The following is a 57,671-nucleotide window of genomic DNA, read 5'->3' as shown; positions in this document are numbered from 1 at the left end:
CGCGGCGCGCAGCGTGTCCTCGTCGGGCAGGAAGTCCGGTGCGGTGAGCGGCACCGTGACGTGCGTGCCCCCGGCGAGCCGGATGAGCGCACCGTACGCGTCGTAGAAGGGCTCGAAGGTGACGACCTCGTCCCCGGGTTCGACGAAGGCGAGCAGCGTGGCGGCGAGGGCCTCGGTCGCGCCGGCGGTGACGAGGACCTCGCGCTCGGGGTCGACGTCGATCCCGTACCAGTGCGCCTGGTGCTCGGCGACGGCGGCGCGGAGCCCCGGGGTGCCCCGGCCGGGTGGGTACTGGTTGACGCCCTGCCGGATGGCCTCGACGGCCGCGTCGAGCACGACGGCGGGGCCGTCCTCGTCGGGGAAGCCCTGTCCGAGGTTCACGGCGCCGGTGGCAGCGGCCAGGGCGCTCATCTCGGCGAACACGGTCGGGGCGGGGACGCCGTCCGGGCCGAGCAGCATGGCCCCCTCGGCGGCTCGCAGCCACGGTCCGGTGCGGTGCATGGGTCCTCCGTGCGCTCGACGTCGCGGTCCTTCCCAACCTAGCGCTCGGGCGGCACCGAGCCCGGGAGCCTCCCACAGCCGACGCATAAGATCGCCATAGGTCGCTTGCAGCCCCAGCAGGAGCACCGCACAGGTGGGTCCGGAAGACTGCACGAGCTTGAAAGGAGCACGTCCAGCATGACCGACACCACGCCTCACGGCCAGGGCGACGAGAACCGCCCCCAGGACACCGACCACCGGGCCGCAGCCGAGGACGCCGCGCGCGACACCTCCGGCGACGGCACGTCGGCGCCGGACTTCTCCCAGGAGCCGAACTCGCGCCCCACGGACCACGACCACACCGACGTCATCGGCCACGGTCGCGCCGACGAGACCGACGTCATCTCGACGCCGGGGGACCACCCGACCGACCGGTACACGGCGCCCTACCCGACGATCGGCGGCCGGTCGGACACCGACTCGCAGCAGACGAGCCCGTACGGGTCGGACAACGGCCACCACGGCCAGCAGCAGTACGGGCAGAGCCAGTACGGCCAGGACCAGGGTCAGTACGGCCAGGGCCAGTACGGCCAGGACCAGGGTCAGTACGGCCAGGGCCAGTACGGCCAGGACCAGGGCCAGTACGGCCAGAGCCGGTACGGCCAGGACCAGGGCCAGTACGGCCAGAGCCAGGGTCAGTACGGGCAGAGCCAGTACGGCCAGAGCCAGGGTCAGTACGGCCAGGACCAGTACGGCCAGCCGCGCTACGGCGAGTACGCACAGGGCGACTCCCGGTACGGCACGACCCACGACGCCCAGTACCCGGGCAGCGCCCAGTACCCGAGCAGCGCCCAGTACCCCGGCTCCGCCCAGGCCCCGGCCTCCGCCAGCGCCTTCGGCGACGTCGACGGCTCGAACCAGCGCAACGGCCACTACTTCGGCGGTGCCGCCACGGGCGCCGCGGCGGGAGCAGCCGCCGGTTCGACGACGAAGCAGCGTGAGGGCCGCAACAAGCTCGTCCTGCCGATCGTCGCCGGCCTCGTCCTCGCCGGCCTCGTCGGCGGTGGCGCCGGCTGGGCTGCGGGTGCGTCGCACGGCGGCAGCGGCACCGTCGTCGGTTCCGGCTCGTCGCAGAGCGGTGGCAACCTCACGGTCAACGACTACAACAACGCCACCGTGGTCACCGCGGTCGCCGCACAGGCCACCCCGTCCGTCGTCACGATCAACGTGTCGTCGGGCTCTGCGGGCGGCACCGGCTCCGGCGTCGTGTTCAGCAAGGACGGCTACATCGTCACGAACACCCACGTGGTGACGCTCGACGGCGACAGCGCGAACGGCACCATCACCGTGACGACGTCCGACGGCAAGATCTACCCGGCGAAGCTCGTCGGCACGGACCCGACCGTCGACCTCGCCGTCATCAAGATCGACGCGACCGACATGAAGCCGATCTCGTTCGCCGACTCGTCCGACCTCAACGTCGGCGACACCGCGGTCGCGATCGGTGCACCGCTCGGCCTGTCCAACACCGTCACCGACGGCATCGTGTCGACCCTCGACCGCAGCATCCAGGTCGCGTCGAGCGCCCCCAGCCAGGGCGGCGACTCGAACGAGGGCGGCAACGGCAACGGCAGCCCGTTCGAGTTCCCGGGCAACGGTGGCGGCTCCGGCACCAAGACCACGGTCTCGCTCCCGGTCATCCAGACCGACGCGCCGATCAACCCGGGCAACTCGGGTGGTGCGCTGCTCGACTCCAAGGGCAAGCTCATCGGCATCAACGTGGCGATCGCGAGCGCCGGCAGCTCCCAGTCGTCCGACTCGCAGTCGGGCAGCATCGGCGTCGGCTTCTCGATCCCGTCGAACCTGGTGGAGCGGGTCGCGAACGAGATCCGCGAGAACGGGTCCGCCACGCACGGCCTCCTCGGCGCGACGGTGGGCGACGCCTCCGAGGACGCCAACGCCACCCAGATGGGCGCGCTCATCAAGTCGGTGTCGTCCGGCGGCGCGGCGGCCGACGCCGGCCTCCAGAAGGGCGACGTCGTCACGAAGATCGGGTCCGCGACCGTCTCCGACGCGACCGACCTCACCGCGCAGGTCCGTTACTTCGCGGGTGGCGCGAAGACGACGATCACCTACGTGCGCGGCGGGGAGACCCGCGAGACGAACGTGACGCTCGGCACCTACAAGGGCTGACGCGGGACACGACGGACGGGAGGCGCGGTGCCGGCTGGCACCGCGCCTCCCGTCCGTCGTTCCCGTCGTCCGGTGCTGTGCACGGGTGCCAGGAGCGGCGCAGGTGGGCGCTCCGGCCGCTTGATAGGCTCAGGGCTGCTCTCCGGGGCGGTGCCCCGTCGTGGTGCGCCCCGCGCACCAGCCCCGATCCCGAGGACCGCATGCAGACAGACGGACAGCCCCTGCCCGGGGTCTCGTACGTGATGCCGGTGCTCAACGAGGTCACCGAGGTCCGCGCAGCGGTCGCGAGCCTGCTCGAGCAGGACTACGCCGGCCCGTTCGAGGTCATCCTCGCCCTCGGCCCGTCGATCGACGGCACGAACGAGCTGGTCGCGGAGATGAGCGCCGCCGATCCCCGCGTCCGCGCGGTCGAGAACGTCGTCGGCTCGACGCCAGCCGGCCTGAACGTCGCCATCCGGGCGTCGGTGCACCCCGTCGTGATCCGCGTCGACGCGCACTCGGTGCTGCCGGCCGACTACACGCGCACCGCGGTCCGCGTGCTGCTCGAGTCCGGTGCCGACAACGTCGGCGGCATCATGCACGCCGAGGGGCGGACGCCGTTCGAGCGCGCAGTGGCCCTGGCCTACGGCAGCCGCGTCGGACTGGGTGGCACGCCCCACCACGTCGGTGGGAAGGCCGGTCCGGCCGAGACCGCGTACCTGGGCGTCTTCCGGCGCGAGCGCCTGTTCGAGGTCGGCCTGTTCGACGAGGGCATCAAGCGCGGGCAGGACTGGGAGCTGAACCGGCGTCTCCGCCAGACCGGTGGCACGGTGTGGTTCACCCCCGAGCTCGTCGTGACCTACCGTCCGCGGCCGAGTCTGCGACGGCTCGGTCGGCAGTTCGTGGCCACCGGCCTGTGGCGCGGGGAGCTCGCCCGCCGGTTCCCCGCGAACAACGGGCTGCGGTACTTCGTGCCCCCGGCGATGGTCGCCGCGATGGGCCTCGGTGTCCTCGCCGGCATCGTCGGGATCGTGGGTACCGTGCTCGGGTCCCCGGTCGCCTGGGCGATGCTCGGGTTCGTCGTCCCGGCGGTCTACCTCGTCTTCGTCGTGCTCGGTGCCGTCCTCGTGGCGCGGCGCTCGGGCCCGTCGACCATGCTCTGGCTGATCGTCGTGCTCCCGTGCATCCACGTCGGCTGGGGGATCGGCTTCATCATCGGGTTCCTCACCCGGACCTCCGAGCTGACCACGCACACGGGACGGTGACCTGACCTTGACCGACGACACCACCGGCCGCGGCAGCGCCCGGCCCTCCTCGATCGCGGAGCTCCGCGCGGTCGCCCAGCCGGACGAGGTCCGCTCGCGCGCGAACGCGGAGCACTGGACGGCGTCGCTGTACCTGCGCGACGTCTCCCCGTACCTGACCTGGCTGCTGCTGAGGACGCGGGTCTCGGCGAACCAGGTGACCGGCCTCATGATCCTGGTCGGCTGGAGCGTCGCCGCCGCACTGCTGATCCCGGGGATCTGGGGGGCGCTGCTCGCCCTCGTGCTCGGACAGCTGCAGATGCTCGTCGACTGCTGCGACGGCGAGGTCGCGCGGTGGCGGGGCACCCGGTCGCCGGCCGGCGTGTTCCTCGACAAGGTCGGGCACTACACGACCGAGGGGCTCATCCCGATCGCGCTCGGCGTCCGGGCGGCTACGTGGCCGATCCACGGTGCGGACTGGATGTGGACGACCATCGGCTGCGCCCTCGGACTCGTGATCGTGCTCAACAAGGCGCTCAACGACATGGTGCACGTCGCCCGTGCGAACGCCGGGCTCGAGAAGCTCGTCGACCGCCGTGACGCCGGCACCGTGCCCTCCGGTCGGCGGCTCGCGTCGCTCCGCAAGGCCGCGCGCTTCCTGCCGTTCCACCGGCTGTACCACTCGGTCGAGCTGTCGATCCTGGCGTTCGTCTTCGCCCTGCTCGGACTGGTGATCGGCCATCCGCTCGCCGACCGGATCCTCGTCGGCGCGCTGCTGCCGCTCGCGGTCCTGGCGACCGCCGGACACTTCCTTGCGATCATCTCGTCGAAGCGGGTCCGGGCGTGACGCCCGGCACGACCCGGCGCCACGCGGTCCCGCACCGCGAGCGGCCCCGCATCGCCGTCGTCAGCCTGTCGCAGGGTACCCGGCCGGACGACCTCCGCCGGGGCCTGGAGAGCGTCCTCGCACAGCAGGACGTCGAGCTCGACTTCGTCTGCGTCGGCAACGGCTGGGCGCCCACCGGTCTGCCGGAGGGCGTGCGTGCGCTCGCACTGCCGGAGAACGTCGGGATCCCGGCCGGTCGCAACGCCGGCGCCGAGGTCGTGGACGGCGACCACGTGTTCTTCCTCGACGACGACGCCTCGATCCCGTCGCCGACCTTCCTGCGCGACGCCGTCGCGCTGTTCGAACGGGACCCGTCGCTCGGACTCGTGCAGCCCCGGGTGGTCGACCCGACCGGTGTCGCCAACCCCCGCCGCTGGGTGCCGCGCATCCGGAAGGGCGCACCGACGGACTCGTCGCCGGTGTTCTCCGTCTGGGAGGGCGCCGTGGTCCTGCCGATGGACGTCTACCGCGCGGTCGGCGGCTGGGGTGCGCCGTACTTCTACGCGCACGAGGGCATCGAGCTCGCGTGGCGCGTCTGGGACGCCGGTCGACGCGCCTGGTACGCCGGGGACCTCGTCGCCCACCACCCCGCGATCGACCCCGCTCGGCACACCGAGTACATCCGGCTGAACGCCCGGAACCGAGTGTTCCTCGCCCGTCGCAACCTGCCCGCGGTGCTCCGTCCGCTGTACGTCGGCTCGTGGGCCGCGATCCAGGTCGCGCGCTGGTGGCGACACCCCGGACGACTGCGCACCTGGTTCGCCGGCGTGCGCGAGGGCTGGACCGCCGACTGCGGTGCGGCGCACACGATGGGGTGGTTGACCATCGGCCGGATGACGCTGGCGGGTCGCCCGCCGGTCGTCTGACCGCGGCCACTCCGGAGCCCGACAGCACCACCGACGTACCCTGAGGACCACCATGCCCGTCATGAAGGACATCCGGACCGCCATCCGCCTCGCCCAGCGCCTGGTGGCTTCGCGACGCAGTCGTCGCGAACTCGCCCGACGGCTGCCGTCCGTGCCCGCCCTCGCACCGGGATCGATCGAGATCGCGGTGTACTTCGCCGACGGCCCGGTGAACATGTACCAGGTGCGGCAGTGGTACGCCCCGCTGGCCGAGCTCGCCGCCGAGCACCCGGTGGCCATCGTCTCCCGCAGTCCCGGCACCATGACCACGCTGCTCGACGAGTCGCCCGTCCCCGTGGTGTACGCCCGTCAGGTCGTCGACCTCGAACGGTTCGTCGACGAGCAGGCTCCGAAGATCGTCCTGTACGTCAACCAGAACGCCCGCAACTTCCAGATGATGCGGTACGGCCGCATGTGGCACGTCTTCGTCAACCACGGCGAGAGCGACAAGATGTACATGACGACGAACCAGTTCAAGGCGTACGACCACGCCCTGATCGCGGGTGACGCGGCACGCGAGCGGCTGGCCGCGGCGCTCTGGGGCTACGACGTCGACGCGCGGACGACCGCCATCGGCCGCCCGCAGGCGGACCACTTCGCCGGTGCCGTGCCCTACCCCGCGGACGACCGCACGGTCGTGCTCTACGCCCCGACGTGGGAGGGCGACCGGGCGGCAGCGGCCTACGGGTCGATCGCGACGCACGGCGTGACGCTCGCGGAGCGGCTGCTGGCGTCCCCGCGACACCGGCTCGTCTACCGGCCGCACCCGCGCAGCGGCGTGCTCGACCCGGTCTACCGCGCCGCGCACGAGCGCATCGTCGCCGCGATCACGACGGCGAACGCGGCCGATCCGGCGGCCCACCACGTGTACGACGACGGGCCCGAGCTCGGGTGGCAGCTCGCCGACGCCGACGTCGCCGTGACGGACATCAGCGCGATGATCTACGACCGGCTGGCCGTCGGGAAGCCGCTCATCGTGACACGGCCGGCCGCCCCGGGCGCCGACGTCGACGAGCGTGGGTACCTCGGCGACGCGGACTGGTTGCACGCCGCCGACGCGGGGGACGTCGTCGCCCGGGTGGACGCTGCCGCGACCGACGCGGAGGAGCTCGCGAAGCTCCGGCGCTGGGTGCAGCACTACTTCGGCGACACCACGCCGGGCGTGGCGACCGCCCGCCTGCACGCCGCGGTGGACCAGCTGGTGGCTCGCTGGCACGACGAGGCGGCGGCGCGCGGCGTGTCCTGACGGCACGGCGTCGGCCGTGCCGGCCGTCAGGAGGCGAGTCCGACCAGACGGTCACCGACGAGCGACATCCGCCAGAGGTACTCGGAGCGGTCGGGACGTCGCCACCGGACGACGACGATGCCGGTCTGCTCGGGGTCGGCACCGAAGACCGCGATGGACAGCGAGCGCCCGGGGTCGAGCTGGTTCACGGCGAGCGGCGGGCAGTACCCGTTGCCGAGGTGGGTGAGCGAGATCGCGTGGAGCGGTTCGGAGCCGGTGTTCACCAGGTCGTAGCGACGTGGTGCCCGGGATCGGTCGACGGTGAACGGGACTGCGTATGCCGTTGGTGGGTGGTGCATGGGCGACACGCTAGGGGGAGGGGCCGACGTCGGGGGCCTCGGGAGACCGGTGCGCCGGTCGGCCTGTGGAGGAGCGTCGGACGGCTCCCGGTGTGGAGGAGTGGTGGGTCAGGCGCCGTGGTCCGCGGCGTACCGGGCGAGCGCCGCCTCGATGGTGTCGTCGAGCTGCAGCCGGCCCTTGTCGAGGTACAGGCCGCGGTCGCAGAACCGGCGGAGGTCCTTGTCGCTGTGCGAGACGAAGAAGAGCGTCCGGCCCGCGGCGAGCAGCTCCTCGATGCGCTTGTAGCACTTCTCGCGGAAGCCCTTGTCGCCCACCGCGAGGACCTCGTCGACCAGGATGACGGGTTCGTCGAGCCGCGAGATGACCGCGAACGCGATGCGCACCTTCATGCCGCTGGACAGGTGCTTGTACGGGGTGTCGACGAAGTCGCCGATCTCCGCGAAGGCGATGATCTCGTCGAACGCCGCGCGGATCTCGGCCCGGGACATGCCGTGCAGACCGGCCGTGAGCCAGACGTTGTCGCGCACCGACAGGTCGCCGACGAAGCCGCCCGTGATCTCGATGAGCGGGGCGACGCCCGCGTTCACCTGCACCCGGCCCTCGTCCGGGAGCATGACCTGCGCGACGAGCTTGAGCAGGGTCGACTTGCCCTGGCCGTTCCGACCGACCACGCCGATGGCCTCGCCCGGACGGACGTCGAACGAGACGTCCCGGAGCGCCCAGAACTCGTCCGCGCGCTTCCGACGGTCGCTGCCGGCGAAGAGGTCCTTGAAGCTCCGGCTCGCGCGCCGGTTCCGCTTGAACCGGATGCCCGCGTCGCGCACCGAGATGACGGGAGCGACCGTGATCGAGGGCGCGGTCCGGTCGGTGGTGGTCATCACAGCTCCTTCAGCACGCGGTGCTCGCTCCGCCGGAACACGACCAGCCCGACGACCAGCACGACGACGGTGACGACGACCGACACCCCGACCTCGAACCAGTTGAGCTGGTTCGGGAAGAAGGCCGATCGGTAGATCCCGAAGATGCCGCTCAGCGGGTTGAGCGCCGCGATGTCGCGCAGACGGTCGGGGAGCGCGTGCGTGCCGTAGATGATCGGCGACGCGTAGAAGAGGAAGCGCAGCACGAGCTTGACGGCCCGCTCGAGGTCGCGGAAGAACACGACGAGCGGCGCGACGATCAGGCCGAGGCCGTAGACCAGCGCGCACTGCAGGACGATGGCGAGGGGGTACAGCGCGAGCTCCCAGTGCACGGTCGCCCCGGTCGCGATCGCGAACACCGCGAGCACCGGCAGGCTGAGGAGGAACTCGATCCCCTTCGACGCGTCGACGCGTGCCACCCAGATGCTCCGGGGGATGGTCGTCGACCGGATGAGCTTGCTCTCCTTGATGAAGGCACGCGTCGAGTCGGACACCGCCCCCGTGAACCACATCCACGGCAGCAGGGCCGACAGGAGGAAGACGATGTACGGTTCCTCGCCGACCGACCCGCGGTGGAAGACCTGGGTGAAGACGAACCAGTAGATCGCCGACATCACCAGCGGATCGAGGATCGACCAGAAGTACCCGAGTGCCGACGTGGAGTACCGGACCCGCAGGTCACGGACCGTCAGCAGCCAGAGCGCCTGACGGTAGCGCCGACCGGCGCTCCGGGACGACGGCGGAGCGGTCGTCGCGGGCACGGTCGGCGCACTCGCTGTGGTCACGGCTTCCCTCCGGGCGGTACCGCCGAGGGACCCTGACGGTGGCTCAGGCGAACAGCTCGTTCGCGCGCTCGAGGTCCTCGGCGAAGTCGATCTCGACCGCGTACAGGTCGGAGATGTCGATCGGCGACCAGCGTAGCCCGTCCTCGGCGATGGCTGCCTCGATGCCGCCCTCGAAGTACTCCTGGTCGTCCACGCGGCCGAGCTGGCGGATCAGTGCCTGCTTGTCCTGCGAGGAGACGTAGTTGATGCCGACGGCCTCGCCGAGACCGCCCACGACCTGCTTCGACAGCTTGTGGATGCACCCGTCCGCGTCGACGGTGTACTTGACCTCCTCGTCGGAGACCTTGTCGGTGTTGACGCTGACGAAGGAGCGGTCCTGGTCCATCATGTCGGCGGCACGCACGAGGGCGCGCGGGTCGAACACGACGTCGCCGTTCATCCAGAGGACACCGCTCTTGCCGGTCGCCTTGAGGGCGCGCAGCAGGCTCTTCGAGGTGTTCGTGGAGTCGTAGGACTCGTTGTAGACGAAGTTCGCCTCGGGGAAGGCCTCGACGATGTACTCGGACTTGTACCCGACGACGATCGTGACCCGGGCGCTCGACCCGAAGGCGGCGCGGATGTTGTCGAACTGCTGCTGCATGATGGTGCGGCCGTCGCTGAGTTCGGTCAGCGGCTTCGGCAGGCTGCGGCCGAGGCGGCTGCCCATCCCCGCGGCGAGGATGACGATCTGCGTGGTCATGCTGGTCCCTTCCGGTGTCCGCCCGCACGCCCCGGAGGGCGCGGGCGGGCCTCGTCAGTGTGCTCGCGCAACGTCCGAGTTCTCCGAGAACGTCCGGGAACCGCGCCTTCCGGCGGGCGACGAATCGATCGGGGAACCCCGCGCGAGCAGGTTTCCAAGTGGTGAACACTCCGTCGTGCCCTGGTGAATGATACGGAACGAGCGGCCGTCGGGGTACGTCCCGACGCGATTCGTGCCCGTTTCGTGACTCGGGTGTCCGGCGTCCGCGGTGTCCGGAACGCGTTGGTACGGTTGGGCCGTGGCTGCAGCTGATGACGACGACGTGTACGCGACGTCCGACGCCGCCTGGACGACCGAGGCGGACGACCAGGCCGGGGACGCCGCCGACGACGTGGGGGACGGGGATGCGCGCGACGCCTCCGATGGTGACGAGATGACCGACGAGCAGACGGCCGCACCCGCGCCGGCTCGCACACCGCGGAAGGGCAAGGGGAAGGGGAAGGGCCGTGCGTCCCGACCCGCCGGACCGGGCGCCGCCGCCACGACGGGACGCGGTGACGGCTCCGTCGTCCCGGCCGACGCGACCACCGGGGCGGAGGACGACGGAGCCGCCGCTGGCGCAGCGGGCCGGAAGCGCACGCCGAAGCGCCAGCCGACCGCGACCGCGACGGCAGCGCAGGCGGCGCAGCCGCAGCAGCCCGTCGTGCTGCGCGCGAGCGGCCTCGTGAAGCGCTACGGGCAGACCCTCGCCGCGGACGAGGTGGACCTGGAGATCCGCCAGGGCTCGATCTTCGGCGTCGTCGGACCGAACGGCGCGGGCAAGACCACGACGCTCTCCATGGTCACCGGACTGCTGCGTCCGGACGCCGGGACGGTGACCGTGCTCGACCACGACGTCTGGTCCGACCCGACCGCGGCGAAGCGCGCCCTCGGTGTCCTGCCCGACCGGCTGCGCCTGTTCGACCGGCTGACCGGCGGACAGCTGCTGCAGTACTCGGCGACCCTCCGCGGCCTGGACGGTGCGACCGCTCGGGAGCGCAGCGCCGACCTCGCCGAGGCGTTCGGCCTGGGGGAGGCACTCGGTCGCCAGGTCGCCGACTACTCGGTGGGCATGGCGAAGAAGATCGCCCTCGCCGCGACGCTCATCCACTCGCCCCGCGTGCTCGTGCTCGACGAACCGTTCGAGTCCGTCGACCCGGTGAGCGCGGCGACGATCACGGACATCCTGCGCCGCTACACGCGCGGCGGCGGGACCGTGGTGCTCTCGAGCCACTCCATGGAGCTCGTCCAGCGCACGTGCGACTCGGTCGCGATCATCGTCGGCGGCCGCGTCCTGGCCTCCGGCACGATGGCGCAGGTCCGCGGTCGTCGGAGCCTCGAGGACAAGTTCGTCGAACTCGCGGGCGGCCGCGTCGTGGCAGAGAGCATGGAATGGTTGCACAGCTTCTCCGACTGAGGGTCGACCTGCTCGCGGGCGAGGTCCGCGGCGGTGCCCGTCGGTCCGTGCTCGTCGTGCTCGGCAGCCTCCTCGGCCTGCTCGCCGCGGTGTTCGTCGCCGGCGAGCTGCTCGCCCTGCGCGCCGCCCCCGTCGAGGTGGCGCGCTCGATCGCGGTGCCCGTCGGCACCTTCGTCTCCGTCGCGTTCACGCTCGTGCCGCTCGTCGTCGGACGCAGCGACCAGTTCGACCCGCGGCGCTTCGCGGTCTTCGGCATCGACCGGCGTCGCCTCGTCGTCGGTCTCGCCGTCGCCGGACTCGTCGGGGTCCCGGTGCTCGCGGTCGCGATCGTCGCCGTCGGCCAGGTCGGTGCGTGGTCGCGCAGCGGCGGGACCGCCGTCCTCGCGACCCTCGCCGCCCTGCTCGCCGTCGCGACGTGCGCACTGCTCGTGCGGGTCGGCTGCGCGGTCGGTGCCGTGTTCGTCGGCCCGCAGCGCTCCCGCGACGCCGGCTGGCTCGCCGCGCTCGTGATCGTGGTGCTCGGGCTCCCCGTCGTCTCGCTCCTGCTCCGCTCCGACTGGCTCGACCCCGCGAGCAGCGAGCTGCGCCGGGTCGCCGACGTGGCCGGGTGGACCCCGTGGGGTGCGGCCTGGGCGGTGCCCGCGGACGTCGCGAGCGGCCGGGTGGGCGAGGGCGTGCTCAAGCTGCTCGTCGCACTCGTCGTCGTCGCCCTGCTCGCGTGGGCGTGGTGGGCACTCGTCGGGCGTGCGCTCGAGGCCGTCGACGGTCGTGCGTCCACCCGCCGCTACCGCGGCCTCGGCTGGTTCGACGCGCTCGGGTCGAGTCCGCTCGGTGCCGTGGCCGCCCGCGCCCTGACCTACTGGGCCCGCGATCCGCGGTACCGGATGTCGTACCTGGTCATCCTGTTCGTGCCGATCGTCGTGCTGCCCCTCGGCGTCGCCGGCGTCCCGTGGCACTGGACGGCGCTCGTCCCGCTGCCGATCATGGCCCTCATCGCGGGCTTCCTGCCGCACAACGACGTCTCCTACGACAACACCGCGGTCTGGCTGCACGTCGCGTCCGGCGCCCCCGGGTGGAGCGACCGACTCGGTCGACTCGTGCCGGTGCTCGTCGTCGGGTTGCCCCTGGTCGTCGCCGGCGCGGCCGTCTCGGCGCGGCTCTTCGGTGACCAGACCGCCTTCCCGGTGCTGACCGGCATCGCCGTCTGCGCACTGCTCGCCGGGCTCGGCCTGTCCAGCATCGTCTCCGTGGCCCTGCCCTACCCGACGGTCCGACCCGGCGACCACCCGTTCCAGCAGCCGCAGGCGGCCGGGACGACCGCGATGGTGGCGCAGACCACGATGGTCGTCGGGATCCTGCTGTCGCTGGTGCCCGCGGTCTGGCTGGCCGTGCTCACCGCGGTCGAGGGGCCGGAACCCTGGGCGCTCGCCACCCTCGTGGTCGGCTGCGCCGTGGGCCTGCTCGTCCTCGCGGTGGGCGTCGCCGTCGGCGGCCGCCTCTTCGACCGGCACGGTCCGGACCTGCTCGCGGCGGCCCAGCGGAACTGAGCGGTACGCGTGGGAGGGGACGCGTCGCCGTCCCGTGACCACCCACCGGACGGGAGGCGCGTGGCGGGCCCGCCACGCGCCTCCCGTCCGTCGCGGCCGCAGCCGCACCGTCGTACCCTGGTGACATGAGCATGACCGAACCCGGCGGCGGCCTCGACGTGATGGACCGCGAACTCGAGAAGCTCCTCGAGGAAGAGGCGATCGAGCCCGGTGACCACGAGCGCTTCTCGCACTACGTCAAGAAGGACAAGATCCTGCAGTCGGCCCTCACCGGCAAGCCCGTCAAGGCGCTCTGCGGCAAGAAGTGGATCCCGGGCCGTGACCCCGAGAAGTTCCCGGTGTGCCCGGACTGCAAGGCGATCTACGAGAAGATGAAGGCCGAGTAACCGGGCCCGCTGCCCCGCTCAGATCACCAGGGTCGGGATCGCCGGGTCGCCGCGTCCGATGCGTGATGCGTCCGCCGGCAGCTCCGCCTTCGCGCGCTCGTGGTGCGCCCGTGCGGCCTCGACGCCGGCGACCCCGAGGAACGCCGGGTCGACCTCGCCGTGCTCGACCACCGGGACGAGCAGCGAGCGCTCGTCCGGGCCGACGCGGCCGGAGGTCAGCACGACCTCGGCCGTGGCGATGCCGTTGCGGAGTCGACGGCCGGCCTCCTTGCGTCCGCCGGTCGAGGCCTTGTCCGCCGACTTCTTCGCGACCGGGACCCACTCGTCGCAGGACGGCGTCTGGTGGGCGACCAGCTTGAACACCATGCCCGCCGCCGGGTGGCCCGAGCCGGACACCACGCTCGTGCCGACGCCGTAGGAGTCGACCGGGGCGGCCCGCAGCGCGGCGATCGTGTACTCGTCGAGGTCGTTCGTGACCGTGATCTTCGTGGCGGTGGCACCGAGGCGGTCGAGCTGTGCCCGCACCGACGCGACCACGCTCGGCAGGTCCCCGCTGTCGATGCGCACCGCGCCGAGCCGGCCGTCCGTCAGCCGGACCGCGGTCTCGACGGCCGCCTCGATGTCGTACGTGTCGACGAGCAGGGTGGTCCCGTCGCCGAGGGCGTCGAGCTGGGAGCGGAACGCGGCCTCCTCGGAATCGTGCAGGAGCGTGAAGGCGTGCGCCGCGGTGCCCATGGTCGGGATGCCCCAGGTGCGGCCGGCCTCGAGGTTGCTCGTCGCGCCGAACCCGGCGATGTACGCGGCTCGGGCGGCGGCGACGGCGTTCCACTCGCCCGTGCGGCGCGAGCCCATCTCGGCGAGCGGACGGCCGTCGGCGGCGGAGACCATGCGGGCCGCGGCGCCGGCGATGGCGGAGTCGGCGTTGAAGACGCTCAGCGCGAGGGTCTCGAGGACGACGGCCTCGGCGAAGGTGCCCTCGACCTGCAGGACGGGGGAGTTCGGGAAGAACACCTCGCCCTCGCGGTAGGCGCGGACGTCGCCGGTGAAGCGGTAGTCGGCGAGCCAGCGAGCGGTGCCCTCGTCGATCACGTTGCGGTCCCGGAGGAAGCCGATCTCGTCGTCGCCGAACCGGAACTCGGTGAGGGCGGTGAGGAAGCGGCCGAGACCCGCGGCGACCCCGTACCGGCGGCCGTCGGGGAGGCGGCGGGAGAACACCTCGAAGACGCAGCGTCGATCGGCGGTGCCGTCCTTGAGGGCCGCGTCGACCATCGTGAGCTCGTACTGGTCGGTGAGGAGTGCGGTGGTCACGCTCCCGACACTAGTGACGCGGAGGTGGGTGCGGCTGCGGCGCGCGGTCGGGACCGGTGGGGGTGCCCCGGCGCGGCTCGGTACGCTGGTGCGGTGACGGATGCACCGATCGGAGTCTTCGACAGCGGCGTCGGTGGGCTCACGGTGGCGCGGGCGATCATCGACCAGTTGCCCCGCGAGAGCATCCGGTACGTGGGGGACACCGCTCACTCGCCCTACGGCCCGAAGCCCATCGCCGACGTGCGGCGCTACGCGCTCGAGGTGATGGACGACCTCGTCGACCAGGGCGTCAAGGCGCTCGTGATCGCGTGCAACACCGCGTCGTCGGCCGTGCTGCGGGACGCGCGGGAACGGTACGAGCAGGCCTACGGCATCCCCGTCGTCGAGGTCATCCAGCCCGCGGCCCGGGCAGCGGTGAAGCAGACCCGCACCGGTCGCGTCGGCGTGATCGGCACGGTGGGGACGATCGCCTCGCGGGCGTACGAGGACGCCTTCGCGGTGGCCGCCGACGTCGACCTGACCGTGGCCGCCTGCCCGCGGTTCGTCGAGTTCGTCGAGGCGGGCGACACGTCGTCGCCGGCGCTCCGCGAGGTCGCGGCGCAGTACCTCGCGCCGATCCGTGCCGCCGACGTCGACACGCTCGTGCTCGGCTGCACGCACTACCCGCTCATGTCCGCGGCGATCCAGTACGTGATGGGCCCGGACGTGACGCTCGTCTCGAGTGCCGAGGAGACGGCGAACGACGTCTACCGCCGGCTCGTGGAACACGGACTCGAACGCACCAGCCCCGAACCGCCGACCTACGCGTTCGAGGCGACGGGCGACGACGGCAACGGCTTCATCCGGCTCGCCCGGCGCTTCCTCGGACCCGAGGTCTCGAGCGTCGGACACCTCCAGACAGGGGCGATCACGCTGCCCCGCACCGAAAGGACCCCATGAGCACCCGCATCGACGGCCGCAGCGCCACCGACCACCGTCCGGTCAGCATCGAGCGGGGGTGGAGCACGCAGGCCGAGGGCAGCGCGCTCATCTCGTTCGGCAACACGAAGGTGCTCTGCACGGCGTCCTTCACGAACGGGGTGCCGCGCTGGATGGCGGGCAAGGGCTCGGGCTGGGTGACGGCGGAGTACTCGATGCTGCCCCGCTCGACGAACGAGCGCATGCAGCGTGAGTCGATCAAGGGCAAGGTCGGCGGCCGGACGCACGAGATCTCGCGCCTGATCGGCCGGTCGCTGCGTGCCGTGGTCGACATGAAGGGCCTCGGCGAGAACACCCTCGTGCTCGACTGCGACGTGCTGCAGGCCGACGGGGGCACCCGCACGGCGTCGATCACGGGCGCGTACGTCGCCATGGTCGACGCGATCGAGTGGGGTCGCGACAAGGGCTTCATCGCGAAGAAGGCCACGCCGCTGACCGACAGCGTGCAGGCGATCTCGGTCGGCATCGTCAAGGGGGAGCCGATGCTCGACCTGGCGTACACCGAGGACTCGGCGGCCGACACCGACATGAACATCGTCACGACCGGCTCCGGGAAGTTCATCGAGGTGCAGGGCACCGCCGAGCACGCGCCGTTCGACCGCGCGGAGCTCGACACGCTGCTCGACCTCGGGCTCGCGGGCAACCGGTCGCTCGCCGCCGTCCAGCGGGATGCGCTGGGGCTGGCGTGACCGGGCGCACCGTCGTCCTGGCGACGCACAACCAGGGCAAGGTCGTCGAGCTCCGCGGGATCCTCGGCGAGGCGCTCGGCGAGGGGGTCGAGCTCGTCGGCTACGACGGCCCGGAGCCGGTCGAGGACGGCGACACCTACGCGGCGAACGCGCTGATCAAGGCGCGCGCGGCCGTCGCGCACACCGGGCTGCCGGCGCTCGCCGACGACTCGGGCATCGCGGTCGACGCCCTCGAGGGCGCGCCCGGCATCCACTCCGCCCGCTACGCGGGGACCCGGGTGGACGCCGACAACATCGCGCTCCTGCTCCGGAACCTGGAGGGTGTCGTCGAGCGCACCGCGGCCTTCGTCTGCGCGGCGGCCTTCGTCACCCCCGACGGCACCGAGCACCTGTTCGAGGCGGTGTGGAACGGGGAGGTCCTGACGGAGCCGGTCGGCGACGGCGGGCACGGGTACGACCCGGTCTTCCACCCGGACGACGCGGAGGGTTCGGCGGCGCAGCTGACCCGCGAGGAGAAGAACGCGCTGTCGCACCGCTCGAAGGCGTTCCGGGGGATCGCGCCGATCGTGCGGGAGTACTTCGGGGTCTGACCGGCCGGGCCCGCACACGCGAGACGCCCCCGGACGTACGAGACGCCCCCGGTTCCGGGGGCGTCTCGGTCTGCGTGTGGCGTCTCGGCGGTCGTGGGGCGTCTCGCCACTCGGCGTCCGTCCGCGGGGGCTCCGTCAGCGGATCAGGGGCGAGCCGTGCCGTCGGTCGGGGTCTGCGCCGCCTGCTCGGCCTCGGCGGCGTGCTTCGCCTTCCGCGCCGTCCGCCAGTAGTGCAGCCCCGCGGGGACGACCGTGACGACCACCGCGAGGATGAGGATCACGTCGATGTAGTTGCGCACGACGTACGCGATCGGCGGGATGTACCCGAGGAAGTACCCCAGGAAGGTCACCCCGACGCCCCAGATCACTGCACCGATCGCGTTGTAGAGCGAGTACTTCTTGTAGTTCATCCGCCCGACGCCGGCCGCGATCGGCGCGAAGGTGCGCACGACGGGGACGAAGCGGGCGAGGATCACCGCGAGGGGCCCGAACCGGTGGAAGAACGCGTTCGTCCGGTCGACGTTCTCCTTGGAGAACAGGCCGCTCTCCTTGCGCTCGAAGATCGGCGGCCCCGCCTTCTTGCCGATGTAGTAGCCGAGCTCGCCGCCGAGGAAGGCCGCGGCACCGATCATGAGCGCCGCGACCCAGATCGGGATGCCGCCGATGGAGCCGCCCCGGTCGAAGGCGAACAGGCCGGTGATGACGAGGAGGCTGTCACCGGGGAAGACGAAGCCGATCAGCAGACCGGTCTCGGCGAAGACGATGGCGCAGACCACGAGCACGGCGATGGCCCCGAAGTGGTCGAGGATGTACTGCGGGTCCAGCCAGGGGATGAGTGCGAGAGCGACGGAGTGCATGGTTCTTCCGGTCGTGGAGACGGCGGGCACGGGGAGACTCCCGCGGAACGAGGGTACCGCCCGGGACCGTGGCGGCCATCCGTCGGAAGTGTGACTCCACCGATGATGCGGAAGGCCGAGGGTGCGGAACGGCCGAGGGTGCGGAAGGAGGGACTCGAACCCTCACGCCTGGGGCACAGGAACCTAAATCCTGCGTGTCTACCGATTCCACCACTCCCGCGAGCAGCGGCAGTCTACCGAGCGCGACGGACGGGGCGGGGTCGGGCCGCGCCTCCAGGCCGACCGACCGGACCGCGCACGCTCAACGCAGCCGACGCGGCAGGTACCGCGGCACGTACCGGAGCAGCACGCCCGCGCCGACCAGGCCGAGCACGCCCATCACGCCGCTCGCGAGCGCCAGCGACGCGACGGCGGTGACGCCGGAGATGACGAGCGGCGCCGCCGCCGACCCGAAGTCGCCGGTGAAGCGCCAGGCCCCGAGGAACGGAGCGGGGTTGCCCCGTGGCGCGAGGTCGGCACCGAGCGTCATGAGGATCCCGCTGCCGACGCCGTTCGCCAGCGACATGCCGATCGCGATGCCGACGAACCACCCGACCCTCGCGTCCAGGTGGCCGCTCCACGCGAGCAGGAAGTAGCTGACCGCCAGTCCGAGCATGCACGGCAACGCGCTCGCGAGACGGCCCCAGCGGTCCATGATCTGCCCGCTCGTGTAGAAGAGCGCGAAGTCGACCGCGCCGGCGATGCCGATGACCAGCGCTGCCGACGCGTCGTCGAGACCGACGCTCACCGCCCAGAGGGGCAGGATGACCTGCCGCCCGGCGCGGAGCGCGCCGATGAGCGCCGCGCCGCTGCCGAGCCGCGCGAGGACGGCGCGGTTCTCGCGGATGGTGCGGAAGAGGCCGTGGGCCTCGCGTTCGACGAACTGCGCGCCGGTGTCGGTGGGCGGTTCGTCGGGGTGCGGCTCGGGTGCGCCGGTCCGGCCCGTCCCGTCGGGGGCGTGCTCCGGACGGGAGGCGCGGCTCGGCAACCGCAGACCGCGCACGCCGGTCGCGGGGTCGCGCAGGACGAGGAGCACCACCGCCGCCGCGAGGCAGCAGACGACGTGGATCCAGAACGCGCTCTGCGTGGTGCCGGTGAGGTGCACGACGCCGGCCGAGACGAACGGGCCGACGAAGTAGCCGAAGCGGAAGACGCCGCCGAGGCTGGAGAGGGCGCGCGCGCGGATCCGCAGCGGGATGGCGGTCGTCATGTAGGCGTGCCGGGCGAGCGCGAACACCGCGGTGGAAACACCGACGAGGAACACCCCGAGCGCGAGCACCCACGCGTTCGGCGCGACCACGCAGACGAGCAGACCGACGACGGACACCACGGCAGCGCCCATCATCGCGTTCCGCTCGCCGATCCGTCCGACGACGACCCCCGACGGCACGTCCCCGATGAGCTCGCCGACCAGGATGAGCGCGGCGACGAAGCCCGCGAACGCCAGGCTCGCGCCGAGCGAGTCCGCCGCGATCGGGATGATCGGGATGATCGCGCCCTCGCCGATCGCGAAGAGCGCCGCGGGCAGGAACCCGGACAGCAGGACACCGCGGCGGTCGAAGGGGGCGTTCGCGGTGCTCGTCATCGAGCACCACGGTACGCCCGTCGTCGGCGTCGGCTTACCCTGGATGCATGCGCGTACTTGCAGCGATGAGCGGCGGGGTCGACTCGGCGGTGGCCGCGGCCCGTGCCGTCGACGCCGGACACGACGTCGTCGGCGTGCACCTGGCCCTCAGCCGGATGCCCGGCACCCTGCGCACGGGCAGCCGCGGGTGCTGCACGATCGAGGACTCGATGGACGCGCAGCGCGCGGCGTCGGCGCTCGGGATCCCGTACTACGTCTGGGACTTCTCGGCGCGCTTCAAGGAGGACGTCGTCGACGACTTCGTCGCCGAGTACCAGGCCGGCCGGACCCCGAACCCGTGCATGCGCTGCAACGAGCGCATCAAGTTCGCGGCCCTGCTCGAGAAGGCGCTCGCCCTCGGGTTCGACGCCGTCTGCACGGGGCACTACGCCTCGATCGTCACCGGGGCCGACGGTGCGCGCGAGCTGCACCGCTCGGCCGCCTGGGCGAAGGACCAGTCGTACGTGCTCGGCGTGCTGACGGCCGAGCAGCTCGAGCACACGATGTTCCCGCTCGGAGCGACCCCGTCGAAGGACGAGGTCCGGGCCGAGGCCGCGGCGCGCGGGCTGACCGTCGCGCAGAAGCCGGACTCCTACGACATCTGCTTCATCCCGGACGGTGACACCCGCGGGTGGCTCGCCGACCGCGTCGGGACCGCCGCGGGTGACGTCGTCGAGCGGGACGGCACGGTGGTCGGGTCGCACGACGGGGCGACGGGCTACACGGTCGGGCAGCGCCGCGGCCTGCACCTCGGTCGCCCCGCACCGGACGGCAAGCCGCGGTTCGTCCTCGAGATCCGTCCGAAGGACAACACCGTCGTCGTCGGCCCGAAGGAGGCCCTCGACGTGCGGTCGATGGCCGGCTCCCGGTTCACGTGGGCGGGCACCGCCCCGGCCGACCCGTCGGTGCCGTTCGCGTGCGACGTGCAGATCCGGGCGCACGCCGACCCGGTGCCCGCGGTCGCGCGGGTGACCGACGGCGAGCTCGTGATCGACGTCGACGAGCCGCTGTCGGGCGTCGCGCCCGGGCAGACCGCCGTGGTGTACGTCGGCACCCGGGTGCTCGGGCAGTGCACCATCGACCGTGCCGTCAGCGCGGTCCCCGCGACCGTCTGACGCCGCTGGGTCCGTCCGGCCCCGCTGCATCCGGGGTCGGCGGTGCACGGTAGAACTGAGGCATGAGCGACACGACCTCCGACTCCGCCGACTCGACGTTCGAGACGCTGGCCCCGGCCGACCTCGACGCCGCGCAGGCCCAGCGGGAGGTCGAGCGGCTGCGGACGCGCATCAACGAGCTGCGTGACCAGTACTACGAGGGCAACGGCTCGACGGTCTCCGACGGCGACTACGACGCGCTCGTCCGGCGGCTCGACGCCGTCGAGCAGCGCTTCCCCGACCTGCTCACGCCGGACAGCCCGACCCAGACCGTCGGTGGTCAGGCGCAGACGGTGCAGTTCGCGCCCGTCGAGCACGCCGAGCGCATGCTCAGCCTCGACAACGTGTTCAGCCCCGAGGAACTGACCGAGTGGGCCGCCAAGGTGCAGCGGGACGCCGGTTCCGAGCGCGTCCGGTTCCTGACCGAGCTCAAGATCGACGGGCTCGCGATCAACCTGCGGTACGAGCACGGTCGTCTCGTCTCGGCGGCAACGCGCGGCGACGGCGTCGTCGGCGAGGACGTCACCGGCAACGTCCGGACGATGGGCACGATCCCGGACCGGCTGTCCGGCGAGGGGCACCCGGCGATCGTCGAGGTCCGCGGGGAGATCTTCTTCCCGGTCGCGCAGTTCGACGAGCTGAACGCCCGGCAGCGCGAGGCGGGGGAGCGCGTGTTCGCGAACCCCCGCAACGCCGCCGCCGGCTCGCTGCGGCAGAAGGAGGAGGGCAAGTCTGAGGCGAAGCGTGCCCTCATGGTCGACCGCCTCCGTCGCCTCCGCATGCTCGTGCACGGCATCGGCGCGTGGCCGGTCCGCGAGCTCGAGCGCGACACCGAGGTGCACTCGCAGTCCGAGGTCTACGAGCTCCTGCAGACCTGGGGCCTGCCGACGAGCTCGCACTACCGCGTCTTCGACACCGTCGACGAGGTCCTGGGCTTCGTGCGGACCACCGGCGACCGGCGGTCCGCCGTCGAGCACCAGATCGACGGCGTCGTCGTCAAGGTCGACGACCTGGCGTTGCACGAGGAACTCGGCTCGACGTCGCGGGCGCCGCGGTGGGCGATCGCCTACAAGTACCCGCCGGAGGAGGTCCACACGGAGCTCCTCGACATCGTCGTCAGCGTCGGCCGGACCGGGCGTGCGACCCCGTTCGCCGTGATGCAGCCGGCCGAGGTCGCCGGGTCCGTCGTCCGCCAGGCCACCCTGCACAACCAGGACGTGGTGAAGGCGAAGGGCGTGCTCATCGGGGACACCGTGGTGCTCCGCAAGGCCGGCGACGTCATCCCCGAGGTCCTCGGCCCGGTCGTCGAGCTGCGCGACGGCTCCGAGCGCGAGTTCGTGATGCCCGAGACGTGCCCGGAGTGCGGGACCCCGCTCCGTCCGGCGAAGGAGGGCGACAAGGACCTGCGCTGCCCGAACGCCGAGAGCTGCCCCGCGCAGGTCCGCGGCCGTGTCGAGCACATCGCGTCGCGCGGCTCGCTCGACATCGAGGGCCTCGGCGAGGTCGCCGCGGCCGCCCTGACGCAGCCGCTGCGTCCGGAACGGCCCCCGCTCGTCACGGAGGCCGGGCTCTTCGACCTGACGATGGAGGACATCGTGCCGATCGAGGTGATCGTCCGCGACGCCGAGACCGGCATGGAGAAGTCCGACGACGACGGCACCCCGAAGCGCGTCACGCCGTTCAGCCGTGCCCGCAAGAAGACCGACCCGCCGTTCGACCCGGACGCCCGCGGGGCGGACTACACGGGCGAGCCGAGCCGGTACCCGTCGAAGAACGCGTTCGAGATGCTCGCGAACATCGACGCCGCGAAGACCAGGCCGCTCTGGCGGATCATGGTCGGGCTGAGCATCCGGCACGTCGGGCCCGTGGCCGCCCGCGCGCTGGCGAACCACTTCGGCTCGCTCGACCGGATCCGGAACGCCTCGCGCGAGGAGCTCGCGGCCGTCGACGGCGTCGGTGGGATCATCGCCGACGCGCTGCTCGACTGGTTCGCGGTCGACTGGCACCGCGAGGTCATCGACCGGTGGACCGCCGCGGGCGTGCAGTTCACGACGCCGGACCACCCGGGCCCCGGCGCTGCGGTCGAGGGCGGTGTGCTCAGCGGCGTGACCGTCGTCGCGACCGGGTCCCTCGAGGGCTACACGCGCGAGGGCGCGCAGGAGGCGATCATCGCCGCCGGCGGCAAGGCGGCGTCGAGCGTGAGCAAGAAGACGGACTTCGTGGCGGCCGGACCGGGCGCCGGGTCGAAGCTGACGAAGGCCGAGCAACTCGGCCTGCGCATCATCGACGCCGAGCAGTTCCGGGTGCTCGTGACCGAGGGGCCGGACGCGCTCGGTCCCGTCGCGTCGGACGACGCCGAGGCATGAGCACACCGGGGCGTCGACCGGGGGTCGCGACGCACCCCCGGTTGTCCCCAGTCCGGGGGGATGTTGCAGCACGCATCCCGTTCGGGGGGCATCTTCCGTAGGATCGAGCAAGCATCACCCGTCGCCTGAGGGGGACGACGGTACGGCCTTCCCGGGGGAGACCTGATTGCTGCTCATCGCTGCGGCCCTGCTTACCGCCTCGATGCACTCGCTGGGAGTGGTCGAGGCCCCCGTCGTGCCCACGGTGCAGACGGCGGCCGTCGTGACCACCACCGCGGTCGCACCGGTCGAGCCGGTGCAGGGGCCGGTGCCGGTGCCCGTCTCCGCTGGTCCTGGGGGCGCGGACGCCGTCGACCTGGAGACCCTCGCACGTGCCCGCGGCCGGGAGTTCCTCGACGACCTCGTCGCCGTCGACCCGCGGGACCTCGAGCGCGCCGACGTCGACGACCGGGTCCTCGCGACGGCGCAGGACCACCCGCCGACCGCACTCGACGTCGCGACCTGGTGGGCGGGCCTCCCGTCGGCCACGCGCTCCCGGCTCGTCGCGGCCGTGCCGGCGGTGGTCGGGAACCTCGACGGCGTCCCGTTCGACGTCCGCGACCGGGCGAACCGCCTGACGCTCCGGACCGGTCTCGCCGACCCGGGGACGGACACCGCGAGGGCCGCCCTGCTCGGCCAGGTCGACGTGTCCCTGCAGCACGCGCAGGGCGGTGCGCCCCGCTCGCTCGTCGCGCTCGACACCCGGGGCGCGGGCCGGGCGGCGATCGCCGTCGGCAACCTCGACACCGCCGACGACGTCACGGTCGTGGTGCCCGGCATGTTCTACACGGTCACCGGCCAGATGCACGACCTCACCGACACGAGCGCGGGACTCCACGACGAGCAGGCGGCGGCAGCGGGAGCGGGACGCGGCGAGGCCGTCCTGGCCTGGATGGGCTACCGCACACCGGACATGTCGAACATCCTGTCCCTCGACCTGGCGCGGACCGGGGCCGAGCGGCTCGAACGCGTGGTCGACGGGCTCGAGGCGGTCCGCGGCGACGACCGACCGCGGCTGAACGTCGTCGCGCACTCGTACGGGTCGACCACGGCGCTCATGGCACTGTCGTCGGGCCGGATGCAGGCGGACACGCTGACGGTCCTCGGGTCGCCGGGCAGCGACGTGCGGACGGCGTCCCAGCTCGCCGTCCACCGGGGGCAGGTCTACGTCGGCGACGCGCACAGCGACCCGATCGCGGGCTCGGGGTACTTCGGCACCGACCCGGGGTCGCCCGGGTTCGGGTCGGTCGTCCTCGACCTGTCCGCCGCCCCCGCGCCCTCGGCGGACGGGGTGTTCCGGCGGCCCGTCGGGCACAACGACTACCTGAAGCCGGGCACGGCCTCCCTCCACGACGTCGCGCTCATCGCCGTCGGCCGGGGGGACCTCGTGCGCGACCAGGCGCAGCACGGCCGGGGCGGTGGACACGCGCCGGGGACGGCACCGGACATGTACCTGGTGCGTCCGCAGGACCTCCAGCCCCGCGACTGAGCCGCGCTGTCGCTCCCTGAGGGGCTTCCTGAAGGCGGCTGCAGGCGGCGACCGCTCCGCAGCAGAACGACCCCAGACCGCCGCCGTACCGTGCGGCCATGCGTGGAATGCGGTGGCCGGTGGCCCTCTCGACCTTCGTCGCCATGTCGGGCCTGGCGGGCCTGCTCGTGGCGGTCGCGGTCACCCCCGCGGTCGCGGTCGCGGGCGAGGGGACGTCCGGCGCCGTGTCGCTGTTCGAGGACCTGCCGAGCTACCTCGACATCCAGACCCCGCAGCAGGTGTCGTCGGTCTGGGCGACGAAGGGCGGGCAGCAGGTCAAGATCGCCTCCTTCTACGCGGAGAACCGGACGACCGTCGCGTCGGACCAGATCGCTCCGACGCTCGAGCAGGCCGCGATCGACACCGAGGACCCCCGGTTCCGGGACGAGGGCGGCATCGACGTGATCGGGACGCTCCGAGCGACCATCGCGGATGCGCTCCACCACGGTGCCAGCGTGCAGGGCGGCTCGAGCATCACGCAGCAGTACGTCAAGAACGTCCTCGTGCAGCAGTGCGAGCAACTGACCGGGAAGGACGCCGCCGCGACGACGGCCGCGATCGACTCCTGCTACCAGAAGGTCGCCGGCGACTCCAAGGCGCGGAAGCTCCAGGAGATCCGGTACGCGGTCGCGCTCGACAAGAAGTACACGAAGGAGGAGATCCTCACCGGGTACCTCAACCTCGTCGGCCTCGGCGGGCGGGTCTACGGCGCGGAGGCCGGTGCCGAGTACTACTTCGGCGCGCACGCGAAGGACCTCTCCCTCGTGCAGTCGGCCACGCTCGTGGCGATCCTCAACAACCCCGCGAACCTGCGGATCGACCAGCCCTCCGACAAGGACAACGGAGCGGCGAACGGCTACGCCCTGACCAAGGAGCGCCGCGACTACGTGCTGCAGCGGATGGCCGTGCACCACGACATCACCGCGGCGCAGGCGAAGGCGGCGGAGGCCACCCCGGTCACGCCGCGGATCACCGCCACGGCGAACGGCTGCTCGGCCGCGGCCTCGGGCTTCGACGCCGGGTACTTCTGCGACTCCGTGCGCGACCAGGTGCTGCAGGACCCGGCGTTCGGGAAGACGCAGGCCGAGCGCATCGAGACGCTCGACACGCAGGGGCTGCAGATCCACACGTCCCTCGACCTCGACCTGCAGGCGACCGCGCAGCAGGCGCTGTCCTCGTACGTCCCCGCGACCATGGCGGGCGTCGACGTCGGTGGCACGAACGTGACGGTCGAACCCGGCACCGGGCGCATCCTCTCGATGGTGCAGAACACCGCGTACACGCAGTCGGACGCGGCGGCGGCGGGCGCCACCTCGGTGAACTACAACACCGACACGGCCTCAGGCGGCTCCGGCGGCTTCCCGACCGGCTCGACGTACAAGGTCTTCACGCTGGCCGAGTGGCTCGCGAGCGGACACACCCTGAGCGAGTCCGTCCCGACCACGCAGCACACGTTCCCGCAGGACGAGTTCACCAACTCGTGCACCGCGCTCGGCGGCGAACCCTGGCAGGTCGCGAACGCGGAGACCGTCAGTCCGTCCATGACCGTGCAGGACGCCACCTCGGAGTCGATCAACACCGCCTTCGGCGCGATGGCGAAGCAGCTGGACCTGTGCAAGATCAAGGAAGTGGCGCAGGCGATGGGGATCCACCAGGCGAACGGCGCCGCGCCGGACTCGAACCCCGCCTCGGTGCTCGGCACGAACCCGCTGTCACCGATCGACCTCGCCGAGGCGTACGCGGGCTTCGCGAACGGCGGCGTCGTCTGCACCCCGACCGCGATCGACTCGGTGACCACCTCGACCGGCAGGAAGATCACCCCGACGCCGTCCACGTGCACGCGGGGGGTCTCCGCGGAGGTCGCCGGGACGGTCGACTACGCGCTGCAGGGCGTCCTGACCGGATCCGGCACGGCCGCGAGCGCGAACCCGGGTGACAGCGTCCCGAAGTTCGCCAAGACCGGCACGACCGACGGCGACGAGCAGAACTGGCTGGTCGCGTCGACGACGAAGTACACGAACGCCACCTGGGTGGGCAACGTGCAGGGGCACGTCCGGCTGGCCGAGTGGCCGTTCCTGCAGGGCACGACCGGCTACAGCGCCAAGTTCGGCGTCGGGCGCACGATGATGTCGTGGCTCGACCAGCGCTCCGGCGGCGACGCCCTGCCCCAGCCCGACCCGGCGATGATCGGCACGCGGTCGACCCCGCAGTCGTCGACCCCGCAGGCGTCGTCGCAAGACGGTGCCGGGACCGGCGCGGCCGACCAGGGGACGACGTCGACCACGCCGGGACCGGCACCGGGGCCGACAGCGCCGACAGCGCCGACAGCGCCGACGGCACCGGCGGCGGCACCGTCTGCGGGCGCGACCACGCAGCAGGGGACGGCACGCGGGTAGCAGCCGTCGGCCTGGAGGCCCGGTGCCGGTCCGCCGGACCGGCACCGGGCCTCCAGGCTGCCGCTCTCCACAGCCGTGGTCGCCGTCCACGGGCACCCTCGCCGTGGCACGGCCGCCGGACACGGCCAATAGACTGGTGCGCATTCCACGAACCGATCGACGGAGCACCATGCCTGACATCACGAGCGAGCAGGTCGCCCACCTGGCGGACCTCGCGCGCATCGCACTCACGCCAGACGAGATCGAGAAGCTGACCGGGGAGCTGGCGCACATCGTCGAGAGCGTCGCGAAGGTCGCCGAGGTCGCGACCGACGACGTACCGGCGACGAGCCACCCCGTGCCGCTCGGCAACGTCACCCGACCCGACGTGGTGGGGCAGACGCTGACCCAGGAGCAGGCGCTGTCCGGCGCCCCGGACTCCGACGGCGAGCGGTTCCGCGTGACGGCCATCCTCGGCGAAGAACAGTAGGGCGGAAGACAGTGACCGACGACATCACCCGGCTGAGCGCCGCTGCGCTCGCCGACGCCCTCGTGGCCCGCGACGTCTCGAGCGTCGAGGCCACCCAGGCCCACCTCGACCGCATCGCTGCCGTCGACGGCGACGTGCACGCGTTCCTGCACGTCAACGAGCACGCCCTCGCGGTCGCGAAGTCGATCGACTCGCGCCGCGCCGCGGGCGACGACCTCGGGGCGCTCGCGGGCGTCCCGATCGCGATCAAGGACGTCCTGTGCACGCAGGACATGCCCACGACCTCGGGGTCGAAGATCCTCGAGGGCTGGCGTCCGCCGTACGACGCCACCCCCGTGGCGAAGCTCCGCGCCGCCGGCCTCGTGCCGCTCGGCAAGACCAACATGGACGAGTTCGCGATGGGCTCGACCACCGAGTTCTCGGCCTACGGCCCGACGCGCAACCCCTGGGACCTCGACCGGATCCCCGGCGGGTCCGGCGGTGGCTCGGCCGCCGCGGTCGCCGCGCACGAGGCACCGTTCGCCCTCGGCTCCGACACCGGTGGCTCGATCCGTCAGCCCGGCGCCGTCACCGGCACGGTCGGGGTCAAGCCGACCTACGGCGGCGTGAGCCGGTACGGCGCGATCGCCCTGGCCTCGTCGCTCGACCAGGTCGGTCCGGTCTCGCGCACCGTCCTCGACGCCGCGCTCCTGCACGACGTCATCGGCGGGCACGACCCGCGGGACTCCACGTCCATCCCCGACGCCTGGCCGTCGATGGCGGCAGCCGCGCGTGAAGGGCTGCAGGCCGACACGCTCCGTGGGCTCAAGGTCGGCGTGGTCAAGGAGCTCGCCGGGGGCGAGGGCTTCCAGGCCGGCGTGACGCAGCGCTTCCAGGAGACGGTGGCGCTGCTCGAGCAGGCGGGGGCCGAGGTCGTCGAGATCGACGCCCCGTCGTTCGCGTACGCCATCAGCGCGTACTACCTGATCCTGCCGGCCGAGGCCTCGTCGAACCTGGCGAAGTTCGACTCGGTGCGCTTCGGGCTCCGCGTCACGCCCGAGAACGGCGCGACCGTCGAGGACGTCATGGCCGCCACGCGGGAGGCCGGCTTCGGACCCGAGGTCAAGCGCCGCATCATCCTCGGCACCTACGCGCTGAGCGCCGGCTACTACGACGCCTACTACGGCTCCGCGCAGAAGGTCCGCACGCTGGTGCAGCGCGACTTCGCGGCCGCGTTCGAGCAGGTGGACCTGCTGATCAGCCCGTCGGCGCCGACGACTGCCTTCCCGCTGGGGGAGCGCCTCGACGACCCGCTGTCGATGTACCTCAACGACCTCACGACGATCCCGGCGAACCTCGCTGGCGTGCCCGGCATGAGCATCCCGAACGGCCTCGCGCCCGAGGACTCGCTGCCGACCGGCGTGCAGCTTATGGCGCCGCAGCGCGAGGACGCCCGGCTGTACCGTGCGGGTGCCGCCCTCGAGCGCCTGCTCGAGCAGCAGTGGGGTCGTCCCCTCATCGACAGCATCCCGGACCTCGACCAGTCTCAGCAGTCCGCTGCGCAGGAAGGTGTGATCTGATGGCGCAGAAGGACGCGCTGATGGACTTCGACGAGGCGCTCGAGCGCTTCGAGCCGGTGCTCGGCTTCGAGGTCCACGTCGAACTCGCGACGAAGACGAAGATGTTCTCGGACGCCCCGAACTTCTTCGGCGGCGAGCCCAACACGAACGTGACGCCGGTCGACCTCGGTCTGCCCGGATCACTGCCGGTGGTCAACGAGCAGGCCGTGCGGTACTCGATCCAGCTCGGGCTCGCCCTCGGCTGCTCGATCGCCGAGTCCTCGCGGTTCGCCCGGAAGAACTACTACTACCCGGACAACCCGAAGAACTACCAGATCTCGCAGTTCGACGAGCCGATCGCGTTCGAGGGCGAGGTCGAGGTCGAGCTCGCCGACGGCACGATCTTCCAGGTGCCGATCGAGCGCGCCCACATGGAGGAGGACGCCGGCAAGCTGACGCACGTCGGCGGTGCCACCGGCCGCATCCAGGGCGCGGAGTACTCGCTCGTCGACTACAACCGCGCCGGTGTCCCGCTCGTCGAGATCGTCACGAAGCCGATCTTCGGCGCGAAGGACCGCGCGCCCGAGCTCGGGGCCGCCTACGTGCAGGTCATCCGCGACCTCGTGCGCGCCCTCGGGGTGTCCGAGGCGCGCATGGAGCGCGGCAACCTGCGCTGCGACGCGAACATCTCCCTGCGCCCCTGGGGTCAGGAGAAGCTCGGCACCCGGACCGAGACGAAGAACGTCAACTCGTTCCGCGCCGTCGAGCGCGCGATCCGCTACGAGATCCAGCGCCAGGCGGCGATCCTCGCCGCGGGCGGGACGATCACGCAGGAGACCCGCCACTGGCACGAGGACACCGGCCGCACCTCGGCCGGGCGCCCGAAGTCCGACGCCGACGACTACCGCTACTTCCCGGAGCCCGACCTGCTCCCGGTGGTGCCGGACCCGGCCGTCGTGGAGGAGCTCCGCGCCTCCCTGCCCGAGGCCCCGGTCGCCCGTCGCCGTCGCCTCAAGGGGGACTGGGGCTTCAGCGACCTCGAGTTCCAGGACGTCGTCAACGGTGGGCTGCTCGACGAGGTCGAGGCCACGGTCGCCGCCGGTGCGTCCCCGCAGGCCGCGCGCAAGTGGTGGACGGGTGAGATCAGCCGCGTGGCGAACGCGCAGGACGCCGCCGCGGGTGACCTCGTGTCGCCGCAGCACGTCGCCGAGACCATCGCGCTCGTCGAGTCCGGCGACCTGACCGACCGGCTCGCGCGCCAGGTGCTCGAGGGCGTCATCGCCGGCGAGGGCTCCCCGGCGCAGGTCGTCGAGGCCCGCGGGCTCAAGGTCGTCTCGGACGACTCGGCCCTCACGGCCGCCGTCGACCAGGCGCTCGCCGCCCAGCCGGACGTGCTCGCGAAGATCCAGGACGGCAAGGTGCAGGCCGCCGGCGCGATCATCGGCGCGGTCATGAAGGCCATGCAGGGCCAGGCGGACGCCGCGCGCGTCCGCGAGCTGGTGCTGGAGCGCGCCCAGCAGGCGTAGCGCGACCAGCAGACGGAGCGCGACCAGCAGCGGACGGGAGGCGCGGTGCCGAACGGTACCTGGGCCCACGCCGGCCGGTTCCCGGCAGACGCGCCAGCGGCTGCCGGGCCGTGCCCGGTGGGGAGCCTCCCGTCCCTCGTACCTGGGGACGTGACAGCGACCGGGTGACAGGATGGGTCGTGACCGCAACGATCCGCGCCATCGGGACCGCCGTCCCCTCCACCACCCTCGACCAGGCGGCGGTGCGGGACCTCTTCGTCGGGCAGCCCGACCTCGGCCGCCTCGGCAGGCGCATCGTGCCGGCAGCCTTCGACGTGTCGGCGGTCGAGCACCGGCACACGGTGGTCGACGAGCTCGACGCGACGCGTCCGGGCGGTCTGTTCCGTGAGGACTCCGGTGCGCTCGTCTCGCCGTCCACCGGCACCCGGAACGACCGCTACCGGGACCTCGCGCCGGCGCTCTTCGTGGCCGCCGCACGCGACGCGGTCGAGCGGGCCGGCATCGAGCCCGACCGGGTCACCCACCTCGTGACCGTGTCCTGCACCGGGTTCACGCAACCGGGACCCGACATCGACGTCGTCGAGCAGCTCGGTCTGCCGGCGGGGGTGTTCCGGCACCACATCGGCTTCATGGGGTGCTGCGCGGCGTTCCCGGCGCTCCGGATCGCCGCCGCGTTCACCGAGGCCGACCCGGACGCCGTCGTGCTCGTCGTCTGTGCCGAGCTGTGCACCCTGCACGTCCGTGCCTCGGACGACCCGGACCAGATCGTCGCGAACAGCGTCTTCGGCGACGGTGCCGCGGCGGTGGTCGTCGCGCAGGGCGGTCCCGGACTCCGGATCGAGCGCTTCGCCACGGCGACGGTGCCGGAGGGTGCGTCCGAGATGGCCTGGAACATCGGTGACGAGGGGTTCGAGATGGTCCTCTCGACGGCGGTCCCGAAGCTCGTGGGCGTGCACGTCCCCGCCGCCGTCACATCGCTGCTCGGCGAGGGCGAGACCTTCGCCGACGTCCCCGTGTGGGCCGTGCACCCCGGCGGCCGTGCCATCCTCGACCGGGCGCAGGACGCCCTGGCGCTGCCGGACACGGCGGTCTCCTCGAGCCGTGCCGTCCTGCGCGACCACGGGAACATGTCGAGCGCGACGGTGCTCTTCGTGCTGCGTGACGCGGTCGAGCGCGGGCTGCCGAGCGGCACCCCGCTGGCGGCGGTCGCGTTCGGGCCCGGCCTGACGGTGGAGAGCGCGAGGCTCACGGCGGTCGGCGCGTGACCGGCGGCGACCGGGACCCCGACCTGCGCGACGTCGACCTGAGCGTCCGGGACACCGAGCTGCAGGAGCTCATGGACGACCCCGCGTGCGACCCGCGTGCCCTCGACCGGACGTTCCGGCGCTTCGCCGTGGTGAACGCTCTGGTGAGCGGCTGGCGCGCGGTCTGGCGGACCCACGTCGTGCCGGCACTGCCCCCGAGCGGGCGTGCGCGCGTGCTCGACCTCGGATGCGGCGGCGGCGACCTCGCCCGCTCGCTCGTCCGGTGGGCCGGCAGCGACGGCTTCTCGGTGGAGGTCGTGGGCGTCGACCCGGACGAGCGGGCGATCGCGGCCGCTCGTCGGTCGGCGACGCGGGGCGTCACCTTCCGGCAGGCGTCGAGCACCGACCTCGTCGCTGCGGGGGAGCGCTTCGACGTGGTCGTGTCGAACCACGTGCTGCACCACCTCGACGACGCGGCCCGGGTCGCGTTCCTCGCCGACTCCGAGCAGCTCGCGACCGGACGGAGCCTGCACTCCGACATCCGACGGTCGCGGCAGGCGTACCGGGCCTACGCGCTGGCGTCACCGCTCGTGTCGGCCGGCACCTTCGTCCGCGTCGACGGACTGCGCTCGATCCGCCGGTCGTTCACGGTGCCGGAGCTGCAGGGGGTGCTGCCCGCGGGGTGGCGCGCCGAGCGGGCCGCCCCGCACCGGGTGCTCGCGGTGCGGGACGCCTGAGCTGCGGGGCCGTCGCGCCGCTGCGGCTCAGGGGATCGGCGCCGCGGTCGAGGAGAACGAGCGGGACGCCACCGCTGCCCGGTAGCGGTCGAGCGCACCCGCCGGAGCGCCGACGGACTCGAGCGCGGCGAGTCCGGCGCCGAGCACGGGCGGCGCCGTCACCCACGTCGGCACCGCGCCCGGCACACGGTCCTGCAGCCCCCGCACGACGGCGTCGACGAGCAGCGGGTGCCGTGCGGCGAGGACCCCGCCGCCGAGCACCACCGGCACCGTCGACCCCGCTCCGCCGATGCCGAGCCGCTCCATCGCGACCGCGGCCATGAGGACGATCTCCTCCGCCTGCCGCTCGACGACCGCTCGCGCGACCGTGTCGCCGTCCCGCGCGACCGCGAACAGCACCGGGCTGAGGTGCCCGACGGCGCCGGGGTCGAGTCGGCCGAAGTGCAGGTCCTCGGTGACCTCACGGACCGTCCGCCGCCCGAGTGCCGCGGGCACCGCGGACTCGAGTGCCGTCGCCGGACCACGGCCGTCCGCCGCGCGTGCGGCGTGCCACAGCGCACGGTTGCCGAGCCAGGCCCCGCCACCCCAGTCGCCCGAGACGTCGCCGATCGCGGGGAAGCGGGCGGTCTCGCCGTCACGACGGACCGCGATCGCGTTGATCCCGGTGCCGCAGACCACGGCCGCGGCGTCCGGCGAGAGCGTGCCGGCCCGGAGCAGGGCGAACAGGTCGTTGTCGAGGACGTCGGGCGCCCCGCCGTCACCGGACCAGTGGGCCAGCGCAGCGGTCGCCGTCACGAGCTCCTCGGGCAGGTCGAGCCCGGCGAGGTAGACGTGCGTGGTCCGGATCGTGCGCGTCCCGATCTCGCGGACCACGCGCGACCGCACGTCGTCGAGGATCGGCCCGGCGACCGCCCACCCGCGGGTCTGCGGGTTGCTGCCCGGGCCCCGTGCGTGCGCGACCAGGGTGCCGTCGAGGGCGACGGCGACGACGTCGGTCTTGCTCCCGCCACCGTCCACCGCGAGCACCACGTCGCCGGCCCCGGCGCCGGTCGTGGCGTCGACCGTCGTGCTGCCCGCCGAGGAGGCGCTCACCGGACGCCCGCGAGCGATCCGCCGGCCCACGGCAGGTGTCGCGCGTTGGCGGCGAGCAGCAGGTCGGTGAGCCGCTCGGCGCGGTCGACCTGTCCCACGAGCGGGTGCGCCCACATCGCACGGAGCACACGGTCGCGTCCGCCGTGCACCGCGGCCTCGAGGGCGAGGCGCTCGTACCCGGCCACACCGGCGACGAGCGCGGCCATGTCCTCGTCGAGCGGCGCGACCGGCAGCGGGGTGATCGCGGTACGGGTCACGCGCGCGGGCACCTCGATGACGTGGTCGTCGGGGAGGAACGGGAACGTGCCGTCGTTGCGCACGTCGAGCACCTGCACGTCGCCCTCGTCGCCGAGGATCGAGGAGAGGACGTTGATCGCGGCGTCCGAGTAGTACGCGCCACCGCGCTGCTCGAGCTCGGCGGGCTTGGTGACGACCGACTCGTCCGCGTACTTCGCCAGCAGGGCGCGTTCGGTCTCCATGACGGCCTCGGCCCGACTCGGCGCGTGCAGCTGCTCCTCGAGCACGATGTCGTGCGAGTAGAAGTAGCGCAGGTAGTACGACGGGATCGCGTGCTGGAGCCGGAGCTGGTCGGGGTGCATCTTCACGCTGCTCGCCGTGCGCTCGAGGGCGTCCTCGGTCAGCAGTCCGGGCAGCACGTCGCGCTCGCCGGCGTCGTCGCGGACGTGGATGCCGCGCTCCCACGTCAGGTGGTTCAGCCCGACGTGGTCGAGCCGGACACGGTCGGGTGCGACGCCGAACTCCTTCGCGAACCGGCGCTGGAAGCCGATCGCGACGTTGCACAGACCGACCGCGCGGTGCCCGGCCTGCAGGAGCGCCCGGGTGACGATCCCGACGGGGTTCGTGAAGTCCACGATCCAGGCGTCCGGCTTCGCGTGCTCCCGGACGAGCTCGGCGTACTCGAGCACCACGGGGACGGTGCGCAGGGCCTTCGCGAACCCGCCGGGGCCGGTCGTCTCCTGGCCGATGCACCCCACCTCGTGCGGCCAGGTCTCGTCCTGGTGCCGTGCGGCCTGTCCGCCGATCCGGAGCTGGAGCATCACCGCGTCGGCGTCCGCGACCCCGGCGACGACGTCGTCGGTGACGTGGACGGAGCCCGGGTGTCCGGCGTGCGCGAACATCCGCTTCGCGACCCCGCCGACGAGCGCGCGACGCTCGGGGTCGGGGTCGACGAGCCAGAGCTCGTCGATCGGGAGCTGGTCGCGGAGTCGGGCGAAGCCGTCGACGAGTTCGGGTGTGTAGGTGGATCCGCCACCGATGACCGTGAGTTTCACTGTGCTGCTATCCCTTCACGCCGGTGAGCGCGATGCCCTCGACGAATGCCTTCTGTGCGAAGAAGAAGATGACGACCACGGGCACCATGACGACGACGGTCATCGCCATCGTCATCGACCAGTCGGTCCCGTGCTGGCCCCGGAACGTTGCGAGTCCGTACGCGACCGGCCAGGCGGCCTGGTTCTCGGAGGCGTAGAGGAGCGGGCCGTAGTAGTCGTTCCAGGAGTGGAAGAACATGAAGATCGCCGCCGACGCGATGCCGGGCCTGGCCATCGGGACGACCACCCGCAGGAGCACGCCCCACTCGCTGCAGCCGTCCATGCGGGCGGCGTCGCCGTACTCCTTCGGGATCGTCATGAAGAACTGGCGGAGCAGGAAGATGCTGAACGCGTCGCCCAGCAGGTTCGGCAGGATGAGCGGCCACAGCGTGCCGGTCAGGTGCAGGTGCGACCACATCACGTACACCGGGACCGCGGTGACCTGCGGGGGCAGGAGCATCGCGACGATGATGACCGTGAAGATCGCGTTCGCCCCGCGGAACCTGATCTGGGCGAGCGCGTACGCCGCCGGGACCGAGCTGACGAGCATGAACGCGGTGGCGAGGACGGCGTAGAGGGACGAGTTGCCGAACCACTGCGCGAGCGGCAGCTCGGTGAACACCCGGCCGTAGTTCGAGAAGTCGAACGGCCGGGGGAGGATCGACGCCGTCAGGGCCTGGTTGCTCGACATCAGCGACGTCAGCACGACGAACACGATCGGCGCGATGGTCAGGACCCCGAGCGCCACGAGCGCGGCGTGCTCGGCGACCCAGAGCAGCAGGCCGCGGCGGGGCTTCCCGGCCCGGGAAGCGGCCCCGCGGGGCGCGCGGGCGAGGGGCGACTGGGAGACGGCGGTCATCAGGACTCCTCGGGTCGGAACACGCTGATCCGGCGCATGGTGAGCACGAGCACGATCGCGGTGATCACGAACAGCACGACGGCCATCGCGGACGCGTACCCGAACTGGAAGTTCGCGAACCCGTGCTGGTACAGCAGCTCGGTGTAGGTCAGCAGCGACGTGCCCGGGTAGCCGAGCCCGGCGGCCGTCCCGCCGCCGATCGTGGCCTTGCCGGACGCGACACCCGACGCGACCGCCGCCTCGGTGAAGTACTGCAGGGCCGCGATGACACCCGTGACCGCGGCGAACCCGATCACCGGCGCGATGGTCGGCAACGTGATGTGCCGGACCTGTTGCACACCGGTCGCGCCGTCGAGGGACGCTGCCTCGTACAGGTCGCGCGGCACGTCGAGGAGCGACGCCAGGAAGATGATCATGATGTCGCCCATCACCCACACACCGAGGATCACGAGCGACGGCTTCGACCACGCCGGGTCGTTGAACCAGAGCGGGCCCTCGATGCCGACCACCCGGAGGAGTTGGTTGACCGGCCCGGTGCCGGGGTTGAACAGGAACACGAACGCCACGACGCTCGCGACCGGCGGGACGAGCGCCGGCAGGTAGAACAGCGTCCGCCAGAACCCGGTCGCCGTCCTCGCGCGGCTGAGCAGCCCCGCGACGAGCAGCCCGCACACGATCCGCACGGGCACCAGGACGACCACGAACCAGAGCGTGTTCACGACGGCCGGCACGACCTGCGGGTCCTGGGTGAACAGGAAGCGGTAGTTGAGCAGCCCGACGAACTCGGGCTCCTGCAGCTGGTTGTACCGGGTGAAGGAGTAGAAGATCGAGGCGACGAGCGGGTAGGCGAAGAAGACCGCGAGGCCCAGCAGCGCCGGTGCCAGCATCGTCAGGGCGACGAGTCGCCGCTGCGACTCGGCGGACCGCCGCCGACGTGGCGGGGTCCCGGGGGTCGTCGGACGCGACCCGGTCGGGGCGGGCGGCCGGGAGGCGCGGGTGGGCCGCGCCTCCCGGCTGCCGGTCTCCGGGGTGGTGACGTCCGTCATCACGGACCAGCCAGCTGGCCGGCGGCGTCGATGTCCTCGTCGAGCTTCCGCAGCTTCGCGTCGAGGTCGCCGCCCTGCTCCTGCCACGCCTCCCAGAACTTCGTCTGCGTCGCGAGGTAGGCCGCACCGTCCGGGGTGGCCGGCGACGTGAAGGTCTTCGGGTTGCCGGCGATGTCGACGAAGGTCTGGTAGCGGTCGTCGACCTCGAGGTCCTTCGACGCGAGCGCGGACTTGAGCGTCGGGATGTTCTTCAGGCCGTTCGCCATGGTGACCTGTGCGTCGGTGTCGAGCGACAGGTACTGCAGCAGTGCCCAGGACAGCTCGGGGTTCTCGGAGCCCTTCGCGATGCCGGCGACGTTCCCGGCGATCCAGGTCGAGCCGTGGTTGCCGACACCCGGCAGCACCGGGATCGGGGCGGTGCCGTAGTCGAGGTCCGGCTTCTGGTCCGCGATGAACGCCGTGCGGTACTCACCGTCGATCTCCATGGCGACCTGGCCGGTGTGGAAGGCGTTGTCCGCCGCGAACTCCTGGCCGAGGCCGGACGTGAACGCCTTGAGCTTGTCGTAGCCGATCTCGTCGACGTAGTCCTTCTGCCACTGCAGGAGCTGCTTCCAGCCCGCCGACTTCCCGATGACGCTCCCGCCGTCGTCGTCGAGCCACTTCCCGTCGATCATCGCGGCCCAGTGCTGCGGCGAGTTCTCGTAGAAGTCGATGAGCGGGTTGAACCCGAGACGCTTGATCGACCCGTCGGCGTTGTAGGTGGTGAGCTTCAGCCCGTCCGCCTTGAGCTCGTCGAGGGTCTTCGGCGGGCTCGTGATGCCCGCCTCCTCGAACGCCTCGTTGTTGTAGAGCAGGGCGTCGACGTCCGCGAGGGCCGGGAGCGTGCAGCGCTGGCCCTTGTACTCGGTGTACCCGCGCACGGCGTCGGGGATGTCGGACAGGTCGACCTTGTCCCGCTCGATGTACGGCGCGAGGTCGCGGAAGGCGCCCGACGAGCAGAAGCTCCCGACGATGGCGGTCGAGTACGACAGGCCGACGTCGATGTTCTGGCCGGACGAGATCGCCTTCTGCAGCTTCTCGTCGTCCTGTCCGGCGTGGATGTCGACGGTGACGCCGGGGTTGGCCTGCTCGAAGCCGTCGACGGCCTTCTTGATCACGCCGGCCTCGCGACCGGTGAAGAAGTGCCAGAGGGAGACGGTGCCCTCGAGCTTCTTCGGTGCGGTCTCGTCGATGGCGTCGGCGCTGCTGCCGGAGCTGCAGCCGGCGAGGACGAGGGCGCCCGCGGCGGCCATCGCCGCGACGGTGGTGATCCGGGTGACGGACCGGGTGGGGAGGTGCATCGGTACTCGCTCTCTGGTCGTGGCGCGACCGGTGCCGCGAGGGCTTCCGGGCGCGCCGAAGAGCCCTCGGACAGGGCTGGCGAACGGTGCTGGGTTCGGTGGTGCGGGTGGGACGCTTCAAGGGCGCTCGGCGGGGGCCGGCGCGGGCGCATCGTCGCTGATGCGGTCGAGCCGGTCCGCGAGCGCGGTGCGGACGACGTCGATGAGGACGTGCCGCGCACCGTGCAGGACGGGGGTGTCGGGGACGCCGGGCGGCACGACGGCGGTGGACCAGCGGGTGCGGGTCCGGAGCCATGCGGTGACGGCGGCGGCCAGGCCGGGACCGCCCGCGATGCCGGTCGGGCCGTGCAGCACGACCGTCTCGGGATCGGCGACGGCGAGGGCCGGGAGCACGTTGTGCCCGACGCGCTCGCCGAGGGCGGCGGTGAAGGGGTGCTGCGCGGACAGGCCGGACAGCTGCGGGAGCACCTGGCGCCAGTCGGCGGCGGTGCCGTCCCGCGCGGTGATCCCGTGCTCGGCGGCGAGGGCCTCGATCGCGGCCTCGGAGACGAGGTCTGCGACCAGGGTCGCCGTCGGGTCGATGGAGAGCGCGTCGGCGGGCACGCTCAGGTAGCCGATCTCGCCGGCGGCACCGGACGCGCCGGTGAGCAGGCGGCCGTCGACGTCGAGCGCCATACCGAGGCCCTCGGCCATCCACAGCAGTGCGAAGGAGCCATGCACGCGGCCGGCGCCCATGTTCCGCTCGGCGATGGCGGCGAGGTTGGCGTCGTTCTCGACGACGACGCGCAGGCCGAGGTCCCGCGAGAGCGAGGCGGCGACCTGTTCGCGGGGCCACCCCGGCAGGCCGTCGGTGAACGTCAGGGTGTCCGTGGCGTGGTCGACACTGGCCTGGACGCCGACGGCGACCGCGGTGACGAGGTCCTCGTCGACACCGGCGGCGGTCGCGGCACGCGTCACGGCGGCCGCGACGATGTCGGCGCCGGGGGAGCGGTACTCGGCGTCCGTCATCCGGTGCGAGGCGACGGGGTAGGCCCGTCCGGCTGCGTCGACGACGGTCGACCGGACGTCGACCAGCTGGACGTCGACCGCGACGGCGAGGTCCCGGTCGGTGATCGCCTCGTACACGACGGCGCTCGGTCCGCGGCGACCGGCGGTGCTGTCCGTGCCCGCACCGCGGATGAGCGCGGCGGCCTCGAGCCGGCGGATGATCTCCGCGGCGGTCGGCTTGGACAGCCCGGTGCGCTGTGCGAGGTCGTTCCGCGTCATCGCGCCCGAGTCGAGCAGCAGCGTCAGGGCCGCGCGATCGTTCAGGACGCGCAGCAGCGCCGGCTGGCCCGGGGTGCGTCCGTTCGTCGTCATGTCGAGGACTGTAACGGACAACCTTCTTTACTGAAAGGTTTGTTCACAGTTCCGAAACACGCGTTCCGCAGAGCGCAACGGACGGACGACGGCCCTCGGCGGATCGCCCGCCGAGGGCCGTCGTCGCGCAGGCCCCGATCCCGCTACGGGCGCAGCAGCACCTTGATCGCGCGACGCTCGTCCATCGCCGCGTAGGCCTCCGCCGCCTGCTCGAGGGGCAGCTCGAGGTCGAACACCCGGCCCGGGTCGATCGCTCGCGAGAGCACGTCGGGCAGCAGCTCCTCGATGTAGGCGCGAGCAGGAGCCATGCCCCCGCCGACCGTGATGTTCTTCGCGAACAGGAACGGCATCGGCAGCTCGGGGTCGCCCGCGGGCACACCGACGTAGCCGACCGCGCCACCGGGCCGCACGACCCGCAGCGCCTGGTCCATGCTCTCGGCGGTGCCGACGGCCTCGAGTGCGCAGTCGGCGAGGTCGCCGCCGAGCAGCTCGCGCACCGCGGCCACGCCCTCGTCGCCGCGGGTCTCGACGACGTCGGTCGCACCGAAGTCGCGGGCGAGGGCCTGGCGGTCGGCGTGCCGGCTCATCGCGATGATGCGCTCGGCGCCGAGCCGCGAGGCCGCGAGCACGGCGGACAGGCCCACCGCGCCGTCGCCGACGACCACGACGGTCTTGCCCGGGCCGACACCGGCCGAGACGGCGGCGTGGTGTCCGGTGGAGAACACGTCGGACAGGGTGAGGAGGGACGGCACCAGGTCGTCGTCCACCGGACCCGGCACGCGCACGAGCGTCGCCGCGGCGTCCGGGACGCGGACGTACTCGGCCTGGGCGCCGCCGAGCGGGTGGCCGTACGCGTCCGGCGTGACGCCGAACGTGGAGCCGTGGTCGCAGCCGCTCGTCATGCCGTGCGCGCAGGCCTGGCAGGTGCCGTCGTTCGTCGTGAACGGCGCGATGACGAAGTCGCCCACCGACAGGTCCGTGACGTCCGCGCCGACGGACTCGACGACGCCGACGAACTCGTGCCCGATGGCGCGCGGCTCCTTCGTGTCGCGGACGCCGCGGTAGGGCCAGAGGTCCGAGCCGCAGACACAGGCCGCGGTGACCTTGACGACGGCGTCGGTGGGATCGATGAGGACGGGGGCGTCACGCTCCTCGACGCGGATGTCGCGGGGGGCGTGGATGACGGTTGCGCGCACGGTGGTGCCTTCCGATCGGGGTGGTCGCGGCGCGTACGGGACGCGCCAGGGATCCGGCGCCGTTGCGGGACCCGTCGACACTACGCTTCCCGGGTGGACGACGACCGGTACGGCAGCGACGTGCTCTCGGGTGACTGGCGCGCGAAGGGCGTGAAGAAGGTGCGGCAGGTGCCGCTCGAGCGCGACATGGTCCTCGAGGACCCGGACTCCGGCTGGGCCGGGGCCGTCGTGGGGCTCGAGGCGGGCAACGTCTCCCTCGAGGACTGGAAGGGCCGCACCCGCGCCTTCCCCTTCACCGGGCAGTTCCTGCTCGAGGGCGAGCTCGTCACGCTCGGCCGCCCGCAGGCCCCGGTCGGTCGGTCTGCCGCGGCACCCGCCGGCCCGGCCGGTCGGATCGGTGGCGTCCACTCGGACTGGAGGCCCGGCTCGGCTCCGGCGGTCCGCCAGGCCTCCGGCGGCGGTCGCCTCCGCACCGCCTCCGGCTCGTTCGCCGTCGAGTCGCAACGTGCTCGCGTCGCCCTGCCCTCCCGGATCATGGTCGAGGGCAGGCACGACGCCGAGCTCGTGGAGAAGGTCTGGGGGTCGGACCTCCGCGTCGAGGGCGTCGTCGTCGAGTACCTCGAGGGTGTCGACAACCTCGCCGACGTGCTCGACGAGTTCCGCCCCGACCGTTCCCGCCGCGTGGGCGTCCTGGTCGACCACCTCGTCCCCGGGTCGAAGGAGTCCCGCTTCGCCGACGCCGTGATGCGCGGGAAGTGGGGCGCGCACGTGCTCGTGGTCGGGCACCCGTTCGTCGACGTCTGGCAGTCGGTGAAGCCCGCGCGCCTCGGGCTCGAGGCGTGGCCGACGATCCCGCGCTCGATCGAGTGGAAGAAGGGCATCCTGCAGCACCTCGGGTGGCCCGCCGAGGACCAGGCCGACGTCGCCCGGGCGTGGCAGCGGATCCTCGGGCAGGTGCGGACGTTCGCCGACCTCGAGCCGCAGTTGCTCGGCCGGGTCGAGGAACTCATCGACTTCGTGACGGAACCGCAGGGCTGAGGACCCGGCCCCGTCGTGACGCGGGCCTCGCGTTCGGCGGCGCCGCGCCTCCCGTCCGTCCCGCAGTGCGCGAGCGGGCGGTCCCTGCTGGTCCGCACGCGCCTCCCGCCCCGTTTCCGCCCGCTCGCGGGCGATGCGGGCGTGTGGTGTGCGCTCCCGCGCCGAGCGGGCGGATCGCGCGCCGGCGAGCCGACAGCAGGGTCCGATTCCGCCCGCTCGTGGGTGCGGGGCGGCCGAACCGGGGACGGCGTCCCGCGTCGGGCGGGCGGTCCCTGCTGGTCCGCACGCGCCTCCCGTCCCGTTTCCGCCCGCTCGCGTGCGTGGACGGGGACGGACACCGAGACGAGCCCGAGCGGGGCTGGGCCGAGTCGCGGACGGCGTCCTGCGGCGGGCGGGCGGAAGGTGTGCCGTCGCGCGTCCTCCCGGTCCCGTTTCCGCCCGCTCGCGCGCGGCCCGGGGTGATCGCGGCCGCCCGGCCTAGTGTTGAGGGATGGACGGCATCGACGGGCGTGTGCGGGGCGCCGTCGACCTCTGGCTCCGCTGGCTGCCGCGGTGGCAGATCGGCACCGCCCGTCCTCGGACCCGGATCTGCCGGAAGTGCACGGGGTCGCCGATCGCGACCGCCGCGGGCTTCGGGCCGGACGTACCGCACGCCGTGCAGCACGCGCTCATCGGTCGGATCTCGACCATCGTCGAGGACGCCGTCGACGAGTACACGGCGAGGAACCTGCCGCTGCTGCAACGGGAGCTCGAACGCGCCGCGGCACGGAAGCGGCACGCGGGCTACCAACCGACCGAGGGCCTGTCGCCCGAGTTCCAGGGCCTCGACGTCGACCCGGAGCCGTCGCCCGGCGAGCCGTTCCTGTTCACCCTCGACGAGCTCACCGGCACCGGGGCGGGGCAGCAGGAGCCGCGCGAGCCGCTGTCCGACGAGGCGAAGGCAGCGCTCCGGCACGAGATCGCCCTGTCGGACGAGTGCGCCCGCGCGACGGGGACCGCGGTGTGCCTGGCGCTCGTGGAGCACCGGCCGCGGATCGCCGAGGCCGTCGAGCGCCTGGTCGAGCCGCAGATCGCCGCGCTCGTCTCGGACATGTTCCGCGGGTTCGACGGCCCGGAGGCGGGACGCGACGGCCTGTTCTGAGGGCGCCCGGCGGAGTGGGACGATGGACTCGTGACTCGCACCCGGGGCTGGCTCGCAGCCGTCGTCGACATCGTCCTCATCGTCGCGTTCGCGCTGATCGGGCGGTCGTCCCACGCCGAGGCCGCATCGCCGATCGGGCTCTGGACGACGGCGTACCCGTTCCTGGCCGGCTGGGCGGTGGGCTGGCTGGTCGTACGCGGGTGGGCCCGACCGATGCGCCTGTGGCCCACCGGCGTCGTCGTCTGGGTGGCCACGGTCGCGATCGGGATGCTGCTCCGGGTGCTGACCGGGCAGGGCGACGTCGCCGGGGACCCGCTGCCGCTGTCCTTCGTCATCGTCGCGACGATCTCGCTCGCGGTGTTCCTGCTCGGGTGGCGCACGGTCGTCCGCCTGGTCGCCGCCCGCTCGGGCCGACGGGGTCGCGGCCGGGTCTGATCCGGACCGCGTTCACCCGCTGGTCACCCGGAGGCCACCCCGGCCCGACAGCATGCCGGGATGACGACGCTCGACCAGGCCACCGTCGGACCGGACCGCGACGGGCGCGGCGCACGGACCCTCCCGCGGCTCGTGGCTCGTCGGGGCGCTCCTCGGGTCCGGCGCGAGGACACGCTGCCGGCGATCGCCGTCGCGGAGGCACTCGGCGCCGACGTCGTCGAGGTCGACGTCCGCCGCACGGCCGACGGCGTCGCGGTGCTGCTGCACGACGAGACCCTCGGACGGCTCTGGGGTGATCCCCGCCGGGTCGCGGACGTCCCCTGGTGCGACGTCGCCCGTCTGGGGAACGGGCTCGACCGCATCCCGCGCCTCGATGCCGTGCTCGAACGCCTCGACGGGTGCCGCTCCGGGTTGCTCCTCCGGATCGAGGACCCGGCGGACGCCCTCGTCGCCACGCGCACGGTCGCGGCGTCGACCTGGGACACGGCCGTGGCGTGGACCGGGACGCCGGAGGTGCTCGCCACGGTCCGGGCCGCGCTGCCCGACGCGGACACCTGGTTGCCCTGGGAGTCCCTCGCGGCGCCGACCGCGGACGACACGGACGGCCTCGGGGCCACCACGCTCGTGGTCGACGACGTCTTCCTGACGCCGGACACCGTCCTGGCCGCCCACGAGGCCGGGATGGCGGTCGCGGTGCGGACGGTCGACGAGGCGGAACCGGTCCGGTGGGCCGCCCGCCTGGGCGCCGACCTCATCGCGACGGACGACGTCGCCTCCGCGCGGGCCGTGCTGGCCGGTGGTGAGCGGGACGGCTGGGCGCGACCCGACCGTGAGCCGACCGAGGAGGAGGTCGCGACGCGTGCACAGGCCCTCGCGCACCGGATCGCTCACGAGGTCATCGCCTTCACCCGGGAGCACCCGGTCGGTGGGCTGCCGTCCGGAGGTGTCCCCGCCGCACCGGTCACCGACGTCGACCGGGCGGTCGAGCGCCTCGTGCGCGCCCGCGTCCGGGCGGCCTTCCCGACGCACGGCTTCACCGGTGAGGAGTACGGGGACGCACCCGGCGACCGGTACCGCTGGTACCTCGACCCGGTCGACGGCACGACCAACCTGGTGAACGGGCTGCCCTGGACCGCGATGTCGCTCTGCCTGACCCGCGGCGGTCGCCCCGTGGTCGGTGTCGTCGCGGACCCGTGGCGCGGTGAGGTGCTCGAGGCCCGCCGGGGTCGCGGGGCGGTCGTCCGCGACGTCCCGCTCCGCCTCGACGACGCCCCGCGTGCGCTCGCCGGTGCCGTGGTCGGCGCCGAGTCCGGAGGTCCCGGGGCGTGGGCCGCACTCGGTGCGCTCGCGGAGGCCCTGGCCGACCGGTCGTGCGCCGTCCGGGTGATGGGCTCGAGCACGCTGACGATCGCGCAGGTCGCCGCCGGCCGCGGGATCGGCGGGTGCGTCCCCGCGTTCGACCCGGTGGACCACGGGGCGGCCGTGCTGCTCGTGCTCGAGGCGGGCGGCGTCGTGCTGACCCGGGCCGGTTCCGTCGACGGCTTCCCGCGCGTCGGTGAACCGTTCCTGGTCGCGCACGCCGGCGCCGCGGACGAGCTGCACGCGGTGTGGACGAGCGCGCTCGGGAGTCGCTGACGCGGCTCTCGGCCAGTTCTGTGCAGGCGTACAGTCAGCGGTCGTCGTCGCTGCCTACGGTGGGGAGCGACGGACCGACCCGACCGGGTCGGACCGCACCGAAGGAGCAACGACATGGGTTTCCTCGACCGACTGCTCGGCCGACCCGAGCGTGACCGTGGCCAGCAGGACCAGTGGGGACAGCCCCAGCCGCCCCAGCAGCAGCAGCCCCAGCAGGGCTACCGGTACGGGCAGCAGTCCTACCAGGTGCCCCCCGTGTCGCAGGGGCAGGGGCAGGGGCAGGGGCAGGGGCAGCAGTACGGCGGCCAGCAGTACGGCACGCCGCAGTGGGGCGGCCCCGCACAGGGGACCGGCCAGCAGGGTGCCGGCCAGCAGGGCGCCGGGCAGCAGGGGGGCGCCTCCTCCGACGACGAGCGCGCCGTCGAGCGGTACCGCTACCTGCTCCGCACGGCCCCGCCCGAGCGCATCGAGGAGGTCCACGCCGAGGCGTTCGCGACCCTGACGCCCGAGCAGCGCCGGATGGTCTACGACGAGTTCACGCGGAGCGCCCCCGACGGCGAGGCCCCGCGCGGCGACGACCCCCGGTCGCTCGCCCAGGCGGCGACCCGGTCCGAGATCCGGCAGCCCGGCTTCATGGAGCGCTCGCTCGGCGGCATGAACGGCGGCGGCATGGGCGGCGGCGGCATGATGGGCCAGCGCGGCGGCGGTCCGTCGTTCGGTCGCATGATCGGTGCGTCGATCCTCGGTACGGTCGCCGGCTACGTCATCGGGTCGACGCTCATGAGCGCGTTCCTGCCCGACGCCGGATCGTTCGACGGCGGTACCGACGCTGCGGCAGACGGCGGTTCGGAGGACACTGGTGCCGACTCCGGTGACGGTGGCGCGGCCGACGGTGGCTCCGGCGACGCGGGCGCAGCCGACGGCGGCGGGTTCGAGAGCGCGGGCTGGGGCGACGGCGGAGGCGACTTCGGCGGCGGGTTCGGCGACTTCGGCGGTGGCGACTTCGACGTCTGAGTGACGTCGACGCTCCCGCCGCCCCACGACGACGTGGACGACGAGGAGCAACATGGCCATCATCGAAGCCTCCGGGCTGACCAAGACCTACCGATCACGGTCGGGTCCGGTGCACGCACTGGCCGGACTCGACCTCTCCGTCCCCGAGGGCACGGTGACGGCGTTGCTCGGCCCGAACGGCGCCGGCAAGACCACCACGGTGAAGGTGCTCACGACGCTCGTCGTGCCGGACAGCGGTCGGGCGACGATCGACGGTGTCGACGTCGTGGCCGAACCCCAGGCGACCCGCCGGTCGATCGGTGTGTCCGGGCAGTACGCCGCGGTCGACGAGAACCTGACCGGAGCCGAGAACCTCGAGATGGTGGGGCGGCTGTACCACCTCGGCCGGAGGGCGGCCCGGGCACGGGCCCGTGAGCTCATCGAGGTGTTCGACCTCGCCGAGGCCGGCGACCGTCCCGTCAAGGGCTTCTCCGGCGGCATGCGGCGGCGCATCGACCTCGCGGGGGCGCTCGTGGCGAACCCGCGCGTGCTGTTCCTCGACGAGCCGACGACCGGGCTCGACCCCCGGAGCCGGCTCGCGCTCTGGGGGATCATCGAGGGGCTCGTCGCCGACGGCGCCACCGTGCTCCTCACCACGCAGTACCTGGAGGAGGCGGACCAGCTCGCGGACGACATCGCGGTCATCGACGACGGCCGGGTCATCGCCGAGGGCACCGCGGACCAGCTCAAGGCCCAGGTGGGCGGCCACCGGGTCGTCGTCACGCTGGTCGACGAGGACGACCGGGAGGCCGTGGTCACCACCCTGCGTCGGTACGGCGTGGGTGCCGTGGAGACCTCGGCGGACGGGCGCACCTCCGGCATCGCGGTGGACGCCGGTCCCGTGGCGCTCCAGCGGGTGCTCGCCGACCTCGACGAGGCCGGCGTCCGGCTCCACGACGCCGGCATGCGGCGGCCGACGCTCGACGACGTCTTCCTGCGCCTGACCGGACACGCGGCCACGGCCGTGGAGGGGGAGGCGTCGGACGCGACGGGCGGGACGGACGCGGGGCGGGCCTCCCGGCCGGGCCGACGCGACCGTGGTGGAGCCGACGGTGCCGACGCGGTCGCGAGCGGCGACACGACGGACGCGACGCCGGAGCGTGTGCGGTGACCGCCGTCGACGCACGGACCCGACGGCAGCTGCCGGTGGTCGTGACCTCGCCCGTGGCGATGGGTTCGAGGACGGCTGGACCGTCACGAAGCGGAACCTCACGAAGATCAAGCGCTCGCCGGACATGCTCGTGTTCGCCGTGCTGCAGCCGATCATGTTCGTGCTGCTCTTCAGCCAGGTGTACGGAGGGGCGATCCAGGTGCGGGGGACCGACTACACGCAGTTCCTCATGGCCGGGATCTTCGCGCAGACCGTCGTGTTCGGGGCGACGTTCTCCGGCTCCGCGATGGCGCAGGACCTCAAGGAGGGGCTCGTCGACCGCTTCCGCACCCTGCCGATGGCGTCGTCCGCGGTGCTCGTCGGGCGCACGAACTCGGACCTCGTGCTCAACGCGATCTCGATGGTGATCATGATGCTGACCGGCCTGGCGGTCGGGTGGCGCGTGCAGTCGGCGCCGCACGAGTTCCTCGCCGGGATCGGCCTGCTGCTGCTGTTCAGCTACGCCTTCAGCTGGGTGATGGCGCTGCTCGGGATGAGCGTCCGGACGCCGGAGGTCATCAACAACGCGTCCTTCATGGTCCTGTTCCCGTTGACGTTCATCTCGAACGCGTTCGTCCCGAGCGACACGATGCCGCTCGTGCTGCGGGTCTTCGCCGAGTGGAACCCCGTCTCGTCGCTCGTGCAGGCCGCGCGGGAGCTGTTCGGCAACGTCGGCACCGCCCCGGTGCCCGACGTCTGGACGATGCAGCACCCCGTCGCGACCGTGCTCGTCGGCATCGCGGTGCTGCTCGTCGTGTTCGTGCCCCTGGCCGTGCGGAAGTACACGCGGATCAGCGCGGGGTGACGCACCGTCCACCGATCCTCGACCGGGGGTCCCGGAGCGTGGTCCGGACCGCTTACCATCGTCTCTCGTGACCGCGACCGAAGCCGAGCGCGCCGCCCAGCGCGGTGCCACCGAGCGACCCGCCGAGCGCAGCAGCCGGCTGCGGGGCTGGATGCTGCACGGTGCCGACCAGGGGGCCTCGCACCAGGGCCCGCACCAGGTGGAGGTCGAGAAGACCCACTCGTGGTGGCGCGTGATGTGCCTGACCGGCGTCGACTACTTCTCGACGCTGGGCTACCAGCCCGCGATCGCCGCGCTCGCCGCAGGGCTGCTGTCGCCGATCGCGACCATCGTGCTCGTGCTCGTGACGCTGTTCGGCGCGCTGCCCGTGTACCGCCGGGTGGCGTCGGACAGCTTCAAGGGCGCCGGTTCGATCATGATGCTCGAGAAGCTCCTGCCCTGGTGGGCCGGCAAGCTCTTCGTGCTCGTGCTGCTCGGGTTCGCGGTGACCGACTTCATGATCACGATGACGCTCTCGGCCGCCGACGCCACCGCGCACATCGCCGAGAACCCGTTCACGCCGCACTGGTTCACCGAGATCCCGGTGCCGATCACGCTCGTGCTGCTGCTCCTGCTCGGGATCGTCTTCCTCCGCGGGTTCAAGGAGGCCATCGGGATCGCCGTCGGGCTCGTCGCGGTGTTCCTCCTGCTGAACGCCGTCGTGATCGTCGTCGCGCTGTGGCACGTGTTCGAGCGCCCGGTCGTGGCCACCGACTGGTGGTCGAACCTGACCGCGCAGCACAGCAACCCGCTCGTCATGATCGGCATCGCGCTCGTGGTCTTCCCGAAGCTCGCGCTCGGCCTGTCCGGCTTCGAGACCGGTGTCGCCGTCATGCCGCAGGTGCGCGGCGGCGCGGGCGACGACCCGAGCGGTCGGCCGGAGGGCCGGATCCGCGGGACGAAGCGGCTGCTCACGACCGCGGCGATCATCATGAGCACGTTCCTCATCACGTCGTCGATCGCCACCACGTTCCTCATCCCGCAGCAGGAGTTCCAGCCGGGCGGCGGCGCGAACGGTCGCGCGTTGGCGTTCCTCGCGCACGAGTACCTCGGCAACGTGTTCGGGTCGGTGTACGACTTCTCGACCGTCGCGATCCTCTGGTTCGCCGGCGCGAGCGCGATGGCGGGTCTGCTGAACCTCGTCCCGCGCTTCCTGCCGCGGTACGGCATGGCACCGCAGTGGGCCCGCGCGACTCGACCGCTCGTCATCATCTTCACGCTCATCGCCTTCGCGATCACGATCATCTTCGAGGCGAACGTCGACGCCCAGGGCGGCGCGTACGCGACCGGCGTCCTCGTGCTCATCACGAGTGCGGCCGTCGCCGTGACGCTGTCCGCTCGGCGGAAGCAGCAGAAGAAGCGCACGATCGGCTTCGGCATCATCGCCGTCGTGTTCGTCTACACGACCGTGGCGAACGTCATCGAGCGGCCCGACGGCGTCCGGATCGCGGCGGTCTTCATCATCGCCATCGTCGTGGTGTCGCTCGTCTCCCGCGTCCGGCGGTCGTTCGAGCTCCGGGCGTCGTCGATCGAGCTCGACGCCGTCGCGCGGCAGTTCATCGAGGCCGACGCCGACCAGTTCAGCTCGGTCTGCATCATCGCGAACGAGCCGGGTGCCGGCACCGCCGAGGCGTACCGGTCGAAGGGTCGTGAGGAACGCCGCGACTCGGGCATCCCGGCGCGTGTGCCGACGATGTTCCTCGAGGTCCTGCAGGCCGACTCCTCCGACTTCGAGGAGGACCTGGTGGTCGAGGGACACGTCGTCCAGGGACACCGCGTGCTCCGTGTCCGGTCCGGCAACGTCCCGAACACGATCGCGTCGACGCTGCTCGCCGTGCGCGACATCGCCGGTGTGGTGCCGAGCATCTACTTCGAGTGGAACGAGGGCAGTCCGATCCGGAACGCCCTGCGCTTCGTCTTCACCGGTGTCGGCGACGTCGCCCCGGTCACCCGTGAGGTCCTCCGCGAAGCCGAACCGGACGTGCACCGCAGGCCGACCGTCCACGTGTCGTGACGTCCGTGGCGGGCGGCGGGCGTTCCTCCCGTCCGGTCGTCGGCGGCTCGGCGGCGGTCCTCGTCGCCGCGACGGTGTGGGGCACGACGGGGACCGCGACGCACTTCGCGCCCGGGGTGCCTGCGTTCGTGTTCGGGGCGGTGACGTTCGGGCTCGGCGGCCTCCTGCTCGCCGCAACGACCGGTCGCGGCGCCGTGCGTGCCCTGGTGCAGCGAGACACTCGTCGCTGGGTGGTCCTCGGTGCCGCGTCGCTCGTCGTGTACGCGGTCGCGTTCTACGCGGCGCTGGCGGAGGCCGGGGTCGCCCTCGGCACGACGGTGGCGATCGGGACGTCGCCGCTGTTCGCGGGCCTCGTCGAGTGGGCAGCGGACGGGAGGCGCGTCTCCGGCAGGTGGGTCGTCGCCACCCTGGTCAGCGTGGTCGGCATGGTCGTCGTGACGGTCGCGCGGTCGGAGGCGCCGGGCAGCGGCTCGCTGCCGCTCGGGCTCGGGAGCGCGCTGGTCGCCGGCCTGACGTACGCGACGTACTCGTGGGCGGTCGCGCGGGGGATGCGCGCGGCAGGCACGCCCGGCGTGGCGTCGGTGGCCGCTCGTGCGTCCGTTCCCGGACGCGCCGTCGTCGTTCCCGGGCGCGCCGTCGTCGGCGCGGTGTTCGGGCTGGCGGCGGTCCCGCTCGTGGTGGTGCTCGTGCTCTGGTGCACGGTCGGCGCCGGGCCGGACGCGCTGGCTCCCACGCACTGGCCGGTGTTCGGGTACCTCGCGCTCGTCCCGACGGTGCTCGGCCACTCGCTCTACGCGGCCGGCCTCCGCCACGTGAGCGCCTCGGTCGCGACCCTGCTGTCGCTCTTCGAACCGGTCGTGGCGGCGGTCCTCGCGGTGCTCGTCGTCGGGGAGCACCTCGGCGCGGTCGGCTGGGCCGGCATCGGGCTCGTGGTCGTCGGACTGGGGCTGCTCGCGCTGCCGGGTCGTCGGCGACCCGGCAGCGCTACCGCCCGGTGATCTGGTCGCGCACCTTGCGGCGGAGGACCTTGCCGATCATCGACCGGGGCAGGTCCTCGACCACGACGATGCGCCGCGGCACCTTGTAGGCCGCGAGCTGGTCGCGGGACCACGCGCGCAGGGCCTCGGCGTCGAAGGTCGCCGGGTCCTTCGGCACGACGGCCGCGACGACCTGCTCGTTGCCGGACTGGGTGATGCCGACGACGGCGACCTCGCGGACGCTGGCGTGCTTGAGCAGGGCGTCCTCGACCTCGGACGGCGACACGTTGAAGCCGCCGGTGATGATGAGCTCCTTGAGCCGGTCCACGATGCTGACGAAGCCGTCGGCGTCGATCGACACGACGTCGCCCGTGCGGAACCAGCCGTCGGGCGTGAAGACCTCGTCGGTCGCCTCGGCCTTGCCCCAGTAGCCGCGGAACACCTGCGGGCCCTTGACCTGGAGTTCGCCGGCCTCGCCCGTGCCGAGCACCTTCGACGGGTCGTCCGGGTCGACCACACGCGCCTCGGTGGAGGACAGCGGCAGGCCGATCGCGCCGAGCCGACGCTCGGGCGAGACCGGGTTCGCCATCAGGACGGGGGAGCACTCGGACAGCCCGTAGCCCTCGACGAGGTAGCCGCCGGTGCGGGCCTCCCACGGCTCGACGACGCTCTGCGACAGCGGCATGGCACCGGAGATGCCGATCTCGATGCCCTGCAGCGAGACCTTCGCCGAGTCGGCGGCGTGCTGCAGGCGCGTGTAGATCGGCGGCACGGCCGGCAGGAACGTCGGCGGGTGCTGCTTCATCGCCTTGAGGACGAGTGCCGGGTCGAACGCGGGGAAGAGCACGAGCCGTGAGGCCATGCTCATCGCGAAGGTCAGGCACAGCGTCAGGCCGTACGCGTGGAACATCGGGAGCACCGCGTAGACGGTGTTGTCGCCCCGGCGGATCGTCGGGACCCAGGCCCGTGCCTGTGCGGCGTTGGCCAGGAGGTTGCGGTGGCTCAGCACGGCACCCTTCGGCACGCCGGTCGTCCCGGACGTGTACTGGATGAGCGCGACGTCGGTGGTCGCCGGGCGCGGGTGGCGCTTCGACAGCTTCCGGGTCGACGCCAGGTCGTCCCACTTCGTCGTGCCGCGGACCGTCGTCGTCAGCTTCGCGCGGGACGCACGGGCCTTCGCCACGGGGAGCGACAGGGCGATCCGGGTCGTGCGGGGCATCGCGCGGGTGAGGTCGACCGAGACGATCGCGTCGAGCGCGAGGTCGGCGGGGAAGTCCTGCAGCGTCGCGACGGACTTGTCCCAGGCGATGGCGACCTTCGCACCGTGGTCCTCGAACTGGTGTCGGAGTTCGCGCGCCGTGTAGAGCGGGTTGTGCTCGACGACGATCGCGCCGAGCCGGAGCACCGCGTAGAAGGCCACGACGTGCTGGGGGCAGTTCGGCAGCACGATCGCCACGCGGTCGCCCGCACCGACGCCGAGCTTGCGGAGGCCGTTCGCCGCCCGGAGGATCTGTTCCTCGAGGTCGGCGTACGACGTCGTCCTGCCGAAGAACTCGAGCGCCACCCTCCCCGGGAACTGCTGCGCGGATCCCTCCACGATGTCGTACAGCGAGCCCGTGGGCTCGTCGATGTCGTGCGGGACCCCCGGGGCGTACGAGGCAAGCCAGGGACGAGGCGTGTCGATGCTCACCCGGCCAACCTACCGGCGGGGCGGTCGGCATTGTCAGGGCCCGTTCTCAGGGCCCACTGTCAGGGCCCACTGTCAGGGGCACGACGGACGATGGGCGCATGCCCTCCGTGTCCGACGCGTTCCGTTCCCGCCTCAACGACACCTTCACCAACGGCGCGACCGAGCGTCCCGCCTGGATCGACGAGCTCGAACAGGGCTCCGACGCCGGCTTCTTCGGCCCCGGGTCCGCCACCTGGGCCGTGCACGGCGGGAACCACACCGTGCTCGCCGGGGTCCGGGCACTGCTCGTGCAGGCCCTGCACCCCGGGGCGCTCGCCGGCGTCGCCGACCACTCCCGCTACCGCGAGGACCCGTTCGGTCGCCTCGCCGGCACCATCCGCTGGATCTACACGGTGTCGCACGGCGACACGCAGCAGGCCACGCACGCCAGCCAGTGGGTGCGGAAGCTCCACGAGCGCGTCGTCGGCGAGTACGTCGACGGGCACGGGGTCACCCGGCCCTACGCCGCGAACGACCCGGACCTCGCGCGCTGGGTGCACCTCGCCTTCACCGACGCCTTCCTGCGGAGCGCACAGCTCTGGGGCGCCCCGATCCCCGGCGGCGCCGATGCGTACGTCCGTGAGTGGGCCGTCGCCGGGCGGCTGATGGGCGTCGACGACGCGCCGGAGTCCGACGCCGAGCTCCGCGCGCAGATGAACGGGTACCTCGACCGCGGGGAGCTCAAGGCCGACGCCCGGACCCACGACGTCGTGCGGTTCATCAAGGACCCGCCGGTCGCCAAGCTGCTGCGGCCCGGGTACCGTGCCCTCTTCGACGGGGCGGTCGCCTCGCTCGACCCGCGCCACCGTTCGATGCTCGGGCTCCGGACGCCGGCCGTCGGGCCGGTGGAGCTGCCGGTCCGCCGGGTCGCGGGCGTGGTGCTCGACGGGATCGGTGCGGTGCTCGGGACCACGCCCGGCACGGAGCGCGCAGCGCTCGTACGCATCGCGCGGCTGCGGGAGCAGTCGGACAGCGGCGCGGACCTGGGCGCGACCGCGTGACGTCAGAAACCGGACGGCACCCGGGGCGTGTACGCGGACTCGAGTCGCGACACCTCGTCGTCGGTGAGCTCGATCGCGGTCGCGGCGACCGCGTCGTCGATGTGGTGCTCCTTGGTCGCACCGATGATCGGCGCGGTCACCGCGGGCTTCCCGGCGACCCACGCGAGGGCGATCTGCGCCATGCTCGCGCCACGCGCCTCGGCGACCTGCTGCACCGCGTCGACGATCGCGCGGTTCGCGTCCTCGTCCTGGCGGTACAGCGTCTTGCCGAACTCGTCGGTGTCCGAGCGGCTGCCCGACCCCTGCGCGTCCCACGGGCGGGTGACCTTGCCGCGGGCGAGCGGGCTCCACGGGATGACGCCGACACCCGTCGCCTGCGCGAACGGGTGCATCTCGCGCTCCTCCTCGCGCTCGAGCAGGTTGTACTGGTCCTGCATGCTGACGAACTTCGTCCAGCCGTGCAGCTCGGCTGCGTGCTGCATCTGCGCGAACTGCCACGTCCACATGCTGCTCGCGCCGATGTAGCGAGCCTTGCCGGCCTTGACGACGTCGTGCAGCGCCTCCATCGTCTCCTCGACCGGCGTGTGCGGGTCGAACCGGTGGATCTGGTACAGGTCGACGTAGTCCGTGCCGAGTCGGGTGAGCGAGGCGTCGATCTCGTGCATGATCGCGGCGCGCGAGAGGCCGGCGCCGTTCGGGCCCGGTCGCATGCGGTTGAAGACCTTCGTGAAGACCTGGACCGCCTCGCGCGGGGCGATCTCCTTGAGGAGCTGCCCCGTGATCTCCTCGCTCGAGCCCGCGGAGTAGACGTTGGCGGTGTCGAACGAGGTGATGCCGGCCTCGTAGGCGCGACGGACGAAGGGTCGGGCGGCGTCGATGTCGACGCTCCACGAGTGGGAGCCCTGGTCGGGGGCGCCGTAGGACATCATGCCGAGGACGATCCGGCTGATCTCGAGGCCCGTCCGCCCGAGGCGCGTGGTTGGCACGGCCGCGGGGCTCGTGCTCGCGTCGGCGCTGGCGCTGGTGGGGGCGCTGGTGCTGGTGTCGGGCTGGGCCGAGCGGGCGCTTCCTGCTGCCTGCGCGTCCGGGTGAGGAGCGTTTCCGCCCGCTGGCGTCGAGCGGGCGTTGTCTGCTGCGGGCGCGTCGGTGTGAGGTGCGTTTCCGCCCGCTGGTGTCGAGCGGGGTTCTTCTGCGGTCATGCGTTCACCTTGGCATCGCGGCCTGTGACGGCGAGCAGGCGTACGAGGAGCGGTGCGTCCGCGTCCACCTCGACCGGGGCCGCGTAGAGCCCGGTCGCCGCGAGGTCCTCGATCTGCGGTTCGAAGTACTCCCACACGGCGCGGACGAGCTCGTCCGGCAGGGTCTCGTCCGTGCCGGTCGCGCGGGCGAGGTCCCAGGTGTGGATGGTGATGTCGCTCGTCTGCTCGGTGAGGTACTGGTCGGCGCGGACGACGTCCGTACTCAGGTGCACGGGGGTGTCAGCGGGCGCATTCCGCCAGGCGTCGGAGGCTGCCGCCGCGAACTTCGCCCACTCGCCGGGGAGATCGGGGCCGATCGGTTCGAGGTCTGCTTCGGCCTGGGCGTAGTCGCAGCCGGTCAGGAGCTTCGGGATCCACCGCTGCTCGTCGATGACGTGCGTGACGAGGTCGCGGGTCGTCCACTCCGAGTCAGGAGTGGGGGCATCCCAGTCGGTCACGGCGACGATCCGGCGGCCGAACTCCTCGGCGGCGAGCGACTGCAGTGCGATCCAGTCGGTGGCCATGGTGGTGCTCCTCTTCGTCGGGACGGGTGCCGGGTGCAACTGCCCTCGCGGACGGGCGATTCCCGCGCTCGCGCTCGGGCTGGACGACACGCTACGCCCGCTCGCGGACATGAAGGGGCCGCGGTGGTGGGAAGGGCGTTCCGGCGTTCCAGCGCTTGCCCGGAGCGCGAGCGGAGCGGACTCCGGGCGAGCGGGCGGGCGGTTCGTGCCGCCTCCGCGCGGGTCAGAGCGCGGGATCCGCCCGCTCGGCGTGGGGAAGCGTTCCCGCTCGGGCCGGGCGTCCGCGCTCTCGACGAGCTCCCAGCCGTGTTCCCGGCAGCGGGCGGAATACGTGCAGGGACACACGAGTGAGCCCCGCGGCGGGACCCGTGGAACGCCGAACGGCCCGGCTCCGCGGGGGAGGAGCCGGGCCGTTCGCCGGGTACTGCAGAGCGTTCGTTCGGTGTCCTGCAGTCGATGCAGCGCTGGAGCGCCGCTCGACCGGGGTTCGAGCTACTCGGTGGTTCAGGCCGCCTGGAGGACGAACTGCACGTCGAGGTTGATGGTCACGTCGTTGCCGAGCGTGAAGCCACCGGCCTCGAGCGCCGCGTTCCAGTTCACGCCGAACTCGGTGCGGTCGATCTTCGTCGTCGCCTCGGCGCCGAGCTTGACCTGGCCGTAGCCGTCGGTGGTGACGCCGCCGAACTCGGTCTTCAGGGTGACGTTCTTGGTGACGCCACGGAGCGAGAGCTCGCCGTCGATGAGCATGTCGTCGCCGTCCTCGCGGATGCCGGTCGACTTGAAGGTCATCTGCGGGTGCTCCTCGGTGAGGAAGAAGTCACCGGTGGCGAGGTGCTGGTCGCGCTGCGCCTGGTTCGTGTTGATGCTCGCGACGTCGATCGAGGCCTCGAGGGAGGTGTCGAGGGGGTTCTCGGCCGTGACGAGGGTCGCGTCGAAGCGCTCGAAGGAGCCCTTGACCTTGCTGATGGCGAGGTGGCGGACCGAGAAGGTGACCTCGGAGTGGGTCGGGTCGATCTTCCAGGTGCCGGTCTGGTAGCCGGGGATGGCGGAGGCGTTGAGCGTCATGGTGACTCCTTACGAGGCGGTGGTCTGCGGTTCCCGAGCAGGCGGCAATTACATGCGCCTGCATCGATCAGATCGTACCCCATTCTGCACCTGTTTGGTTGAAGCGTCAACCAAAGTTCACCAGATCGTCTGGAGGGGCCGTCTGTGGCGGGTGTCGTGCCTCCCGTCCCTTCCCGACGTCAGGAGTCGAAGGACGCGTTCGGCGAACCGGTCGGCTGCGTGACCGACGTCGTCGGACGTCGCGCGGACGAGCCACCAGTCGGCGTCCTTGAGGTCCTCGCCACGCGTCAGGTCCTTCCGGAACGTGCGTGGGTCCGTGCGGTGGAGATCGCTCTCGTACTCGATGGCGACGCGGGCGGAGGGGTAGGCGAGGTCTACGCACGCGACCCAGCGCCCGTCGACGACGACGTCGTGGTTCAGCGCCGGTTGCGGGAGTCCGCGACGGACGAGCGACAGGCGCAGCCGCGTCTCGCCGGGACTCCTCGATCCCGGGCGGATCTCCGCGAGGGCAGCGCGTGCCCGCCGGATGCCCCGAGCGCCGCGGTGCCGACGGACCGCGGCGGTCAGCTCGTCCGGCGTGCACCAGTTGAGCCAGCCGACGAGTGCGTCACCGGCCACGACGAGTTCGTCGACCGTGAGCACCCGCGCGAGCATGACGAAGGTGTTCGCGGGGTCGACGATCCGCGTCGTGCCGGAGTGCACGACCGACGCTCGGCCGCGCTGGCTCGGGTGTCCGACGGTCCCGCGGACGCGGATGGCCTGGTCCGTGCCGATCGTCGTGACGTGGATGCGCCGATCGCGTTCGAGGCGACGTGGCAGCGGGATCCCGAGCAGGTGGGCTGCCGTCGTGTGACTGAACGCCTGGTCCGGTCGGAGGCGGGGTGCGACGGCCAGTGCACGCTCCACGTGGCCGACCGGAGGGGTCCAGCACCGGGTGCCGTGGAAGGGGCGGACCAAGCGCCGCGAACGGAGGCGAGCGGCGGAGACGCCGCGCTGGAGCGCCTCACGGACGCGGAAGGGGCGTCCGCGGAGCGAGGCGGGGAAGCCTGCTGCGAAGTCCATGGAGACACGGTGCCGGAACCGGGATCGTCGGTGGTGGGTGTCGGCCGCTGCTGTGGAGGGCGATCGGTCGGGGCGCTGTGTGCAGGAACCGGTCGGCCGGTCGGAGCGCCGTGGGACGGCTGGAGGCGGGGTGTGGGTGGGGATGGTGCGAGGGGGCGAGCGGGCGGAACGTGCTCGGCTCGGCGGACGGGAGGCGCCGGTCCAGCCCGCTCGCGCGTCCGGAGAGCGGGCTCCGGGCCCGCCCGCGGTCGTGCTCCGCGAGCGGGCGGAACCTGACGGGGCCGGGAGGCGCGGCGCACGGGATCCGCCCGCTCGCCGCCGGACAGGGGAACCTGCCCCGCCCCCCCCCCCCCCCCCC

General features: G+C 72.5%; 50 protein-coding genes and 1 tRNA gene (1 of these 51 running past the window's edge). 30 read left to right on the top strand and 21 right to left on the bottom strand.

Annotation, left to right across the window (positions count from 1 at the left end):
* Positions 1–501, bottom strand: the beginning of a protein-coding gene (locus tag H7A69_RS07510; RefSeq protein WP_182046489.1) for an aminotransferase class I/II-fold pyridoxal phosphate-dependent enzyme. It extends 702 nt beyond the left edge of the window; only the first 501 of its 1,203 coding nucleotides appear in the window; its start codon is at positions 499–501; its stop codon lies off the left edge, out of view.
* A 177-nt stretch (positions 502–678) separates the two neighbouring features.
* On the opposite strand from H7A69_RS07510, the gene H7A69_RS17620 reads away from it, so the two are divergent.
* The 5 genes from H7A69_RS17620 (at position 679) to H7A69_RS07485 (ending at position 6,933) form a co-directional block, all read left to right on the top strand.
* The gene (locus tag H7A69_RS17620) at positions 679–2,673 is read left to right on the top strand and encodes a S1C family serine protease (RefSeq protein WP_182046488.1); all 1,995 of its coding nucleotides are present in this window, start codon (positions 679–681) and stop codon (positions 2,671–2,673) included.
* A gap of 200 nt (positions 2,674–2,873) precedes the next feature.
* Entirely contained in the window at positions 2,874–3,917 is a 1,044-nt protein-coding gene (locus H7A69_RS07500; RefSeq protein ID WP_182046487.1) for a glycosyltransferase family 2 protein, read from the top strand.
* A 1-nt stretch (position 3,918) separates the two neighbouring features.
* Positions 3,919–4,743 (top strand): CDP-alcohol phosphatidyltransferase family protein, encoded by an 825-nt coding sequence (locus tag H7A69_RS07495; protein WP_411469355.1) that lies wholly within the window; start codon positions 3,919–3,921, stop codon positions 4,741–4,743.
* Positions 4,740–5,648 (top strand): glycosyltransferase family 2 protein, encoded by a 909-nt coding sequence (locus H7A69_RS07490; RefSeq protein WP_182046485.1) that lies wholly within the window; start codon positions 4,740–4,742, stop codon positions 5,646–5,648. Before H7A69_RS07495 ends, H7A69_RS07490 begins: the two co-directional genes overlap by 4 nt.
* A gap of 52 nt (positions 5,649–5,700) precedes the next feature.
* Positions 5,701–6,933: a CDP-glycerol glycerophosphotransferase family protein gene (locus H7A69_RS07485; RefSeq protein ID WP_182046484.1), complete on the top strand. Its 1,233-nt coding sequence runs from the start codon at positions 5,701–5,703 to the stop codon at positions 6,931–6,933.
* Positions 6,934–6,959: 26 nt separating this feature from the next.
* On the opposite strand, the gene H7A69_RS07480 is transcribed toward H7A69_RS07485, so the two are convergent.
* From H7A69_RS07480 to H7A69_RS07465, 4 genes are all read right to left on the bottom strand, one after another.
* Complete coding sequence (locus tag H7A69_RS07480; RefSeq protein WP_069711610.1) at positions 6,960–7,271, bottom strand: hypothetical protein; 312 nt, start codon at positions 7,269–7,271, stop codon at positions 6,960–6,962.
* 108 nt (positions 7,272–7,379) lie between these two features.
* Positions 7,380–8,150, bottom strand: a complete 771-nt coding sequence (locus H7A69_RS07475; protein ID WP_182046483.1) for an ABC transporter ATP-binding protein — start codon at positions 8,148–8,150, stop codon at positions 7,380–7,382.
* The gene (locus H7A69_RS07470; RefSeq protein ID WP_182046482.1) at positions 8,150–8,974 is read right to left on the bottom strand and encodes an ABC transporter permease; all 825 of its coding nucleotides are present in this window, start codon (positions 8,972–8,974) and stop codon (positions 8,150–8,152) included. The genes H7A69_RS07475 and H7A69_RS07470 overlap by 1 nt, the downstream gene beginning before the upstream one ends.
* 43 nt (positions 8,975–9,017) lie before the next feature.
* The gene (locus H7A69_RS07465; protein ID WP_069711608.1) at positions 9,018–9,713 is read right to left on the bottom strand and encodes an NTP transferase domain-containing protein; all 696 of its coding nucleotides are present in this window, start codon (positions 9,711–9,713) and stop codon (positions 9,018–9,020) included.
* A gap of 298 nt (positions 9,714–10,011) precedes the next feature.
* Here H7A69_RS07465 and H7A69_RS07460 point away from each other — a divergent pair, with 298 nt between their 5' ends.
* From H7A69_RS07460 to H7A69_RS07450, 3 genes are all read left to right on the top strand, one after another.
* Positions 10,012–11,169, top strand: a complete 1,158-nt coding sequence (locus H7A69_RS07460; protein ID WP_259346129.1) for an ABC transporter ATP-binding protein — start codon at positions 10,012–10,014, stop codon at positions 11,167–11,169.
* The gene (locus H7A69_RS07455; protein WP_182046481.1) at positions 11,145–12,716 is read left to right on the top strand and encodes an ABC transporter permease; all 1,572 of its coding nucleotides are present in this window, start codon (positions 11,145–11,147) and stop codon (positions 12,714–12,716) included. The genes H7A69_RS07460 and H7A69_RS07455 overlap by 25 nt, the downstream gene beginning before the upstream one ends.
* A gap of 125 nt (positions 12,717–12,841) precedes the next feature.
* The gene (locus H7A69_RS07450; RefSeq protein WP_092384164.1) at positions 12,842–13,102 is read left to right on the top strand and encodes a DUF3039 domain-containing protein; all 261 of its coding nucleotides are present in this window, start codon (positions 12,842–12,844) and stop codon (positions 13,100–13,102) included.
* Between the two features lie 18 nt (positions 13,103–13,120).
* Here the strand turns inward: H7A69_RS07450 and H7A69_RS07445 are convergent, their stop codons facing one another.
* Entirely contained in the window at positions 13,121–14,410 is a 1,290-nt protein-coding gene (locus H7A69_RS07445) for a nicotinate phosphoribosyltransferase (protein WP_182046480.1), read from the bottom strand.
* A 93-nt stretch (positions 14,411–14,503) separates the two neighbouring features.
* Between H7A69_RS07445 and murI the strand changes: the two genes are divergently transcribed.
* From murI to rdgB, 3 genes are read left to right on the top strand one after another with little or no spacing between them, the layout of a single operon-like run.
* The gene (murI, locus tag H7A69_RS07440; protein WP_182046479.1) at positions 14,504–15,349 is read left to right on the top strand and encodes a glutamate racemase; all 846 of its coding nucleotides are present in this window, start codon (positions 14,504–14,506) and stop codon (positions 15,347–15,349) included.
* Positions 15,346–16,077 carry a ribonuclease PH gene (gene rph / locus H7A69_RS07435; protein ID WP_182046478.1) on the top strand — a complete coding sequence of 244 codons (732 nt, stop codon included), beginning with the start codon at positions 15,346–15,348 and terminating at the stop codon, positions 16,075–16,077. The genes murI and rph overlap by 4 nt, the downstream gene beginning before the upstream one ends.
* Positions 16,074–16,667 carry an RdgB/HAM1 family non-canonical purine NTP pyrophosphatase gene (gene rdgB / locus H7A69_RS07430; protein WP_182046477.1) on the top strand — a complete coding sequence of 198 codons (594 nt, stop codon included), beginning with the start codon at positions 16,074–16,076 and terminating at the stop codon, positions 16,665–16,667. The genes rph and rdgB overlap by 4 nt, the downstream gene beginning before the upstream one ends.
* A 143-nt stretch (positions 16,668–16,810) precedes the next feature.
* Here rdgB and H7A69_RS07425 read toward each other — a convergent pair whose 3' ends face one another.
* From H7A69_RS07425 to H7A69_RS07415, 3 genes are all read right to left on the bottom strand, one after another.
* Positions 16,811–17,524, bottom strand: a complete 714-nt coding sequence (locus tag H7A69_RS07425; protein ID WP_182046476.1) for a DedA family protein — start codon at positions 17,522–17,524, stop codon at positions 16,811–16,813.
* A 139-nt stretch (positions 17,525–17,663) separates the two neighbouring features.
* Positions 17,664–17,744: transfer RNA gene (locus tag H7A69_RS07420), tRNA-Leu, on the bottom strand.
* An 81-nt stretch (positions 17,745–17,825) separates the two neighbouring features.
* Entirely contained in the window at positions 17,826–19,148 is a 1,323-nt protein-coding gene (locus H7A69_RS07415; protein WP_182046475.1) for an MFS transporter, read from the bottom strand.
* Positions 19,149–19,195: 47 nt separating this feature from the next.
* On the opposite strand from H7A69_RS07415, the gene mnmA reads away from it, so the two are divergent.
* The 9 genes from mnmA to H7A69_RS07370 all read left to right on the top strand — a co-directional run bounded on the left by mnmA (position 19,196) and on the right by H7A69_RS07370 (position 32,184).
* A complete protein-coding gene (gene mnmA, locus H7A69_RS07410) occupies positions 19,196–20,302 on the top strand; it encodes a tRNA 2-thiouridine(34) synthase MnmA (protein WP_182046474.1) in 1,107 nt (368 codons plus the stop codon).
* 62 nt (positions 20,303–20,364) lie between these two features.
* The gene (gene ligA, locus H7A69_RS07405; RefSeq protein WP_182046473.1) at positions 20,365–22,707 is read left to right on the top strand and encodes an NAD-dependent DNA ligase LigA; all 2,343 of its coding nucleotides are present in this window, start codon (positions 20,365–20,367) and stop codon (positions 22,705–22,707) included.
* Between the two features lie 202 nt (positions 22,708–22,909).
* Entirely contained in the window at positions 22,910–24,235 is a 1,326-nt protein-coding gene (locus tag H7A69_RS07400) for an alpha/beta hydrolase (protein WP_182046472.1), read from the top strand.
* 98 nt (positions 24,236–24,333) lie between these two features.
* Complete coding sequence (locus H7A69_RS07395; RefSeq protein WP_259346128.1) at positions 24,334–26,670, top strand: transglycosylase domain-containing protein; 2,337 nt, start codon at positions 24,334–24,336, stop codon at positions 26,668–26,670.
* Positions 26,671–26,839: 169 nt separating this feature from the next.
* Positions 26,840–27,139: an Asp-tRNA(Asn)/Glu-tRNA(Gln) amidotransferase subunit GatC gene (gene gatC / locus H7A69_RS07390; protein WP_069711598.1), complete on the top strand. Its 300-nt coding sequence runs from the start codon at positions 26,840–26,842 to the stop codon at positions 27,137–27,139.
* A gap of 11 nt (positions 27,140–27,150) precedes the next feature.
* Positions 27,151–28,698 (top strand): Asp-tRNA(Asn)/Glu-tRNA(Gln) amidotransferase subunit GatA, encoded by a 1,548-nt coding sequence (gene gatA, locus H7A69_RS07385; RefSeq protein ID WP_182046471.1) that lies wholly within the window; start codon positions 27,151–27,153, stop codon positions 28,696–28,698.
* The gene (gene gatB / locus H7A69_RS07380; RefSeq protein WP_182046470.1) at positions 28,698–30,203 is read left to right on the top strand and encodes an Asp-tRNA(Asn)/Glu-tRNA(Gln) amidotransferase subunit GatB; all 1,506 of its coding nucleotides are present in this window, start codon (positions 28,698–28,700) and stop codon (positions 30,201–30,203) included. The genes gatA and gatB overlap by 1 nt, the downstream gene beginning before the upstream one ends.
* Before the next feature lie 179 nt (positions 30,204–30,382).
* The gene (locus tag H7A69_RS07375; protein WP_182046469.1) at positions 30,383–31,468 is read left to right on the top strand and encodes a type III polyketide synthase; all 1,086 of its coding nucleotides are present in this window, start codon (positions 30,383–30,385) and stop codon (positions 31,466–31,468) included.
* Positions 31,465–32,184 (top strand): methyltransferase domain-containing protein, encoded by a 720-nt coding sequence (locus H7A69_RS07370; protein WP_259346127.1) that lies wholly within the window; start codon positions 31,465–31,467, stop codon positions 32,182–32,184. Before H7A69_RS07375 ends, H7A69_RS07370 begins: the two co-directional genes overlap by 4 nt.
* A gap of 27 nt (positions 32,185–32,211) precedes the next feature.
* On the opposite strand, the gene H7A69_RS07365 is transcribed toward H7A69_RS07370, so the two are convergent.
* From H7A69_RS07365 to H7A69_RS07335, 7 genes are all read right to left on the bottom strand, one after another.
* Positions 32,212–33,276, bottom strand: coding sequence for an N-acetylglucosamine kinase (locus H7A69_RS07365; RefSeq protein ID WP_259346126.1), 1,065 nt, complete (start codon positions 33,274–33,276; stop codon positions 32,212–32,214).
* On the bottom strand, positions 33,273–34,568 hold the full coding sequence (locus H7A69_RS07360; RefSeq protein WP_182046468.1) for a 6-phospho-beta-glucosidase: 1,296 nt from the start codon (positions 34,566–34,568) through the stop codon (positions 33,273–33,275). The genes H7A69_RS07365 and H7A69_RS07360 overlap by 4 nt, the downstream gene beginning before the upstream one ends.
* A 7-nt stretch (positions 34,569–34,575) precedes the next feature.
* The gene (locus H7A69_RS07355) at positions 34,576–35,466 is read right to left on the bottom strand and encodes a carbohydrate ABC transporter permease (RefSeq protein ID WP_182046467.1); all 891 of its coding nucleotides are present in this window, start codon (positions 35,464–35,466) and stop codon (positions 34,576–34,578) included.
* Positions 35,466–36,512 (bottom strand): carbohydrate ABC transporter permease, encoded by a 1,047-nt coding sequence (locus H7A69_RS07350; RefSeq protein WP_220456209.1) that lies wholly within the window; start codon positions 36,510–36,512, stop codon positions 35,466–35,468. The genes H7A69_RS07355 and H7A69_RS07350 overlap by 1 nt, the downstream gene beginning before the upstream one ends.
* Positions 36,512–37,852 carry an extracellular solute-binding protein gene (locus tag H7A69_RS07345; RefSeq protein WP_182046466.1) on the bottom strand — a complete coding sequence of 447 codons (1,341 nt, stop codon included), beginning with the start codon at positions 37,850–37,852 and terminating at the stop codon, positions 36,512–36,514. Before H7A69_RS07345 ends, H7A69_RS07350 begins: the two co-directional genes overlap by 1 nt.
* Positions 37,853–37,969: 117 nt before the next feature.
* On the bottom strand, positions 37,970–39,211 hold the full coding sequence (locus H7A69_RS07340) for an ROK family transcriptional regulator (RefSeq protein ID WP_182046465.1): 1,242 nt from the start codon (positions 39,209–39,211) through the stop codon (positions 37,970–37,972).
* Positions 39,212–39,354: 143 nt separating this feature from the next.
* The gene (locus H7A69_RS07335) at positions 39,355–40,407 is read right to left on the bottom strand and encodes a zinc-dependent alcohol dehydrogenase family protein (RefSeq protein ID WP_182046464.1); all 1,053 of its coding nucleotides are present in this window, start codon (positions 40,405–40,407) and stop codon (positions 39,355–39,357) included.
* Positions 40,408–40,500: 93 nt separating this feature from the next.
* Between H7A69_RS07335 and H7A69_RS07330 the strand changes: the two genes are divergently transcribed.
* The 9 genes from H7A69_RS07330 (at position 40,501) to H7A69_RS07290 (ending at position 50,715) form a co-directional block, all read left to right on the top strand.
* A complete protein-coding gene (locus H7A69_RS07330) occupies positions 40,501–41,445 on the top strand; it encodes a DUF3097 domain-containing protein (RefSeq protein ID WP_182046463.1) in 945 nt (314 codons plus the stop codon).
* Between the two features lie 490 nt (positions 41,446–41,935).
* Complete coding sequence (locus H7A69_RS07325; RefSeq protein WP_069711592.1) at positions 41,936–42,586, top strand: spermidine/putrescine ABC transporter substrate-binding protein; 651 nt, start codon at positions 41,936–41,938, stop codon at positions 42,584–42,586.
* Between the two features lie 30 nt (positions 42,587–42,616).
* Complete coding sequence (locus tag H7A69_RS07320) at positions 42,617–43,021, top strand: DUF3054 domain-containing protein (protein WP_182046462.1); 405 nt, start codon at positions 42,617–42,619, stop codon at positions 43,019–43,021.
* Positions 43,022–43,081: 60 nt separating this feature from the next.
* Complete coding sequence (locus H7A69_RS07315) at positions 43,082–44,656, top strand: inositol monophosphatase family protein (protein WP_182046461.1); 1,575 nt, start codon at positions 43,082–43,084, stop codon at positions 44,654–44,656.
* A gap of 114 nt (positions 44,657–44,770) precedes the next feature.
* Positions 44,771–45,670: a hypothetical protein gene (locus H7A69_RS17430; RefSeq protein WP_259346125.1), complete on the top strand. Its 900-nt coding sequence runs from the start codon at positions 44,771–44,773 to the stop codon at positions 45,668–45,670.
* A gap of 52 nt (positions 45,671–45,722) precedes the next feature.
* Positions 45,723–46,820, top strand: a complete 1,098-nt coding sequence (locus H7A69_RS07305) for an ATP-binding cassette domain-containing protein (protein WP_182046460.1) — start codon at positions 45,723–45,725, stop codon at positions 46,818–46,820.
* On the top strand, positions 46,810–47,664 hold the full coding sequence (locus H7A69_RS07300) for an ABC transporter permease (RefSeq protein WP_182046459.1): 855 nt from the start codon (positions 46,810–46,812) through the stop codon (positions 47,662–47,664). Before H7A69_RS07305 ends, H7A69_RS07300 begins: the two co-directional genes overlap by 11 nt.
* 67 nt (positions 47,665–47,731) lie before the next feature.
* The gene (locus tag H7A69_RS07295; protein ID WP_182046458.1) at positions 47,732–49,717 is read left to right on the top strand and encodes an amino acid transporter; all 1,986 of its coding nucleotides are present in this window, start codon (positions 47,732–47,734) and stop codon (positions 49,715–49,717) included.
* Entirely contained in the window at positions 49,714–50,715 is a 1,002-nt protein-coding gene (locus H7A69_RS07290) for a DMT family transporter (protein WP_182046457.1), read from the top strand. The genes H7A69_RS07295 and H7A69_RS07290 overlap by 4 nt, the downstream gene beginning before the upstream one ends.
* On the opposite strand, the gene H7A69_RS07285 is transcribed toward H7A69_RS07290, so the two are convergent.
* Positions 50,702–52,384, bottom strand: coding sequence for a long-chain-fatty-acid--CoA ligase (locus tag H7A69_RS07285; protein WP_182046456.1), 1,683 nt, complete (start codon positions 52,382–52,384; stop codon positions 50,702–50,704). The two genes, H7A69_RS07290 and H7A69_RS07285, sit on opposite strands and share 14 nt — an antisense overlap.
* A gap of 98 nt (positions 52,385–52,482) precedes the next feature.
* Between H7A69_RS07285 and H7A69_RS07280 the strand changes: the two genes are divergently transcribed.
* Positions 52,483–53,424 carry an oxygenase MpaB family protein gene (locus H7A69_RS07280; protein ID WP_182046455.1) on the top strand — a complete coding sequence of 314 codons (942 nt, stop codon included), beginning with the start codon at positions 52,483–52,485 and terminating at the stop codon, positions 53,422–53,424.
* Positions 53,425–53,426: 2 nt separating this feature from the next.
* On the opposite strand, the gene H7A69_RS07275 is transcribed toward H7A69_RS07280, so the two are convergent.
* The 4 genes from H7A69_RS07275 to H7A69_RS07260 form a co-directional block, all read right to left on the bottom strand.
* Positions 53,427–54,410: an aldo/keto reductase gene (locus H7A69_RS07275; protein WP_259346124.1), complete on the bottom strand. Its 984-nt coding sequence runs from the start codon at positions 54,408–54,410 to the stop codon at positions 53,427–53,429.
* 209 nt (positions 54,411–54,619) lie between these two features.
* Positions 54,620–55,186, bottom strand: coding sequence for a TIGR03086 family metal-binding protein (locus tag H7A69_RS07270; RefSeq protein ID WP_182046454.1), 567 nt, complete (start codon positions 55,184–55,186; stop codon positions 54,620–54,622).
* Between the two features lie 504 nt (positions 55,187–55,690).
* Complete coding sequence (locus H7A69_RS07265; RefSeq protein ID WP_069711585.1) at positions 55,691–56,251, bottom strand: YceI family protein; 561 nt, start codon at positions 56,249–56,251, stop codon at positions 55,691–55,693.
* Between the two features lie 117 nt (positions 56,252–56,368).
* A complete protein-coding gene (locus H7A69_RS07260; protein ID WP_182046453.1) occupies positions 56,369–57,313 on the bottom strand; it encodes a hypothetical protein in 945 nt (314 codons plus the stop codon).
* Between the last annotated feature and the right edge of the window lie 358 nt (positions 57,314–57,671).

This window comes from Curtobacterium sp. ME26 (assembly GCF_903970945.1).
Lineage (GTDB): Bacteria > Actinomycetota > Actinomycetes > Actinomycetales > Microbacteriaceae > Curtobacterium > Curtobacterium citri.
The sequence above is the reverse complement of the archived record's forward strand: the minus strand, read 5'-3'. Positions and strand labels throughout refer to the sequence as shown.

Bases quoted from the DNA above. Each gene is read 5' to 3' on its own strand.
- H7A69_RS07270 (WP_182046454.1), bottom strand. From the start codon at position 55,186: ATGGCCACCGACTGGATCGCACTGCAGTCGCTCGCCGCCGAGGAGTTC.
- H7A69_RS07455 (WP_182046481.1), top strand. From the start codon at position 11,145: ATGGTTGCACAGCTTCTCCGACTGAGGGTCGACCTGCTCGCGGGCGAG.
- gatC (WP_069711598.1), top strand. From the start codon at position 26,840: ATGCCTGACATCACGAGCGAGCAGGTCGCCCACCTGGCGGACCTCGCG.
- H7A69_RS07475 (WP_182046483.1), bottom strand. From the start codon at position 8,150: ATGACCACCACCGACCGGACCGCGCCCTCGATCACGGTCGCTCCCGTC.
- H7A69_RS07305 (WP_182046460.1), top strand. From the start codon at position 45,723: ATGGCCATCATCGAAGCCTCCGGGCTGACCAAGACCTACCGATCACGG.
- H7A69_RS07325 (WP_069711592.1), top strand. From the start codon at position 41,936: ATGGACGGCATCGACGGGCGTGTGCGGGGCGCCGTCGACCTCTGGCTC.
- H7A69_RS07280 (WP_182046455.1), top strand. From the start codon at position 52,483: ATGCCCTCCGTGTCCGACGCGTTCCGTTCCCGCCTCAACGACACCTTC.
- H7A69_RS07350 (WP_220456209.1), bottom strand. From the start codon at position 36,512: ATGACGGACGTCACCACCCCGGAGACCGGCAGCCGGGAGGCGCGGCCC.
- H7A69_RS07500 (WP_182046487.1), top strand. From the start codon at position 2,874: ATGCAGACAGACGGACAGCCCCTGCCCGGGGTCTCGTACGTGATGCCG.
- H7A69_RS07340 (WP_182046465.1), bottom strand. From the start codon at position 39,211: ATGACGACGAACGGACGCACCCCGGGCCAGCCGGCGCTGCTGCGCGTC.
- H7A69_RS07345 (WP_182046466.1), bottom strand. From the start codon at position 37,852: ATGCACCTCCCCACCCGGTCCGTCACCCGGATCACCACCGTCGCGGCG.
- H7A69_RS17430 (WP_259346125.1), top strand. From the start codon at position 44,771: ATGGGTTTCCTCGACCGACTGCTCGGCCGACCCGAGCGTGACCGTGGC.
- mnmA (WP_182046474.1), top strand. From the start codon at position 19,196: ATGCGCGTACTTGCAGCGATGAGCGGCGGGGTCGACTCGGCGGTGGCC.
- H7A69_RS07400 (WP_182046472.1), top strand. From the start codon at position 22,910: ATGCACTCGCTGGGAGTGGTCGAGGCCCCCGTCGTGCCCACGGTGCAG.
- H7A69_RS07450 (WP_092384164.1), top strand. From the start codon at position 12,842: ATGAGCATGACCGAACCCGGCGGCGGCCTCGACGTGATGGACCGCGAA.
- H7A69_RS07260 (WP_182046453.1), bottom strand. From the start codon at position 57,313: ATGGACTTCGCAGCAGGCTTCCCCGCCTCGCTCCGCGGACGCCCCTTC.
- H7A69_RS07265 (WP_069711585.1), bottom strand. From the start codon at position 56,251: ATGACGCTCAACGCCTCCGCCATCCCCGGCTACCAGACCGGCACCTGG.
- H7A69_RS07465 (WP_069711608.1), bottom strand. From the start codon at position 9,713: ATGACCACGCAGATCGTCATCCTCGCCGCGGGGATGGGCAGCCGCCTC.
- H7A69_RS07415 (WP_182046475.1), bottom strand. From the start codon at position 19,148: ATGACGAGCACCGCGAACGCCCCCTTCGACCGCCGCGGTGTCCTGCTG.
- H7A69_RS07480 (WP_069711610.1), bottom strand. From the start codon at position 7,271: ATGCACCACCCACCAACGGCATACGCAGTCCCGTTCACCGTCGACCGA.
- gatB (WP_182046470.1), top strand. From the start codon at position 28,698: ATGGCGCAGAAGGACGCGCTGATGGACTTCGACGAGGCGCTCGAGCGC.
- H7A69_RS07485 (WP_182046484.1), top strand. From the start codon at position 5,701: ATGCCCGTCATGAAGGACATCCGGACCGCCATCCGCCTCGCCCAGCGC.
- H7A69_RS17620 (WP_182046488.1), top strand. From the start codon at position 679: ATGACCGACACCACGCCTCACGGCCAGGGCGACGAGAACCGCCCCCAG.
- H7A69_RS07425 (WP_182046476.1), bottom strand. From the start codon at position 17,524: ATGCACTCCGTCGCTCTCGCACTCATCCCCTGGCTGGACCCGCAGTAC.
- H7A69_RS07395 (WP_259346128.1), top strand. From the start codon at position 24,334: ATGCGTGGAATGCGGTGGCCGGTGGCCCTCTCGACCTTCGTCGCCATG.
- H7A69_RS07355 (WP_182046467.1), bottom strand. From the start codon at position 35,466: ATGACCGCCGTCTCCCAGTCGCCCCTCGCCCGCGCGCCCCGCGGGGCC.
- ligA (WP_182046473.1), top strand. From the start codon at position 20,365: ATGAGCGACACGACCTCCGACTCCGCCGACTCGACGTTCGAGACGCTG.
- rph (WP_182046478.1), top strand. From the start codon at position 15,346: ATGAGCACCCGCATCGACGGCCGCAGCGCCACCGACCACCGTCCGGTC.
- H7A69_RS07315 (WP_182046461.1), top strand. From the start codon at position 43,082: ATGACGACGCTCGACCAGGCCACCGTCGGACCGGACCGCGACGGGCGC.